Raw genomic sequence first — 43,724 nt, 5'->3', positions numbered from 1 at the left:
AGTAAATCTGCGGATAGCGACCAGGAAGTTCCGGAAAGACCGGTGGGCGCTGTTCGCGGTCAGCATCGTGCTCGGGGCGACGGCGGCGGCCGTGGTCGGCGCATCGAGTCGTGGCTAGTGGTTCGGGCCGCGATATCGAGTCGTGGATATCGGCGAATCTCGCTGCCGATTCCTGACCCGGATCCACGACTCGATCACTTGAACCCGGCTCACAACTCCCAAGGGGTCCGGAGACCGCGATGACCACGTCGCCGGCACCCGGCTCGCGCACACCACCTGAGCGCACAACAGCCATCTGCGTGCCCGCCGAAGGCGGCAAACGGACCAGCCGCCGCGCGGCGCTGTCCGCATCAACCCACACATCCGACACAGGAGCCGGATAACCCTTCGTCTTGTGGGTTCTCCCCTCGCACACCAGGGGAGAAGGCACCACGTCAGCGGATATCCGTTGGTGTGGGCGAGGAGCGGGCGTGCGCGCGCCGGACGTCGGCCGCCGCTGGAGGTGGTGACTGTGAGTGGTCTAGGCCGGGAGGCGGTTGAGCGCCTGCGAAACCGGGCCAGAACGTGGACGGCCCAAGTCCTGCTGACGGGGGAGCAACAGGGCCTGGGCCTAGCCATGAAGAGTACTCATGATGGGGGCTTGCCACAAGTCCGGATTTCACTGCGCGTGTCGTAGGGCTTACTCGGCCGGTCGACGGAAAAGTCAGACGCCGGCCAGTGGTGCGCGCAGCACCGGGCACGACATGCAGCGCGGCCCACCGCGGCCCGAACCCAGCTCGGATCCGGAGATCCGGATGACCTCGATCCCGGACTCCTCGAGCCGCGCGTTGGTCTCAACCGTCCGCTCGTAAGCGATGCAGACCCGCGGCGCGAGGGCGAGGGTGTTGTTGCCGTCGTCCCACTGCTCGCGTTCGGCCGTGACCGGATCCAGCCCGGTATCGATCCGTCGCAACGTGTCGATCCCGAGCGCCTTCGCCGCCGCGACCAGGAACGGCTCCGGCTCCGCGACATGCAGCTCGCCACCGTCCGTGGTGACCGCGAGTGCCCGCATCTCCTCGGCCATGTTCGGATACATCAGTACGGCGTCGACGTCGACCATCGTGCACACAGTGTCGAGATGCATGGTCGCGCGCTGCTGTGCGATCGGCACCGCGAGCACTGTGTGTGCCAGGTCCTGCGCGAACACCCGCCGAGCCAACCGCTCCACACCGGCCGGTGTTGTCCGCTCACCAACCCCAACAGCCAGTACGCCGGGACCGAGCGCCAGCACGTCACCGCCCTCAACATGCTCGAGCGTGTGGTCATACACCTTCTGCGCCCCAGCGAACCGCGGGTGGAACGTATAGATCAGCTCGGTCAACTGCGTCTCGCGCGCCCGAGCCGGCATCGCCAGCGACGTCACCGCAACCGAGTCGCGGATCCACACGCTGGAGTCTCGCGTGAACAGCAGATTCGGCAGCGGATCGATGAGGAAGTCCTCATGCGCGAGCAACGAGGTGACCAGTCCACCGACCCGGACCTCGTCGTTTCGAACTCCCGCCATCAACGCCTCGGCCAGCTGCGCCGGATCGAGAGATCCCAGCGACGCCAGCAGATACTCGCGCAGCGTGTCACCCAGCCGAAGATCCTCGATCGTCCCCGCGACAGCCTGCGTCCGCGCCTCGGGATCGGCCAGTGCTTCGGTCAGCAGCTCACCCAGATACAGCACCTCGACGTCGCGATCCCGCAGTGCCTGCGCGAACGCGTCGTGTTCGTCCTGCGCGCGGCCGACCCACGGGATGCCGTCGAAGAGCAGTTTGTCGTTGTTGCGCGGGGTCAGTCGGCGGAGCTCGTTCCCGGGCCGGTGCAGCATCACCGTCCGCAGCGGTCCGACCTCACTGTCGACGCCGTACGCGGCCTGTGTGCTGCCGGCCTGTGTGCTGCCGGTCGGTGTGGACCCGGTCGTTGCAGTCATCGCCCTGCCCCTTCGATCGACGTGCTCACCACGCTACGGCAGCCGCCCGGTCCCACGCCGGAGCACGCCACGTCTGTCTGATTGTCCGACAATATCCCCGATCCACCAAACGCCCGGCGGAGATCCTTCGAAAGAACGAGATATCCACAGCAGCGGGCGCTGACGAGGACGGTCGGCTGGGGAGGAACTAGGCTGCGGTGCTGTGTCCGGTCATGATCAGCCTGCTGAGCCTTTCGAGCGTGCCGTCGCCTGTGTGATCCCGGCGAAGGACGAAGCGGATCGGATCGCGGCCACGGTCGACGCGGTGCACAAGATCATCGGTGTAGATCTGGTCGTGGTCGTCGACGACGGTTCGACCGACGGTACGGCGGAAGCCGCCGAGCGCGCCGGTGCGGTCGTCGTCAAGCACGAGCGGAACCGGGGCAAGGCCGCCGCGATGGAGACCGGGGCCGGTGCGGTCGCGGACCGCGATGGCGCCCGCCCGCGGCACCTGTTGTTCCTCGACGCCGACCTGACCGACTCCGCGACCGCTGCGGCGCCGCTGATCGAGCCGGTGCAGACCGGCCGGGCCGACATGACCATCGGCACGCTCCCGGCGCAGCTGCGCGCCGACGGGTCCAAGGCCGGCGGGCACGGCTTCGTCGTACGGCTGGCTCGGGCCGGTATCGAAGAGGCGACCGGCTGGGCGCCGGAGCAGCCGTTGTCGGGGCAGCGCTGCCTGACCCGGGCCGCGTTCGACTCCGCCGTACCGCTGGCGTCCGGCTTCGGGGTCGAGACCGCGCTGACGATCGACCTCGGCCGCAAGGGGTTCCGCATCGTCGAGGTGCCGATCGACGTCCGGCACCGCGCGACCGGATCCGACCTGCGCGGGCAAATGCACCGCGCCAAGCAGTACCTGCACGTCCGTCGCGCCCTGGCGTCGCGCAGCGCCCTGCCGACGGACGGTGGGCCGTCGCTGCGTGGCCTGCTGCCGCGGAAGCACGTCCAATGAGCACGAGCGTCACCCCCGATCCGCGGCTGGCTGAGCGGTACGGGCGCCGCGCCGTCGCGCTCTACCTGATGTGTACGGCGCTCATCGTCGCGGTCGGCCTGCTCGGGCCGTCCGTGGTCGTGCTGACCCTGACCAACCGGCATGCGTGGCTTCCGTCGTACTGGTTCAACGCCAAGCCGAACGACTGGCTCGTCTCGGTCGGGATCTACGTCGCGATCCTCCTCGGCGGGTACGGCGTCTTCCTCGCCACCAAGGCGCTCAGGTACGGGTGGGCCCCACGGGTCAGCCGATTGGTTGCCCTAGGCATCGGTACGACGGCGGCGATCACGCTGGTCCCGCCGATGGCGTCCGGTGATGTGCTGATCTACGCGGCGTACGGGCGGATCATGTCGCTCGGCGGCAACCCGTACACGACCGCGCCGGCGGACACGATCCGGCTCGGGTACGACTCGGTCATCGCGGCGACGGAGCGGCCGTGGCAGGGCGCGAAGAGCGTGTACGGGCCGATCGCGACCTGGATCCAGTGGCTCTCGTCGCTGATCGGCGGCGACTCGATGCAGCTCACGGTGTGGATGCTGCAGTTGTCGGTCGGGATCAGCCTGGTCGTCACCGGACTGCTGTTGCTCAAGCTGGTCGGGCCCAACCTGCCGAACCGGCGACGCGTGGCCATGCTGGGCCTGGCCAACCCGCTGATCCTCTGGACGGTCCTGGCGGGCGCGCACAACGACGCGATCGCGGTGATGTTCGCGGTCATCGCGCTGGTGCTGTTCCGGCGGCACGTGTTCTGGGCGGGGATCCTGCTCGGCGTTGCGGGGTGCACCAAGCTGTCCATCGGTCTGGTCGGGGTGGCGATGCTGTGGTCGCTGCGGGCGGATCGACGCAGAGCCCTCATCTTCTGTGCCGGCGGTGCGCTGGCCATGGGTGGTCTGTACGCCGTGGTCGGGCTGCAGGCGTTCCAGCAGGCGCGATCGCAGACGTCGTTCATCTCCACCGGCACACCGCACAAGGTGCTGCTGAGCTTCTTCACGCTGTTCCTGCCGAACGGGCTGGTCCGGACTGTGCTGGCGATCCTCGCGTGGGTCGGGCTGGTCGTGGTCGCGATTCTGCTGTCGCAGGTGTTCCCGAAGTCACTGGTGCCGCAGACGCATCCGGACGACCCCACGCCGGCCGCGATCCGCTACACCGCGATCTACGCGATCGCGTGGAGCCTCACCGCGATGTACTCACTGCCTTGGTACGACGTGATCGCCTGGGTCGCCCTGGCTGCGGTCGCGGCGTCCAAGGTCGACGGGTTGATGGTCGTGCGGACGACGATGCTCGCGATCGCGTACGTACCGGGTCGTGATCCGCACGCTCGCCAGGTCGCCGCGAGTCTCTCGGATTCGCTGGAGTTCTTCAGCGCACGGTTGCGGGACACGATCTGCCCGGCGATCGAGCTGGCCGTGCTGATCGGGATCATCGTGTGGGCGCGCCGCGGCGGGGCGCAGTGGTGGCCGTACGACTGGCCCCGCCGCAAACAGAAGGTCTTGGTCGAGAAGGCTGAGGCCCACTAGCTCCAGAGATCGTGGCCGGCGGCGATTGCCTTGGCCAGAACGGTTTTGACGGGCTTCTTCAGGACGGCCGCGGCGGCCGCGACATCGTCGTACTCGGGTTGGACGTTGACGACCTGGCCGCCGTACCGGGCGATCTTCACGTGGATCCGCTGGCCGTCGACGTCGACGGTGGCGAACTCACGGTCCGCGGCGTGCTTGCGGATGGTGGACTCGCGCAGGCCGATCGCGGACGTCTCGGACAGGATCACCGAGCGGACCACTTCCGAGCTCGCGGTGCCGACGAGGACGGACAGGGTGTGGGCCGGGCGGCCCTTCTTCATCAGGATCGGGGTCAGCCAGGCGTCGGCCGCGCCCGCCTCCATCAGCCGGGCGAGCACCTGCGGCCAGATCCGCGGGTCCAGGTCGTCGACGTTCGTCTCGTAGACGAGCTCGTCGGTCGAGGCCTCGAGGGATTCACCCAGGACTACGCGGACGACGTTCGGCACCTCGACCGGGTCGCGTCCACCCGCGCCGACGCCGGTCTGCATGATCCGCATCGGGGGAAGCAGGCCGAACTCGTTCGCGAGCGAAGCCAGCAGCGCCGCTCCGGTCGGCGTCGTCATCTCGTACGGCGCTGCCCCGCCGGTCACGGGTGCTGCGGCCTCGGACAACAGATGCAGTACGGCAGGACCCGGAACCGGGATCCCACCGTGCTGCCCTTTCACCTGCCCGCCACCCCCGAGGCTGATGGTCGACACCACGATCCGATCGATATCCAACGAGACCGAAGCCGCGGCCACCCCCACGATGTCCGCAATCGCATCCAAAGCCCCCACCTCATGAAAGTGCACCGCATCCGGCGCCACCCCATGAGCCACCCCCTCAGCCCGAGCCAACCGAGCGAAGGTGTCAAGCGCGCGATCCCGCACGGCCTCAGAAAGCCCAGCCCCCTCAATCAACCCCCGAACCTCAGCCCACGGCCGAGTAGGCCCATGCCCACGCCCAACACCCGCCTCGTCGCTCCCAGCGTCGGGTTCAGCCTCTGCGTGTTCACCTGCGTGGTCGTGACCACCGTGGCCATGCCCGTGGCCTGCTTGGGGTTCTGGGGTGTTTTCCCAGTGGGGGGTGCCGTTGACGTTGATGGTGGCTTTGGTGGCGGCTATTTGGTGGCGGGCGGTGCGTTGGACTGTTACTGAGAGAGAGGGGTCTACGGCGGCTACTGCGGTGTTGACGACGTTGAGGTCTGCTCCGGCGTCCAGGAAGGCGCCCAGGAGCATGTCGCCGGAGGCTCCGGCCGCGCAGTCGATCCAGGCGATTCTCACTGGGACTCCTTCGACTCACGCGGTGCGGAGCGCCGGGCGACCCGGGCGGCGAACACACCGGCACCGAACCCGTTGTCGATGTTCACCACGCTCACCCCGGGCGCACACGAGTTCAGCATCGCCAGCAACGCGGCCAGCCCGCCGAACGAAGCGCCGTACCCAACAGACGTCGGTACGGCGACCAACGGCACCCCAACCAGTCCACCGACCACCGAAGGCAGCGCACCCTCCATCCCGGCCACCACAACCAGGCAGTCCGCCGCATCCAACCGCTCACGCACACCTAGCAGCCGGTGCAGCCCAGCCACACCCACATCGGTGATCAGCTCGACCCCCGCGCCGAACACTCGGGCAGTCGTCGCAGCCTCGGCCGCAACCGGCGCATCCGACGTACCGGCCGCCACCACGGCGACAGTCCCCCGGAGTACGGGCGGTTCACCAAGCACCGCCGTACGTCCGACTGGATCGACCACGGCATCCGGCAGTTCGGCGGCCACGGCCTCCTGCGCTTCGACGGCGAGACGGGTCGCCAAGACGGCGTGACCAGGGTGAGTGGCGTGCAGTGTGCGCAGCAGTTCGACCACCTGGGCCGACGTCTTTCCGGCGCCGTACACCACTTCTGCGTCGCCGGTACGCTCCAGCCGATCGGTGTCGAGCCGTGCGTATCCCAGGTCGTGGACACCAGGCTGAGGACCTTGGTCAGGCAAATGAGTCACGCCGCGAATCTACGTGGCCCGCCCCGGGAACTCCGCTTCCGGTCCGCCCGCGCACTCTCCGGAGTCGCCTGAATACTCAGCAATCGGAGGTCATGCTCTAGGCTGCCGTGCGTGTCTTCGACGTTAGCCGGCGCCTTCGGGATCGCCGCTCTGTTCGTGGCGGTGCTCGCCCTGGTGTTCGCGATCCAGTCGCTGCGGGCGCAGACCGGCACGTCCGAGTCGTCCAGCAAGTCGGGCAAGCTCCCGGCGACGCCCGTCCCGGCGCCGGAGCCGGAGCCCGCGCAGCCGGAGGCGAAACCGGGCACCGTCCGCTCCGAACTGCGCAAGCTGAGCAAGGACCTCGACGTCACCCGCGGCGAACTGCGCGAGACCCTGCAGCACCTGGCCATGGTCCGGTACGACGCCTTCGGCGACACCGGCGGCAAGCTGTCCTGGTCCCTGGCACTCCTCGACGACAAGGGCGACGGCGTCGTCCTCACGTCCATCAACAGCCGCGCCGACGCCCGCACGTACGCCAAGCAAATCAAGTCCTTCACCAGCGAAGCCAAACTCTCCCCCGAAGAGGAAGAGGCCCTGGAAACCCTCCGCAAAGAAGCCGAACAGGACTAACCCCGCCGAATCCATTTCAGGGGCCGGCCCCTGAAATGGTGGGCTGCGCACCCGTATACGGCCGGTTCCACCCACCACTTCGGGGGCCGGCCCCCGAGATGGTGGGTTGCGCACCCGTATACGGCCGGTCCCGCCCACCACTTCGGAGGGCGGCCCCCGAGATGGTGGGTTGCGCACCCGTATACGGCCGGCTCCACCCACCACTTCGGGGGCCGGCCCCTCAAATGGTGGACGTCGACAGCTCGGCTGGGTGGGCGGGGTGAGCGGCGGGGGTCAGCGGCGTTTGGGGACTCGGGCGGTTAGGGCGCCGGGTTCTATTTCGGCGAAGAGGGAGCGGCCGGGGCCGATGGGGTCGCCGTCCAGTTGGCGTTGGACGTCTACGGCGGCGGTGATGTCGACCTTCCGGCCGGTGAAGCGTTCCAGGTACATGTCGGTGCGGTTGGTGCGGGTCATCAGGCGCCACAGGACGATCGGCCACTGGGTGACGCGGCGCGGCGCGATCACGACGACGTCGAGCAGGCCGTCGTCGGGGCGGGCGTCGGGGAGGAGCGGGATGTTGGCCTGCAGCATCCCGACGTTCCCGATCACGACCGTGCGGACCCGTCGTTCGATCGGCTCGGCGTCGTCCAGCGCGAGCAGGACCCGCACGGACGGGTGGTTGATGTTCTTCGCCGCCCCGACCAGGTACGCCGTCCAGCCGATCTGCTTCTTCAGATGTGGCGGCGCGTCGGAGATGATCGCCGCGTCCAGCCCGAGCCCGGCCATCACCGCGAACCGATCCGTGTCCAGCTCGTCCCCATGCACCCGGACCAGATCGATCCGCCGGTCCCGTCCCTCCAAGATCCGCTCCAGAGCGTCATCGAGGTCGAGCGGGATATGCAGGTTCCGCGCCAGCAGGTTCCCGGTCCCAGCCGGAATCACCCCAACCGGGATGCCGGTATGCGCCAACGCCGAGCAGACCACCCGGACCGTCCCGTCCCCACCCGCGACCAGGACCAGATCCGACTCGTACTCGATCGCCCGCTTCGCCATCGCGTTCCCGGCGTCGTCCTCACGCGTCTCGAGCCAGAGCGGATCGTCGTACCCGCGAACCGCCAGCGCCCGCGTCACCTTCCGCCGGAACGCGACCCCATCCCCGACCTTGATCGGGTTCACGATCACAGCGGCGCGCGGCGGCACCGTCGTACCGTCCGCCTCGGTGAGCGTACGACGACGCCGGCGGCGCAGGCCGGGTCGGAGCCCGAAGCCGATCGACGTGGCAGTCAGGATCGCCAGCCCGAGCGCCCACCCGCCGAGCACATCCGACACGTACTGAGCGTTCAGCGCGACCTGATCCGCCGACGCGATCCACACCACCGCGATCGTCGGCAACGTCACCAGCAGCCGAAACCGCCGTCGCCATCCCCGCACCGACGGCAGGACCACGCCCAGCGCCCCAGCCATGACGAACGTCGCGGTGGCGTGGCCGGACACGTACGCCCAGCCACCCGCGTCGATCAGCATCTGCGCCGGCCGTGGCCGCTCGGCGATCGCCCTGACCGCCACGACCAACCCCAGCTCGGCTGCAGCGGTGGTGAGCAGCCAGACGGTCAGATGCCGGGCCCGCCGCTGCCACAGGTACACGGCGACGACCACGAGCACACCTCGCGACGTCCACGGGATCACGATCGCGCCGATGACCTGCCAGATGTCGACCAGGTCCGGGTGGGAGGCGCCGTACGCGGCGGCCCGCACGGAGACGGACAGGTCCCAGCGCTCCAGCGGTGGCCAGTGCTTGAAGATCAGCAGGGTGATGACGAGGAACGGCAGCGCACCCAGGACGACCGTCAGCACACGGCCGACCGGACTGGGTGGGTGGTGGTTCATGACCCGCTCGAATCCCCCTCGATGATCGCGTATCGCCACCACATCATCCCGAATAGACTTCGCCGTCCAAGACACGCCCCGATACCCTCGTCGTGTGATTGACGCCAAACTGCTCCGTGAGAACCCCGATGTCGTCCGCGCCGCCCTGACCAAGCGCGGTGAGAGTACGGACCTGGTCGACCAGATTCTGGTCGCCGACAGTGAGCGTCGATCGTCCATCTCCGCCTTCGAGGCGCTCCGGGCCGAGCAGAAGACGCTCGGCAAGCAGGTCGCCCAGGCCAAGGGCGACGACCGGACCGCCCTGCTGGAGCGGACCAAGGCCGTGGCTGCCGACGTGAAGGCCAACGAGGCTGCCGCCAAGGCGGCCGAGCAGCGCTTCGACGAGCTCGCCAAGGCCCTGCCGAACCTGGTCTCCGACGAGGCCCCTGTCGGCGGCGAGGACGACTTCGTCGTGGTCGAGGAGGTCGGCAAGCCGCGCGACTTCGCGGCCGAGGGCTTCGAGCCGCGCGACCACCTCGAGCTGGGCGAGCTGCTCGGCGCGATCGACATGGAACGCGGCGCGAAGATCAGTGGATCGCGGTTCTACTTCCTCAAGGGCGCCGGCATGCTGCTCCAGCTCGGCATGCTGCAGCTGGCGATCCAGCAGGCGGTGGAGAACGGCTTCACCCCGATGATCACGCCGACCCTGGTCAAGCCCGAGGTGATGGACGGCACCGGCTACCTGAACGCGCACGACGACGTCTACCGGCTTGACGACCCCGAGCTCTACCTGACCGGTACGTCGGAGGTCGCCCTGGCCGGCTACCACATGGACGAGATCGTCGACCTGTCGAACGGCCCGCTCCGGTACGCCGGCTGGTCGTCCTGCTACCGCAAGGAAGCCGGGTCGCACGGGAAGGACACCCGCGGGATCATCCGCGTCCACCAGTTCGACAAGGTCGAGATGTTCTCCTACTGCAGCCTCGACGAGGCCGCCGCCGAGCACCAGCGGCTGCTCGGCTGGGAGAAGGAGATGCTCGACAAGATGGAGCTGTCCTACCGCGTGATCGACACCGCGACCGGTGATCTCGGCGTCTCGGCGTACCGGAAGTTCGACTGCGAGGCGTGGGTGCCGACGCAGGGCCGGTACCGCGAGCTGACCTCGACGTCGAACTGCATCGACTTCCAGGCCCGCCGGCTGAACATCCGGCACCGCGACGCCGACGGCAAGACGCAGCCGGTCGCGACGCTGAACGGCACGCTGGCCACCACGCGGTGGATCGTCGCGATCCTCGAGACGCACCAGCTGGCCGACGGTTCGGTCCGGATCCCGACCGCGCTGCGGCCGTTCCTGGGCGGACGCGAAGTCCTGGAACCGGTCGCGAGATGAGTGACGGACCGCGGCCGACGGCCGTTGCCCTGGACATCGATGGCACGCTGATCGATCACGACGAAGGGCTGTCGGACGCGGTCGTCGACGCGGTACGGCGAACTGCCGCCCAGGTCCCGGTGATCCTCGCCACCGGGCGGGCGTGGTCGACCACCAAACCGGTGGCCGAGCGATTCGGTCTGCCGGCCGGCGGATTCGTTGTCTGTAGCAACGGTGCGCGGACGCTGCGCTTCCCTGACGGCAAGGTGATCGACGAGCGGACGTTCGATCCGACCACCGTGATCGCCTCGGTGCGCAAGTACGCGCCGGCAGCACGAATGGCCGTCGAGGAGTTCGACGGTAGCTATCTGGTCACCGCACCGTTCCCGGCCGGTGATCTGGGCGCCCACGCCAGCATCCGCGTGGTCGCCGACGACGAGCTCGCGCCGGAACCCGTGACCCGGTTGATCATCCGGGACCCGGAACAGTCCGAAGCCGACTTCGTTCGTCTGGCGGAGCGGCTCGGCCTGCACGGCGTGAGTTACTTCGTTGGATGGACCGCGTGGCTCGACATCGCACCCGAAGGCGTGGACAAGTCCACCGGGCTCAAGGTCGCGCTGGCGCAGTACGAATTGGATCCCTCCGGCCTGCTCGCCATCGGGGACGGACGCAACGACATCGAGATGCTGACCTATGCCGGCCGGGGCATCTCGATGGGATCAGCGCCGGACGAGGTGAAAGCCGCGGCCGACGAGGTCACCAAATCGGTTCAGGACGACGGGGTTGCCGCTGTTCTGAACCGGTGGTTCTGATCCGAGTCAGACAATCCTCGAAATTCGTACTTCACGGCAAGCTATTGAGCCAGGATCGAAAGGCTTGACAATTGCCTGCGGCAACTGAAAGGCCCGGATCCCTGTCTGCACAGGAATCCGGGCCTCGATGTCTGACGCTATGACCGGTCGAGAGCGCCGATAGACCGCTGGCGGGCCGAGTATCGGGTCAGGCGACGCGGCTGCCGCCACTGCGGCGCGGCTGGCACTGCGGGTGCTCCGTGACCGCCTCGAACGCGTCCAGGACGGCCTCGACCTCCGGCCGCGGCCTGGGCGCCTTGGCGGCCGGGCTCTGCCCACGGCGAGCACGGCGCAGGTGCCGCTTCACCGTCGACAGCGAGCATCCCAGCCGCATGGCAAGGGATTCCAGGCTGTCGTTCGGGTACTGCGTACGCAGCCGCAGGACCTCCTCGTGGCTGACCGGCCGGCGGGTGCCACGGGCTCCCGCGAGCTGGTCGAAGTCGTCGGCCTGGACCTCGACGTCCAGCAGGTTCCGGATCGAACGGCGTTGTGCGGCAGTGGTTCCGGCGACGAAGCCGCTCACGTCGTGCTCGGCCACCGCGTTGTACAAACACTCGGTGAACAAGGGACATGAGGCACACAAGGCCTTTGCCTCGCGCACCAACTGTTCGTACCGCTCCCGGGTGCGACGGGTGGCGGACGCGGGCGGCGGCTCTTCCATCAGGCGGTGCTGGAAAATCTCCGGTCGGGCGATGCAGCCGGTCGTCGCCCTTTCCCTGATCGAAGGTGTGTCGACAGCCGCTCGGGAGCTATTGCCCCTCGGCCCCGCTAGATTGGCGCTGTTGACGGTCATCAAGGCTCCCCAAGTATCGCGACCCGTGTGCACGAACGGTGGAGGCCGTTCGGTCATGCGGATCCACTAGCTGATGGACTGGCGAACTGTTACCGGCCCACCGTGTCGTCCCGGGCGCGGGACGCACCGATCCATAACTCTTGACGTCGCTGCGACGGATTTGGTTGCAGCCAATTCCACAACAGTTTTTTGTGACGCCTGTGCGTGCTTACGGTGGGTAGGGCGGTAGCAGTCGCGCTGATCCGGAACACGCTTACGACGCGGCTCAACTGCCCCCGGTTCCCCGCCAGACCACCGCATGAAATCATGCGTGCCCGATGCTGCGCAGGGGAACTTGCTGCCTTTGCAGCATCCTGCCGTAACGGTCTGGTGACGTTGTCAAAAGCTCAATCAGATAAGTCAGAAACCTCTGAATCCGTGGACTTTTGGGTTGCGCCGAACGGGCCGACAGGAGTAATGCGACCTCCGGATACGGTGTGTCGATGACCGCCATCGACAGCTCTCGCCAACCCCGGCTGATCGCCTCCGATCTGGACGGAACACTGGTCCGCAACGACGGAACCGTCTCGTCACGAACGCGCGCGGCGGTTCTCGCGGTCCAGCGGGCCGGAAGTGTTTTCGTGATTGTTACCGCGCGGCCACCTCGGTGGCTGCACGATCTCGCGGACCTGATCGGCGATCACGGAATCGCAATAGTTGCCAACGGCGCCATTCTGTACGACGTCCTGCAGCGCAAGGCGATCCGGACCCGATTGATAGAACCGGAAGTCGCTCTCGAAATCGCCGAGGCGATCCGTGCGGAGATTCCCGACGTCGAGTTCGCGATCGAGCGACCGGACCGCTACGGACAGGAACCTCACTACGTCAATCGGTGGCCGACGCCCGCGGACACGTTGGTCGCGGCGGTCGAGGTCTTGTTGTCGGAGCCGGCTGCGAAGCTGTTGGTGCGCCATCCGAGCTGGCACTCCGACGAGTTGCTCGCCCGCATCGGTCCGATCGCGGCCGGCCGCGTGAATGCGAGCCACAGCGGCGGACACAGCTTGGTGGAGATCTCGGCGAGTGGTGTCTCGAAGGCTGCCATGCTGGCCGATTTCGCTGCCGGGCTTGGGATATCAGCCAGTGAGACGATCGCCTTCGGTGACTCCGTCAACGACCTGCCCATGCTCGCGTGGTCGGGGACGTCGTACGGAGTGGCGAACGCGCACGCCGAGGTGCTGGCGGTCGTCGACAGGGTCTGCCCGGCAAACGACGAGGACGGCGTTGCCGCCGTCCTCGAAGAGCGCTTCAACCTGTGAACCAAGGGACTACAGGTACATGCCCCCGCTGCCGGGCCCGTCGGTGTTGCCGGCCTGGGGTGCGCCGGGGAAGCCGGGTGGCATCTCGTCGGGTGGCAGCTGTTGTCCACCGGGCAGGGCGCGGCGCATCTGCTCGAGCTGCTGACGCGCCGCCATCTGCTGGGCGAACAGCGCCGTCTGGATGCCGTGGAACAAACCCTCCAGCCATCCCACCAGCTGGGCCTGCGCGATCCGCAGCTCGGCCTCGGTCGGCGTGCTGTCGTCGGTGAAGTCGAGGCTGAGCCGTTCCAGTTCGTCGACGAGCTCGGGCGCCAGGCCGGACTCGAGCTCCTTGATGGAGGCCTCGTGGATGGCCTTCAGCCGCTGCCGGGAGGCTTCGTCGAGCGGGGCCGACTTCACCTCCTCGAGGAGGTTGCGGATCATGTTCGCGACCCGCATCACCTTGGCCGGCTGCTCGACCAGCTCGGTCACCGACCGCGGTTCGTCGTGTTCGCCGTGCTCACCCTCGGAGCGCGGCGGTCCCTCGACGGCCATGCCGTCGGGCCCGACGATCAGCACCTTGCCGTCCTCGGTCCGTGCCCCGGCCATCGGAACTCCCTGGCCCTCGCTGCTCTCGGTCATCTGCCCATCCTAGTTCCGGCAGCTGGAACCCCGGAGACGCACCTGTGGACAACTTCGGCTTACTGCTTGACGCAATGGCTCAGTGCTTGGCGCGATGCCGGCGGACGGCGTCGCGGTTCGCGCAGGCGGGGGTGCAGTACCGCTGCCGGCCGGTCCGGGACAGGTCGGCGTACACGTTGTCGCATCCATCGGCGTCGCAGCGCCCGAGCCGGGTGATCCCGCGTCCCGCCAGGTGCAACGCCGTACCGGTGCTGATCAGTGTCGCGACCAGTCGTCCGACCGGGACGTCGGACGGGCGGTAGTGCACGTGCCAGCCGTCGCCGGCGTGGTTGGTGAGGCGCGGATGCTCGGTGTACTTGGCCAGCATCGCGTTGATCAGATCGACGCGGGTCTGCTCGTCCGGGGCATCGACGACCGCGAGCCACTCGTCCAGGGCGACACGTACGGCGGCCAGGTCCGCGGCCGTCACCCGTCGTTCGCGCAGCCGGCGGTTGTCGACGCCGCTCTCCTCGCACCGCTCGGCCAGCTCGTCGGGCGTGTTCGCGGGCCGGGTGACCAGGTTGACCGCGAGCAGGACCGCGTCCGCGCCGTAAGGGTTGAGATGCATAATGCCATTACATCACGATGGAGACATGACAACCGGAAGCGAGTCTCACCGGCACCGCTGGAGCGTGGTGTCCTCCCATCGGGTCAGCGACGGCCTGGTCGTGTACCAGCGGTGTGCCTGCGGCCAGTGGAGAGTCGCCAGCACACCGCCGTACCCCGTCGCGTACCCCGAAGTCGTTCAGGTCGGTTAGTCGATCCGGGCGACCATCGGCAGCGTGGAGCGCGTCATCAGCCAGGCCAGGAGACCGGCGAAGAGGGGTACGGCGACCACGATCGCGGCGAGCTGAGCCCACGGGACCATGAACTGCGGTGAGTCGACGATGGCGTGAGCGGTGTAACCGAAGAGCGCTCCCACCCCGACGCCGAGCAGGCAGCCGAGCTGACCGAGCACCCAGGCCTGTGCGGCGGCCAGGGACCGACGCCGCCGGGGTTGCGCACCGATCGCGGCCAGGGTCGCCAGGTCCGCCCGTCCCTCCGCCGCCGACAACGACACCGAGATCGCGACGCCGAGCAGGGTGACGATGGTCGCCGCTCCCAGGACGCCGGCCATCAGCGGCCACGCCGAACTCTTGTACCCCGCCTCGATCCGCAACGCGTCGTCCGCGCCGAGCACCCGCGCAACCGCCGCGAGCTCGGCCTTGGTCGGCTTCTGGGTCAGTTCGTACTGAACCTGTGTGATCGTGACCGTACCGAGCTTGTGGGCGGCGTCGGTCGAGATCAGCGCGTTGTCGTGGAGTACCGGGATCTTCGGTGGCGTCCCGCCCGCCACCGTGGCAATGGTCTGGCCGGTGGAGCGCTCGTCGTTCCGCAGGACGGACTTGCCCGGTGCGCTGTGATCGATCGGCAGGACGACCTTGCCGGCCCGCAGTTCGGTGGCGGCGTTGGCGCCGTACTGATCGAAGCGCGCGACGTACGCCGGATCAACGGCCAGCAACTGGTACGACGGAAGCCTGGAGCCCTTGGGCGCATCGACGGAGAGGAAGGGAATGTTGCCGTAGTCGTCAGCCTTTGCCTTGGGCAACGAAACCGTGCCCAGCTCGTAGGTGTGCCGGACCGGGAGCAGACCGGCGATCTGGTCGACCGTGTGCGGTGAATACTTCTCGGTGACCGGATTCCCCTCGCCGAACGGCAGGATCGCGTCGCCGGACCGCGCCATCGGGGTGTAGGTCTGCTCGCCGGTGGCGACCGCGTTCGAGACGACGAAGGCAGCGGCCGCGGTCGCAGCGACGGCCATCATGATCGCGGCCGCCGCGGGACCGGTCCGATGCCGGTGCCGGCCGGCGTCGCGAACGGCCATCCGTGCGCTCAGCGGCAGCCGCCGGCCAAGAGCGGCGCAGGCCGCGATCAGGCTGGGAAGCAGCCAGACCAGCGCCACAATCGTCGCGGTGATCCCGACGAAGACCATGGCGATCGGGACCGTCGGGGTGCCCGGCCACTGGCAGTCCTGCAGACAGTTCGCGTTGGCCGCTTCCAGTCGCTCTGCCGCCCTCAGCTCCGCGGCCAGCAGGCCTGTCCCGACGAGTGCGCAGCTAACGCCGACTGCGAGTAGGACCACCGGTACCAACCGGAGCTTCACTCGTCCGGCCGACGCCGCGAAGCGTCCGCTCAACGCGGCCATCGGCGGTTGCTTGCCGGCGGCAATCGCCGGTACGACGGCAGCCGCGAGACCGGAAAGCAGTCCGATCGCCGCAATCGCCACGACGCCCGACCAGGGAATCTGCCACCCGGTGATGATCTTCGAGGTGATTCGCTCCCACAGGGACTTCCCGGCCAGGACGGCGACGGCCGCGAGGGAGAGTCCGCCGATCACCCCCACCACACCGGCGAACACCCCCTGCAGCAGGACGATCCGGCGTACGTCGCGCGGCGTACCGCCGGTCGCCAGTACGAGGCCGAGCTCCCGGGTCTGGCGCCGGGCTCCGACGGCGAACGCCGTACCGGCGAGCAGGACGATCTCCAGGAGACCGAATCCGATCGCGAGCGCCATCACGGCGTACGGCGTGAAGTCTGCGACGGTCCGGTCGTACTGATCCGGTGGCGGGTGCACGACGTTTGCTCGCGGCAACAAAAAGAGACCGTGTGTGAGGAGCTGGGATTCGAGGGTGCCGGTGTCCACCGAGGCCGGCAGTTTGACCAGGTAGCGCGCGTCGTCGCCCGGGCCTGCCGTGCGCAATGGTGTGTCCGACGTGGCGAAGATGGTCGGCGTTCGGGGGAACTCGAGCTGGCGGGCGATGCCGACCACGTCGTACCGCCGGCCGTCCTTGCCGACCACGGTGCCACTCGGTCCCTTGAGGCCGAGGCGGTCGGCCAGTGACGGTGAGATGGCCACCTCGCTCTTCGTGGCGGGCAAGCGGCCGTGATCGAGCTTGACCGTGCCTTTCGTCAAGGGGCTCATGCCGTCGCCGGTGATAAGAGTGGCCGACGTGTTCGGGCCGGGTGTGCGGATCGTTGTCATGCCGGTGTCGACGAACATTCGGGCGAAGGTGCTGCCCGGCGGCAAGAGCGGGGTCGGATCGAACGTCGACGGCGTACGGACCGTCTGGATCGCGTCGACCGGTGGGCCTGCCTCGAAGGTCGACAGGGACGGCTCGCCTGGGCGGTTCTCGAGTTTCCCGTACTGCGTGACTCCGACCACGGCATCGGCTTGCCCGAGGATGGTGGTGGCGAGCGTTTCGCCTTGTGGGCTTGAGGTTCTGAGGATGACACCGGCTCCGGTCGCGGCCAAGACGGGCAGACCGATGAGCGCGGCAACCAGCAGGGTCCGGCCGAGCTGCCGTCTCGTCGTACGGCGGGCTATCCGTAGCGGCGGCCCCCAGCTGCCCATTACCGGCTCTCCTGCAGGAGAACATCTGCATCGGGGAGTGGGCCGGACTGACCTACCAGCACACCATCGCGCAGGTAGACCACGCGATCGGCCCAGGCGGCGTGCCGGGCGTCGTGGGTGACGAGGACGCCGGCGACGCCGTGTTGATCACAGCGGTCCCGGAGCAGCTGGAGGACGGTTTCGCCGGTCTCGGAATCGAGGGCTCCGGTCGGCTCGTCCGCGAGGAGCAACCGTCGTTCGCCGACGATGGCGCGGGCGATCGCGACTCGTTGCCGTTGGCCACCGGACATGTCGTCGGGGAATCGGTCGGCGAGCTCATTGATACCCACTTCCTGTAGCGCTGCGACGGCGTACTTGCGGGCGGTCCGGGTGCGGGTGCCGTCGAGTTCGAGTGGGAGGGCAACGTTCTCGGCGGCGGTGAGGGCGGGGATCAGGTTGAAGTCCTGGAAGACGTAGCCGATCCGGCGACGGCGGAGCGCGGCGACCGCGTTCCGGCTGAGGGTGGTGAGATCGTTGCCATCGACAAGGACCTCGCCGCTGGTCGGCTGGTCGAGACCGCCGGCGCAGGTGAGCAACGTGGACTTCCCGGATCCGGACGGGCCCATCACGGCGACGAGCTCACCGGCGGCCACCGCCAGGTCCACGCCGCGCAGCGCGTGCACGGCCTGTTCCCCGTGACCATGTGTTCTGGTCAGATTGCGGATGTCCAGAATCATCGCTGTGCCCCCAGGTGGTCTGCTGCTTCTTCTTCGGTTGCGTGCTGTTTCGTCGGGATGCGCCGGTGCCGGAGGAGCGTCGCCTCGCAGTGATCGAGCCAGCGGATCTCGGCCTCGGCGGCGAAGATCATCGACTCCACGATCAGCTGCCAGGAGATCTCGCCGTCGCGACTCCCGCGCTTCAGGCGGGTCAGTTCCTGCAGCGACTCCATCGTCGACATCCGCTGCCGCTGGACGACGGCGTGCACCTCGACCCCCGGTACGGCGAGCGCCAGCGCGAGCTTGATCGCGAGCTCGTCCCGCGGCCGCGACTCCCGGGTGACCGGCGTCTCGAACCACCTCGCCAGCTCGTCGCGGCCGGCGTCGGTGATCTCGTACATCGACCGCCCGTCACCGTCGGCGTTCTCGTCCCCGCCGCGCACGAAGCCGTCCCGCTCCAACCGGGTCAGGGTCGTGTACACCTGCCCGATGTTCAGCGGCCAGGTCGAACCGGTCGCGCTCTCGAACTCCCCGCGCAACTGGTACCCGTACTTCGGCCCCTCCTGGAGCAGCGCCAGCAAACCGTGCTTGATCGACATAGATACCGAGTATGCATACCCAGTATGCTGTGGTCAATACGTGGTCACTACGTGGTCAAGGCGGACCTCCGCCACTCATCAAGTAGCCGGTTGGCCCAGAGCGCAGGCGTGGCCGGCCGCTGCGTGTGGCAGTTGGTGAGTGCTGGAGGTCCTAGAGAGTGAGGAGGATCTTGCCGATGTGGTTGGACTGTTCCATCGCCTGGTGAGCCTGGGCGACGTCGGCGAGGGGGTAGGTGGTGTCGACGATCGGGCGGACCTTCTTCGCCGCGATCAGCGGCCAGACATGACCGACGACCTCGGCCAGGATGCGGCCCTTGTCCGCGACCGACCGCACCCGCAGGCCGGTGCCGGTGATCGAACCGCGGCGGCTCATCAGGCGGCCGAGATCCAGCTCCGCCTGGGTGCCGCCCTGCATCCCGATCACGACCAGGCGCCCGTCGTACGCGAGCGTCTTCACGTTGTCGGAGAGGTACTTGGCGCCGATGATGTCGAGGACCACGTCGGCACCGGCGCCCCCGGTGGCCTCCTTGACCACGGACGCCCACTCGGCTTCCTTGTAGTTGATCGCCACATCCGCGCCGAGCCGCGTGCAGAACTCCATCTTGTCCGTGCTGCCGACCGTCGTGAGCACCCGCGCGCCATGCGCGACCCCGAGCTGGATGGCCATCGTGCCGATCCCGGACGACCCACCGTGCACCAGCAGCGTCTCGTCCGCCTTGAGGTGCGCGGTCATGAACACGTTCGACCAGACCGTGGCGACGACCTCGGGGAGCGCCGCGGCACTGACCAGATCCAGCCCGTCCGGCACCGGCATGACCTGCGGTGCCGGTACGACGACCTTCTCCGCGTAGCCACCACCCGCGAGCAGCGCGCAGCACTCGTCGCCCACGGACCAACCCTCGACGTCCGATCCGACGGCGGCGATCCGCCCCGAGACCTCGAGTCCGATCGTCCCGGGTGCGCCGGGTGGCGGCGGGTAGAACCCTTGCCGCTGGAGCAGGTCGGCGCGGTTCACGCCCGCCGCGACCACATCGATGACGACCTCGTCGACGGCCGGTTGCGGATCCTCGATCTCGCCGATCGTCAGTACGTCGATCCCGCCGGCACCCTCACACACGACAGCTCGCATGCTGCACACCGTACCCTCAGCGCTCGACCAGCCCACCAAGCTCTGCGGCGATGCTGTCGAGGTAGGTGGTCTCACCTGTCGACTTGAACCAGTCCCATAGTTCGAGCGAGTGGTAGGCGCGGTAGAGGCGCAGGCGGTCCTCCCAGTCGTCGGGGAGTACGCCGTACCCGTCGATCAATCCCGCCCGCTTCTCGGCGTTGTCGCGGATCGAGTACGAGAAGGTCTTGGCCAGGTCCAGGAGGGGGTCCGCGGCGATCGCGTTCTCGACGTCGATGAGGCCGGTGACCTGCCCGGTGTCCGGGTCCACGAGGATGTTGCCTTCGTGGAAGTCGTTGTGACAGAGGACCGGGGCTGCGTTTGCGGCGAAGAGGTCGCTGTGGTTGTCGACGTACTGCCGGATCGCGGTGCGCAGCTCCGGGTCGCCGCCTAGCTCGTCGAACTCCTTGAGCTTCTTGGCGAACTGCCTGCGCATGTACTGGTCGTTGTCCGGCAGCGGATCGAGGATCTGGTCGGTCAGATACCCGTACGCGGTCTGCGGGATGCGGTGCACCCGGTCAAGGAGCTGACCGAGCTGCATGTACGTCGCACGCCAGTCGGGCGGCTCCAGCTCCGACAGCGGTACGCCGTCGAGCTTGGTGAGGACCGTGTACGCATCGTGCTCATCGGTCGCCGGCTCGGCACGGAGCACGTGCGGGATGGCGCCGTTGAGCTCCTCGGCGAGCAGTCCGTAGACGTGGACCTCTTTGGCTTGCTTCCAGACCCACTCCGGCGAGTAGACCTTCACGATCACGGGATCGCCAGTGGTACGACGTACCTCGAAGACGGTGCTCAGTTGACCACCGGTGCGCTGGATGATCTCTTCGCTGTCGGGAACCGCTTTGGCCAGTAGTGCCTCACTACCCACGGAATCACGGTAGAAGCCGTGTCCATCGAATTACTCGTCGAAGTCGGCCCAGGTGTCGACGTCGTCGCCGGCGTGGGTGGGTTCGGTCCACACCAGGTCGAGCTCAGCGACAAGACGCCGTACGGACTTGTCGCGGGGGTCACCGATCCGGGTGATGGCGTCGGAGAGCGCCGTACGACGGTATGCGGCAGCTAGCTGTTGTTCGCGGCCATCCGTGTCGCGCAGGCCGTGGCCGTCGTGGTCGCCGAGTCCTTCGACCAGCCCGGAGACGTCCTCCGTGGTGAGCCAGGGGAGGTCGCAGCTGACCAGTACGACGACCGGTGCGGTGCCTCGGGACAGTCCCGCCGCAATCCCGGCCACCGGACCACCCGACGGCGGATCCTCAACAGTCCACTCGACTGGCCGGCAGGTAGTCCGAACCGGCCCGACCACCACGGTCGACACCGCACCACCAGTTGCCGCCAGCACCCGATCGAGCAGCGTCACACCCTCCAGCACCAGCATCGCCTTGTCCACCCCACCAAACCGAGTAGACCCGCCCCCCGCCAACACCAACGCATCAAACTCCACCCCCCGAAGTTTGCACCCGCTGCGCCGAGGTCGTGCCGGGGGGAGCGGATCCCCAGGCCATCACAATCCGCCCATCCGGCTGGGTTCCGGCGTGAGAACCCCGCCGTCCGGTGATTGTGATGGCCTGGACGCCGGTCTACACCTCCTTCGGCAGGAAGGCCGCCCGCGTTTGTTGCATGGTCTCCAGCTCTTCCGGCGTCAGCGCCTCGGTTGCTGCGCGGCGCCGCTGGTCCATGGCGGTGAGCTCGGCATCCGTCAGCTTCGCTCTCGCCTCCGCCCGGGACTTCTGGAGCTGGTCGAATTCTTCACGTGTCAGTACTCGCGACATAGCAGTCATCACCTCGATGAGTTCGATGAGCTTCTCGGACGACGGTTCGTGGGCCCGATCGAGACCGTCGAGGACACCTCGGAGCTTGCGGTGGAGCGTGGTCGCCGCGGCGAGCTGCTCCTCGACCAGTTGGAGCTGGGTGCGGAACAACGTGCGCGGATCCGCCAGCTCACCGTCGAGGACCTGACTCACCTCGGCCAGCGACAACCCGAACCCACGGACCGCCACGATCAGGTGCAACCGCCGTACGTCGGCACTGTCGTACTGCCGGTGTCCCGACGTACTCCGGCCGCTGGGTCGCAGCAGACCGATCTCGTCGTAGTGGTGCAGGGTCCGGACGCTGAGGCCGGTGGCTTGCGCGAGCTCACCGACCCGCCAGGTCCTGTCTTCGGTGTCCATGTCCACGACGCTAAGTCCTCACGTCGGGTCAGGTTCAAGGGTTTTGCGGCACCATGGAGGTGTGAAGATCGCCGTGGTGCAGACCGCTAGTGGTTATGACAAAGCTGCTAATCGCGAGCTCGTGGCGCGGGTTGTTGGTGCGGCGGCGCAGGGTGGGCCGGATCTGGTCGTCGTTCCGGAGGCGATCATGTCCGACTTCGCGACCGAGGGTGGTTCGGTGGCGGAGGCCGCGGAGTCGCTGGACGGGGAGTTCGTGGCGACGCTGCGTAAGGCCGCGGTCGAGCACGGGGTGGCGATCGTGGCGGGGATGTTCGAACGCAGTTGCGACCAGGACCGCCCGTACAACACACTCCTGGCCGTTGGTGCGGACGGTTCGCTGCTCGGCGCTTATCGCAAGATTCACCTGTACGACGCGTTCGGGTACAAGGAGTCGGATCAGCTGACCGCTGGGGACGTGGCGCCTGTGGTGGTCGAGGTCGCCGGTACCAAGCTGGGGCTGATGACGTGCTACGACCTGCGCTTTCCTGAGCTGTCCCGCGCTCTGATCGACGCCGGCGCCGAGGTCCTCGTCGTACCGGCGGCGTGGGTTCGCGGTCCCCTGAAAGAGCACCACTGGACCACTCTGCTCACCGCTCGAGCAGTGGAGAACACCTGTTATGTCGCCGCGGCCGCCCAGAACGGGAAGAAGTACTGCGGCCTGAGCCAGGTGATCGACCCGCAGGGCATCGCACTCTCGGCAGTGGGCGAGTCGGACGGCTACGCCTTCGCGGACATCTCCGCGGACCGGGTGGCCGACGTACGCAACCGCAACCCTTCACTCCGCAACCGCCGGTATACCGTCAACCCCCGCTGACTCGTTTAGTTTGGACTGGCTGGTCCGAAATCGGGCCGGAACGGTTAACCTCGCCGTGTGTTGGATGGGTTTGATCTGGAGCACCACGGCGATCTCGAGGTCGGGGATGGCCTGGTCGACCTTGCGGTCAACGTGCGGGCGGGGACACCGCCGGCGTGGTTGATCGACGCGATCACGGCCAGCTTGTGTGACCTTGCGGCGTACCCGCGACAGGATGCGGCCGTCCACGCGGTCGCTGCGCGGCACGACGTCGGGCCTGATCGCGTCCTGCTGACTGCGGGTGCGGCGGAGGCGTTCGTGCTGATCGCGCGCGCGTTCCGGCCGCGGCATGCGGTCGTGGTCCATCCGCAGTTCACCGAGCCGGAGGCCGCGCTGCGGTCCGCCGGGCATGTGGTCGATCGCGTGATCCTGCGCCCGGAAGACGGGTTCGTCCTGGATCCGCGCGCCGTACCGGCCGATGCCGATCTCGTTGTCATCGGCAATCCGACCAACCCGACCTCCGTCCTCCATCGCGCGGACGACCTCCGCGAACTCGCCCGCCCCGACCGCATCCTCGTCGTCGACGAGGCCTTCATGGACGCGGTCCCCGGCGAACCCGAGTCGCTCACCGGCGCCTCCATCCCCGGCCTCGTCGTCATCCGCAGCCTGACCAAGACCTGGGGTCTGGCCGGCCTGCGCGTCGGGTACGTGCTCGCGGCCCCTGGGTTGATCGAACAACTCGCTGCTGTCCAACCGCACTGGCCGGTGTCCACTCCTGCACTCGCGGCGGCGATTGCCTGCAGCAACGGGCGGGCCGTGGACGAAGCGGCTCGGGCGGCGCTGGACATCGATCGCCAGCGTGTCCATCTGCTTGACAGTTTGGCGCCGGTTTCGACGTACGGCGTGCCGCGCGGACCGTTCGTCCTGGTGCAGGTCGAGGGTGGCGCCGTACTGCGGGAATCCCTGCGAGAGCGTGGATTCGCGGTCCGTCGAGGTGAGACGTTCCCGGGTCTCGGGCCGGACTGGTTGCGGATCGCGGTGCGTCCCGACGACGTGACCGACGGCTTCGCGAAGGTGTGGAAAGACCTGACCACCTGAGGTCCAGCACCGGGTTGTGCGGTGTTCGCTGCCGAACCGAATTGTCGCTGTAACCCGTGGGGGGTTTAGCCCTCACCGTTTTGCGCACAGGATGGTCGCTGGGTGCCATGCTGTGCATCGGCATTCTTTCTGGCCATTCGCGAAGGGAGCAGCACAATGGGTCTGAGCGACGATGACATGACGACCTCCTCCGACGGTGGAGAGGGTCTCGCGGACGGTGGTGCGAACACCGGCGGTCACGACGGCGGCGCCGATGGTGGCGCGGATGGCGGCGCGGGCGACGGCGGCTCGACCGAGGGCAACGACAGCCAGGCCGGCGAAGGTACGGCCGACGGTGGTGCGAGCGACAGCGGCGCCGATGGTGGTGCGGATGGTGGCGCCGGCGGCGAGGGTCTGGCCGACGGTGGTGCCAACACGGGCGGCCACGACGGCGGTGCTGACGGCGGTGCTGACGGTGGTGCCGGCGAGGGTACGGCGGATGGCGGCGCGAACTCCGGTGGTCACGACGGCGGTGCCGATGGTGGTGCCGATGGTGGGGCGGGCGAGGGCTTGGCCGACGGTGGCGCGAACGCGGGGGGCCACGACGGCGGTGCTGACGGTGGGGCAGGCGAGGGCTTGGCCGACGGCGGCGCTTCGTCCGGCGTGAGCGACGGCGGTGCGGATGGTGGCGCCGGTGGCGAAGGTACGGCCGATGGTGGCGCGAACGCGGATGGTCACGACGGTGGTGCTGACGGCGGCGCCGACGGTGGAGCGGGCCAGGGTTCCGGAAGTTGGTGAGTACGGTGCCGGGAGCCGGGTCGCTGCCGGATGAGCGACCGGCTCTCCGGCGCTGTGTAGCAGGTGATCTCGACGAGTTCGCGAACTCCTATTGGGGTTCGCGCGCTCTGCTGTCCCACGGGCCAGACCTCCCTGCGCCGTTCGACGATCTGTTCAGTTTGGAATCCGCGGACGAGCTGCTGTCCCGGCGTGGTCTGCGGACACCGTTCCTGCGCATCGCCAAGAACGGCACGGTCGTTGGGGACGGACAGTTCACTGGGCCGGCTGGTGTGGGCGCCGACATCACGGACCAGATCCGCGACGACAAGGTCGCGGCGCTGTTCGCCAGCGGGCACACCGTCGTACTGCAGGCTTTGCATCGCACCTGGCCCGCACTGGTCGACTTTTCGACACAGTTGTCGGCTGACGCCGGTCATCCGGTCCAGATCAACGCATACATCACTCCTCCTGAGTCACAAGGGTTTTCGGCGCACTACGACGTACACGATGTCTTTGTGTTGCAGGTGGCGGGTGAGAAGCACTGGACCGTGCATGAGCCGGTGCACGTCGATCCGCTGCGCAACCAGCCGTGGACGGACCACTCTCAAGCTGTGGCGTCGGCTGCGCGTGATCACACTCCGGTGATCGACGAGGTGCTGCGACCGGGTGACGCGCTCTATGTGCCGCGTGGCTTCCTGCACTCGGCCAAGGCGCTCGGTGGAGTCAGTGCGCATTTGACCGTCGGGATGCATACGCTCACGCGGTATCTGCTGGTTCAGGAGCTGGCTGCGCTCGCCGCCGACCAGGCGTCGTTGCGGGGCGCGTTGCCGCTGGGATTTGATCCGGGCGATCCCGCGCAACTGAGTGAGGTCCTGCCTGAGGTGGTCGAGCTCTTCGTCCGTGAGATCCAGTCGGCTGCACCTGATGCGTTGGCCGCGCGGCTGAGACGCCGTACGTGGTCCGGCAACCGACCAGCGCCGATCCCGCCACTCGCCCACGCCGCATCCATCGCGTCGTTGGCCGTCGGTACGACGGTCCGCCTCCGCGCGGGTCTCCGGTGTCGAGTAGTGCCAGGCGATCCCGTTGTCCTCCAGCTGCCGGACCGAACGATCACCCTCCCTGCTGCCACAGCCACTGCGGTGGCAGAGCTCTGCTCCGGCGCGGACTGCAAGGTGGGCAACCTCCCCGGTCTGGACGACGCGGACCAACTGGTCCTGGTACGCCGCCTCCTCACCGAGGCCGTTCTGGTGACTACTAGCCCTTAGTGCTCTGAACAACCTGGACGAGATGACCGTCGGGATCCTCAGCCCAAGCGATCAATAGTCTGTCGAGCCAGGGTGCAGGGTCCTTGATCGGCTTTGCGCCGGCCGCCTGCAGCTTGGAGTAAGCGGCCGGCGTGTCCGTGGTCCACAGGATCACTGCGGCACGCTGGCCGGTGGCGACCGGGTCCAGACCATGGTCGTGACGAGCCGAGTCCTCAGTCGCGAGGCCGATCCGGTAGCCGTCGAGCATGAGGTCCACATGAATCGGCGTCCCGTGCGTCGGAGTCCGGAACGCCTCGACGAACCCCAGCTCCGCATAGAACCTGACGGCGCGTTCGATGTCGCGCGTGAACAGGACGATCCGCGGTGAGGTGAACATGCGCGCTCAGGGGTGCTTCGCGGGCTCGATCGCACGCTGCAGGTCGTGGAGGTCCTCGGCCCAACCTGTACTCACGCCCCGGCGAATGCTGTCCGCGCCGCGACCGTGCCGCTCGAATCCGGTGTGCTCGACCGCGACCCGGGTCCCACCGTCGATCGGCTCGAAAGTGATCTCGGCGAGGCTCGCGTGCGCCGGATCGGGATCGAACGCCCACTCGCCCGTGGCAGCGCCCACCATCCACGCGAGGGTCAGCCGGTGCGGCGGATCCCACGTCAGGACTCGTCCCCACTCGTACTCCCGGCCCGAGCGATCGACCTCGTACCAGCGCCCGCCGGCGAACGGCTCGTAGACGATCCGCAGCGGGTCACCCGACTGCCCGTCGGCCGGATGCGCCCGGCCGGGACGGTTGACGTACAGCTCGAAGGCGCGCCGCGGGTCCACGGGCACGACGACCTCCTGCCGAACCGGCTCGATGGATGACTGACTCATCGCTCCTCCTCTATCTCCTCGGCTGCAGCTGCGTCCCTGGATCCGGCTGCGTCCACGGATCCGGCTGTGTTCCCGGGTCCGGCTGCGTCCACGGATCCGGCTGGGTTCCCGGGTCCGGCTGCGTTCCCGGGTCCGATTGCGTCCACGGATCCGGCTGTGTTCTCGGGTCCGATTGTGTCCATGGATCCGATTGCGCCTTCGGATTCGACTGCATGCTCGGCGGCGAAGGCGGCGTAGTCGTCGAGAGTGCGCCGCCAGAACGTGGTGAAGTACCCACGGAGGTCGTCCAGCCCGGTGTCGTCGAGCGCGTAGAGCCGCCGCGTACCTGCCGTGGTGTCACGCACCAAGCCGGCTTCCTTCAAGACCCGCAGATGCTGAGACACAGCAGGCCGACTGATCGGCAACTGCTCCGCCAGCTTGCTGACCGCCGTCGGCCCCTGCGACGACAGCACCGCCACGATCGCACGCCGGCTGCGATCCCCCAGCGCATCCAACTGCACCTCACCTCGGTAAGTCTCCACGAACCGTAAGTTAATACGAACGGAGACCATTCGCAACAGCTGGCCCGCTCGCGGCGAGGTGTGGCGTGCCCGCGCGAGTGCATTGTCGCGGCGTCAATGCGTCGTAGACCGTGCCTCGACGGCGTACTGAAGCTGCCAAGGTGTTGGTGGTGGGGCGACAGTAGAGTGAGTAGGCGTGGTGAGTGATGGGGATCGGTATCGGCCGGAGACTGGGTGCGCTGCGCTTGCGGAGCTTCGGGGTGATTCCCTCGTCGCCACCGCACCGCCGGCGGCTCGGTGGTTGCTGATCGAATCTCATCTGGCCTGGCCGCGTAACGCGCTTGCCTCGCTCGGGGAGCCTGGGGTTGAGGTGGCTCGGGTGTGTGGGGAGCTGGGGACTCGGCCGGTCGTGGTTCGGCGGTTCGGGCGGGTGGATCGGAGTGCGGGGCGGCGGTGGGGGTTGGTGGATTGCCGGCCCGGCCAGGAGTCGGTTCGTTGGGGTGAGTTGCCGTCGGACGAGCATCTGCTGGACGTTCTTGCTGGTTCGGATCCGGGCACGCTCAGCCACGAACCCGTCTACCTGGTGTGCACCCACGGTCGGCACGATGCTTGTTGTGCCGTGCGCGGTCGGCCGATCGCGGCGGCGTTGGCGGGCGCGTATCCCGAGCGGACGTGGGAGTGCAGCCACATCGGCGGCGACCGGTTCGCTGCGAACGTCGTCGTACTGCCGCACGCCCTGTACTACGGGCATGTGCCGGCGACCCGCGCCGTCGAGGTCGCCAAGCGCTACGACGAAGGCAACGTCGTACCTGATCTCCTCCGTGGATCAGGTGTGTTCACCCCACAGGTCCAGGCAGCTCAGCACTTCGCCCGCGCTGCCGGTCATTCAGTTGCCGTCAGCAACCTCCTCCCACAAGACGTCCGTCATCTCCCGAACCACCACTGGCAAGTCACACTCGCCTCCACCAGCGGCCCAATCACCGCAGAACTCTCGATCCACCTCGACACCATCAACGCCCGCCTAACCTGCGCCGGCACAGCCCCCACCCAGGTACGCCGCTTCAAACTCCACTCCCTCACAACAAACTAAGCACCCACCGCATCCCCTGAGTACGACGCCCGCCGACGGCGTCCAACGGCTCGACTCATCACCGGAGCACGCCCGCATATCACCCAGCTCGACGCCTGCTGATGGGATGGCGTCCGACGGCTCGGCTCTTCACCCGAGCAGGCACCGCTCATCACCCGAGCAAGCACCGCTCACCACCGGAGCACGCACTGCTCGTCACCCAGGCAAGCACGGCACATCTCCTAAGCTCGACGCGTGCTGACGGGTGGCGTGCGACGGCTGGGCTCATCACCTGAGCAGGCACTGCGTACCACCGGAGCGCGCGCTGCTGATCACCTGGGCACGCACGGGACATCTGCTGGGTTCGACGCGTGCTGGTGGGTGGCGTGCGATGGCTGGGTTTATCACCTGAGCGCGCACTGCTCTCCACCGGAGCGCGCGCTGCTCGTCAGCTGGGCAAGCACGGCACATCTGCTGGGTTCGACGCGTGCTGGTGGGTGGCCTGCGATGGCTGGCTCATCACCCGAGCGCGCACTGCGCACCACCGGAGCATCCGTCGCACATCACCTGGGCACCCGTCGCACCTCACCTGGGCATCCGTCGTACACCTCCTGAGTTCGACGTGCTGGTGGACGGGGTCCGATGGCTCGGCTCATCATCTGGGCCGCCGCCTCGCCGACCGATCGGGCTGGAGGCGTCGCTTCTCGGATCCCACCGCAGGTGCCTTCCGGCGGCAGCGGGTGTGGGTTAGGGGTGGTCGGGGTTCGGTAGTTGGTGGTCGGAGTGGTGGGCGCCGTAGTACGTGGATTGGCGGGACATGATGTCGCGCATGGGGGTGCCGCGGGGTACGCCGTACACGGTGCCGGGGAAGTCCAGGTCGCGTTGGACGGCCCAGAGCTCCTCGTGCCGGTCGGGTGAGAAGAGCTGAGCGGGGTCGCCGGCCGCGATCCATCCGATCGGGAGGACCGTGCCGGGCTCCAAGCGCGAGTTCACGTGCAGCACGCTGTTGATCCGGAGCTCCGCGCCCGCGCCGGCAACGGAACCGGGGAACAACGCGGCGCCCGTGGCGATGAAGACCTCGTCCTCGACCGTGGCGCCGTTCACGTGTGCATGGGGACCTACCAGGACCGCGTCGCCGATCAGGGCGGGATGGTCGGCCCGGCCGCGCACCAGGGCGTTCTCCATCACCACACTGTTCGCACCGAGACGGACTTCACCGTTCTCCGCAGTCAGCACCGCACCGTGCAGGACTCTGCTGCCCTCGGCCAGCACGACGGCTCCACAGAGCACGGCCGATGGGGCGACGTAAGCGGATTCGGGGACGACCGGTCGTCGGCCGCGGTGTTCGAGCAGCATCTGTCGCGTGTCCTTCCACTAGGCGTCATTCGTCGAACATCACCTCATCCTTCCTCAGCGTCCTCGATCAACAAGCGGGCTCTCCACAACCAGGGCTCTCCACAACCGGTTGTCCACTGCCGGTTCTCCACAGCCCGGGTCCTCACAGCCCCGGGCGGCGGTGCCCGGCGGCCGTCCACATCAACGGTGGGAGGCTCGGCCCCTCGAGCAATCCGGGTGGAGAACCACGAACTGGGAAAACATTAGAACAGATGTTCGATCGAATGCAACGCATCCTGACACCTCAACAAACTAACGCAAGCGCCGGCAGCGGAGAGTGGATCCCGCGTGCTCAGATCCGCTCGGAGCTCAGCCGCGGAGACACCCGCGCCAGCACGAAGATCGTTGCGCTCGCCACCAGCGCCAGCCCGGCCAGCGTCACCCACGGCAGGTCGTGACGGACGACGAACAGATGCGTGAAGAACCAAGGCGCCAGCACGCTCGAGAACGCGAACGAGTACTGCCAGTACGACAGATACTTCCCCCGACCCACCACCGGCGCGACCGCTGCCGACAGCGCGTTGTTGGTCGCCGCGTGCAGCAGGTCTCCAAACGCGTAGCAAGCTGTCGCGAGAACGAGCACCGGCACGACCCACGCGGCGGCGATGTGCACCTGCAAGGCCATCAGCAGCGCCCAGGTTGCGTAGACGACCCCGGCGATCACCATGACGTTCGTACGTCGCCGCCCGCCAGTTCGCCGTACGACGAGGGTCTGGCCGGTCGCCAGGACGACGGCGTTCGCCCCGATCAGCACGCCGACGAGCCAGTGCGGCACGGTCAACGCCTGGGTGATGTAGATCGGCAGGCCGACCCCCAGCATCATCGTGCACATCGCGAACACGGTGTTGGCGCCAATCAGCAGCAGAAACACCCGGTCCTTCCGCAGCAGCGGCGCCGGCCCAGCATCTTGATGAGTGCGCTCGTGGTGGGACGGGTGCAACCGGAGAAGCAGCACACCGGCGATGAAGAACGTCACTGCGTTCAGCGCCATCGCGAACAGGAATGGCCCGTTGCCGTCGATCTCCAGCAGACCTCCGGCGGCCAGCGCGCCGAGTGCCAGGCCGCCGGCCTGCATCATCCCGCCCAGCCCGAACCACTTGTCCCGCTCGCCGTCGTCCGCGACGTCCGCGAACAGGCTGAAGATCGCTGACCAGAACACGCGCTGCCCGGTCGTCATGACAACCGCGCACAGGAACAGCAGCCAGGGGGACCGTCCGAAGAAGAAGCCGGTGAACGCGAGCCCCTGGGCGATCTGCGCCCACAGTACGACGGTCCGCGGTCCGACCCGGTCGATCACCAGACCGACCGCGGCCGGCGCGGCGATCGAGAACAGCGCCGCGACCGACAGCATCAGGCCGGCCGTATCGAGCGGGATGTCCGCAACCTTGTTGAAGTACAGGATCAGCAGTGGGCCCGCGCAACCGCCACCGAACGAGTCGATCGCCAGTGCGGCCAGTAGAGGGACTCGGCCGCGGACGTTAGGGAGGCCGAGGCTCACGGCTGCGGGCATGGCGAGGTACTCCAATCACAGGGGCTCGGCGGCCCAGCACTGTAGCAACCGCTTGCCGAGGGCTCCAATTGATTTCATTCTGCTGCAGGTGCCAGGCGGACGGAGACGTGCCGAAGCGGGCGCCACGCGATCAGTGTCATCAAAACCATGGCTGCGAACGCTATGGCGAAGGGAGCATTCAGACCGAACCGCTGCGCGAGTACGCCGCCCAGCGCCGAGCCGACCGCGGCACCGCCCACGGACGCCAGTAGGTAGACGCTGTTCACCCGACCCATGAGGGGCTCTGGTGTGGCCAACTGTCGAGCGGTCGTCGACACGATCCCCCACACCACCGCGTGCACGCCGAACACCGCCATAGTCGCCCCAGCGACCCACGGGTTCGAGTGAGCGCCAGGATGAGGTGGACAGTCGTCTCGATCACCAGACCGGCTCTCAGCAGGGTCAGTGACCCGACACGCGGCTCGAGCAGGTGGTAGACCGGCATCCCGAAGACGCCTCCGACCGCGCCGGCCGACACGAGCAGTCCGAATTGCGTGTCGCTCAGACCGAGCCTCTCCCGTGCGAACAGCACCCAGGTCGCGAAGGCCGCGCAGAGCGTGATGTTCATGACCAGGATCGACAGTGCGAGCGTCCGTACCCCTACGTGGTGCCAAAGCCAGTGCACTCCGGCGTGGACCTCGGTCCAGAGCGCCGTACCTGGTGAGTCCGGCAGTGCTGGACGTACGGCGACCCGCGCGATCAGGGCGGCCGCTGCGGCGAAGGTGACCGCGTCGAAGACCAGCGGTACGCCGTTCCCGACCGCGAATAGCAGTGCGCCGAGCGGTGGGCCGCCTAGCTGCTGGAGAACGGTTCCGCTGGCGAACAGCCGCGCATTGGCCTGGCCCAGGTGCTCTTTGGGTACGGCGTTCACCAGCAACGCACCGGATGCGTTGTCGGCGAGGGTTTCCGCCGTACCGAGCAGGAAGAGTGACAGGTAGACCGCCCAGAGTGGTGACGTCCCGAGCAGTACGGCGACACCGAGCGCGGCGAGCACTATGGCTCGAAAGAGGTCCGCAACGACGATCATGAGGCGGCGGTCGAGTCGATCGACCAGTGCCCCACTGAACAGCGCGAACAGCAGCCACGGCAACTGCTGCACAAAGGCAGCCGCACCAACCGCAACCGGCTCGCTGGTGATCGACGCAACCAGCAGCGGACCCGCAGCGAGCATCGCGCCATCACCGAGGTTGGAGATGATCGAGGCCGGCCAGATCTTCCGAAAGTCGGCCCCAAGCCCATCCGGCACGAGGAACGCAGCAAGCGATCGCATAACTGGCCAGACCCTACCGGCGACCTCCCGCCGCCGCACCTGAGTTCTCCAACGCGCTATCCTCGACGATCGGCGAGCACATCGCCTGGAGGGCTCGCATAGTGGCCGAGTGCGCTGGTCTTGAAAACCGGTATTGCGGGTGACCGTAATCGTGGGTTCGAATCCCACGCCCTCCGCCAAACCCGACGCTGAGCTGCGGAAACGGAGCGAGCTCTCCGCCGCGCGTCTAGTCATGGTGAGCAAAGCGACGGGCGCTAGCTGAGGGCCGCGGCGAAGCGGTCGTAGTGATCGGCCCACCAGCGGCGTCTGCGGTCGAACTTCTCGATGCCTCCCCTCCGGTTCATCATCGCGACGGTGTCCGGACCGCCCGCAGCGATGCTGCGTCGCGCGGCTGCTTCGATGCGGGCGAGGGCATCGTTGATGGCGGTGAGCAGCTCTGCGCGGCCGTCCCGGCCCAGCCCGTAGGCGTCGGCGATGAGCCGAAGCCGTGCCGGCCGGTCAGCGGGCCGCCAGCCGATCCGGTACTGGTCGAAGTCGTCCTCGATCGGTACACAGAGGCGGGCGAGGTGGGCGAGATCGTAGACGGGGCGGCCAGGGGCGGCGAACTCGAAGTCGAGCAGCGCAACGGCGATGCCGTCACGGAAAACGACGTTCGAGAGCTCCACGTCGTTGTGGCACACCAGAGTCCCGCCTGCGGGGTCAGCCAGATCGTCGCTCCAGGTGAGACCCTGAGGGTCGAACTCGCGAGCGGCATCGTGCAGCGCGCGCAGCAGCCTGGCGACGGACGCTAGCGCGGTGTCGGACTGGCTCCAGTCCGGATAGGGCGGGACGGGGACCTCGCCCTCGATGAACAAGAGGCGCTCGCGGCTGTCCTCCTCGATGCCGACCGGTTCCGGAGCACCCTTGAATCCGGACTCTTTCAGCGCCCGCAGGAAGGCGTGAATCGACTCCGAGTGCGGACTCGAAGGACGAAGAACATGCGGACCGACGCGGACAACCTTGCCCGCATTCGCGATCCCGCCATCGAGCTGCTGCTCGGACACACCGCCACCTTGACAGACGGGTGGTGATGCCGCCAATGGACCCGTCGGATGACCGTAATCGTGGGTTCGAATCCGACGCCCTCCGCTCGCTGGTGGCCTGGGTTGGGGTGAGGGTGAGCCTGGGCGCGGTATTCCTTTGGGGGAATTGAGGTCGGGGTGGCCGACTGGGAGTGTCGGCGGTATGGACATCGGTGTACTTCTTCCGACCGGTAAGGCGCAGTGGGGTGCGGACGGGGACCCTCGCGACCTGGTTGCCTTCGGCATCGAGGCTGAGCGGTCGGGTTTCTCCTCGCTCTTCGTCAACGACTCCCTGATCAGCCCGCGGATCGAGGCTCTGACGATGCTGGCCGCGCTCACACCCGCCACGGAACGCGTGACGCTAGGGACCGGCGCGCTGCTGCCGTTCCTGCGCCGTCCGGTCCAGGTCGCGCAATCCCTCGCGTCGATCGACCTTCTGTCCGGCGGACGGCTGGCGGTGGCGGTCGGCGCCGGGTTCCCCGGCCGGTTCGGGCGACCGTTCTACACGCTGTCCGAGGTCCCCTGGGAGCGCAGGTTCGCGCGGCTGGACGAGACCGTCGCGCTGTGGCGGGCGCTGTGGGCCGGCGCCACGGCGTTCCATGGTGAGATCCTCCGGTACGACGACCTACCGCCGGCGACCCGACCGTACCGGCCGACCGGCCCGCCGATCTGGCTCGGCGGCGCAACACCGGCCGCGCTCGACCGTACCGGCCGGCTGTACGACGGTTGGCTGCCATACCCACCGGACCCGGCCGATTACGCCTCGGGCCTGCTCAGCGTGCGGAAGGCTGCGGCGGACTCCGGGCGCGCGGCTGAGCAGATCACCCCGGCCCTGTTCGTGTCGGTTCGGGTCGGCGAAAGCCCTCGTGGGCCACTGGACGACTACGCGCGCGCCAACTACGGCATGCCACTGGCGGAACTGGAGAAGATCCAGGCAGTCGTCGCCGGTTCCGCCGAGCAGGTCCTCGACGGCCTCAGCCGGTACGTCTCTGCCGGCGCCCGGCATCTCGTCATCCGCCTGGGCGCCCTGGATCTCCGCTCACAGCACGACCAACTCGAACGGATCGCCGCACTGATCCCCGAGCTCCAGCGCTCGTCCCCGGAAGCATGATCAGGTCGTTGGGCGCCGGATAGGAGCCAGGGTCCTGACAGGGCCCCGCAGCGGCGTCCTGCGCGGACTACCGTGAAGGGTATGACCGACGAGGCGAACCAGCTGGGAGCGTTTCTGCGGGCGCGCCGGGAGCTGGTCAGCCCGGAAGACGTTGGCGTTCCGGCCGTCGGCGTACGGCGGGTGCCCGGGCTGCGACGTGAGGAGGTGGCGATGCTGGCCGGCATCAGCGCTGACTACTACCTGCGTCTGGAGCGCGGTCGCGACCGTAACCCGTCGGTGCAGGTGCTCGAGTCACTCGCTCGCGTCCTGCGGTTGGATGACGACGGCACGGCGTACCTGATTGGTCTTGCTGCCGAGAAGCCTCGGCGGCGGTCACGTCCGCGGAAAGAGGTCGTGCCGGGCGGTACGGCGAAGTTGGTCGCGACGCTCCCGGTCCCGGCGTTCGTCGAGGGGCGCTATCTGGATGTGCTCGCCGCCAATCCGCTGGCGACGGCCCTCTCGCCGCGCCTCGTCGTGGGCGGCAACCGGCTGCGGGACGTGTTCCTCGACCCGGCTGAGCAGGCTCTCTTCCCCGACTTCGATCGTGCGGCTGCGGCTTTGATCGCGGGCTTCCGCCAGGCGGTTGGCACCGACATCGACGACCAGCGGTGCATTGAGCTGGTAGGGGAGCTCTCCTTGGCCAGTCCGCTCTTCCGGCAGCTCTGGGCTCGCCATGACGTGCAGCCGCATGCCGGTGCGACAGTCCGCTTCAACCACCCGCAGGTAGGCGAGTTGACGCTGAACAGAGAGAAACTCCTCGTCAGTGGGACCGACGGCATCATGCTGGTCGTGTATCACCCCGAGGCGGGCACCACCGACGCCGACAAGCTCACACTCCTCGCATCTGCCACCCTCCAGACCGCCCAGGTCGTCCGTGACCGATGAGCCCGCTGCCCGCGCAGTGCGCTTCGTGGCTGCGGCGTCGTTCGGAGAAGCGTTGGATCCGAGCTTGCGGGTCACCCTCAACTTCCACCCGGATCGGCGGGGTCTGCTGGACCTGCTGGCAGCAGAAGGCGTCTATGCGTCGCAGTTCGTCACCGGGACCAGCAACGGCGGTCTGACTGCGCATCCCGGTGGAGATCGGTGGCAGTGGGAGAGCCGGATCTTCGGTGCGGCGTACGACGAGGCTCCCGCCGCGGACCGGCCTGTGTACGGCGCCCTGAATTTCAGACGGCGCGCGGTCGGGGGTGCTCCGCGATTCGGCTCGTCGCATCTGCGGCTAACGGGGGACGTCCTCAGCAGGTCGACGTTCTGCTATCCAGACAGCTGTTTTGAGCCGAAACAGTTCGGGGTTGCCGATCGGATGGCGCTGATCGCACTGGCCGAGGCGGACGACAACGACGTACTGGATGACTATGTCGAGGCTCAGGTGCACGGACTGGTTCGGCTGGACCGAGATGTTGAGGCGCTGGTGCTAGACCCGAGTTATCGCGGCACATCGGTCGAGACGGCTGCTCAGAAGTTGCCCTGTGCGCTGGAGTGGCACGGTGGGTTCCGGCTGACAGTCGACGTACTGCGGGAGCATGCCGACTACCGCGGCGCCCAGTATGTCGAGTTGGGTGAGCGGATTGCGGTGGACGGGGTGCTGACACCACAGGTGATCGGTGCTGCGGTCGGGGACTGCGACGAGCAGGACCTCAAGCGCGTCTGGCACTGCCTCGCCCGGTTCGGCCATGAGGCAGGGTGGGGGCATGGAGCTGAAGCTGTCGGTGGGACGGGATGAGGTTTGGGCTGACCATGTGGCCGGCGAGGGCGTGCCGCTGGTCCTGCTGCATCCAGGGATCGGGGACTCGCGGTCCTGGGATCCGGTGATGCCGGCGTTGGCCGGGCGGCGGGTGGTTCGGTACGACGTGCGCGGAGTGGGGCGGTCTGGGGCGCCGAGTGAGGAGTTCTCGCTGCGGCAGGATCTGGTCAGTGTGCTCGACCAGTTGGAGCTCGAGCGGGTTGTGCTGGTCGGGTGCTCGATGGGCGGAGGTACGGCGATCGGATTCGCGCTGGACCAGCCGGATCGGGTGCAGGGGTTGGTCTTGCTTTGTCCGGGCGTGCCCGGGTTCCCGATGCCGGACGAGCCGGAGCTCGATGCCGAGTACGCCGCTCTGGTGGCAAATCGGGATGTGGACGGGCTGGTGCGTTTCGCGCTGCGGCTGTGGGGAGCCGCGGGCGATGACGAGGCCACGGTTGCTCAGCTGCGGTCAGCCATACCGGCGTGGTTCGAGCAGTACACGCAGGCGGATCCGCCGGTCTACGGTCGCTTGCACGAGATCAATGTGCCGACCGCGGTGATGGTTGGTGACAAGGACCGGCCGATCCTCGCAGCCGTGGCTGGTGCAACGGCCGCGCGCATCCCTGACGCTGAGTTCATCTGGATGCCGGGGGTCGACCACCTGCCCAGCCTGCGCGTACCTGGGCTGGTGGCTGAGACTATTCAGCGGATCGCCACCGCTTGAGCAGTGCCGCAGCCGCGCCGCTGTCGATGGCGTCCCGACACCGCTCCAGACACTGCGCCAGATGCTCGAGGCTCAGCCCGTTCGACAGCTCCAGAGTGGCCAGGGCAGCTGCAGCGTTGAGCAGTACGACGTCGCGCACCGGACCACGTTCACCGTCGACGAGTCCCCGCAGTACGCGAGCGTTAAAGGCGGCGTCACCACCGCGCAGCTCAGCGAGCGAAGACGGCCGCAGACCGAGCGACCGTGGATCGAACACCACCTCCGCCGCAGACCCGCCGTACACCACCCACACGCGCGAGAAGCCTGCAGTGGTGAGCTTGTCGAGACCGTCCTCACCACGCGCGACTAGGGCCGACTTGCCCCGCTTGGCCAACGCTCCGGCGAGCACTGGCAGCATCTGTGGGTTAGCGACCCCTACGAGCTGGTGGGACGGATCTGCCGGGTTGAGCAACGGCGCCAAGACATTGAACGCCGTCGGCACCGCCAGCTCCCGTCGTACGACGGCCACGTTGCGCAGCGCCGAATTGAAGCGTGGCGCGAACAGATAGACCAGGCCGACCTCCGCTGCGACCCGTGCGGCCTCAGCGGCAGACAGGTCCAGCGGTACACCCAAGTGCTCCACTAAATCGGCAGAGCCGCCCGCTGAGGACGATGCGGCCCGACCACCGTGCTTGACCACGGTGACGCCGGTAGACGCGGCTACTACTGCGGCCATGGTGGAGATGTTCACCGCGCCGGTACGGTCGCCGCCCGTGCCCACGATGTCCACGAACGGCCCATCGATCCGCACCGGCGTCGCGTGCGAACGCAGTACCGTCGCCAGTCCGTCGATCTCGTCGGCGGTCTCGCCCTTGGCCCGCAGAGCGATCAGGAAGCCGGAGATCTGCGCCGGTGAGGCGTCACCCAGCACGAGCTGCTCCATCGCCCAACTGGTGTCCTCCGCGGACAGGTCGGAGCCGGCCAGGAGCGCGGAGATCAGTCCGGACCAGGTCCGGAGCGTTGTTGCCATCGGCAATCCTCAGGGTGCTGGGCCGCCCGCGAGGAGACATGACAAACGGCCGCCTCGAAGGAGACGGCCGGGTGGTTACGCGCGGGGGCAGACCGTCAGTCGACGGCCCACCACATCCCCGCACGCATGAACATGCTCACAGCTTAGACCAGCCCCGGATGTGGTCGACGGTAAAACTCGGGACGTGGTCACCGTCGTCGCCCAGTTCCGGGAAGTCGAACACGGCGAGCATCAACTGCATCGGGTACGCCGGAGCACCCGCGCAACTGCGGATCCGCTCACCGTCGACGAAGAATGTCGCCGTACCGTCGCTCCACTCGACCGCATAGGTGTGGAACTCGCTCACGTTGATCTCCAGCCGCACTGGCACGAAGTCCTCGGGCACGGACGGATCACGGAAGCTGTGCAGTCCCATCCCGACCACAGCCACGTCCGGCGTCACAGTCGCGCCGAACACCTCCATCACGCAGATCTCCGCGCACCGCTCCGGCTGGTCCTCCAGCCCGACCATCCACAGCGACACCATCGACCGTGGATTCAGATCGGCGCGGGCACGCAGTTCGACGTACCCGCTGTCCGGAGTCCAGCCCCAGAAGGGCTTCTGCTCCTCGCGGACGACCAGACCGTCGCGGTAGGGCTGCTGGCCGACAGTGCTGCCGATCGGACCGGAGTAGTTGCCGGACTGGATCCCTGACACGCGTAGGTCGGGCTTGTGGTCGTCCTCGCACCACAGGCCGTGTTCCGGTGGGAGGCTGAGAGTCAGGCACGAGTCCTCGAGTTCGTACGTCGCAGCCGACAACGCGCGCGAACTCCACTGTGGCAGGTAATGCGGTGACCAGACCGACACGTCCAGTTCTGTCCCATCGAATGTGTCCTCGAACACCAAGCTGCCGCGAGTCTCCACCATGCGCTAATCATGGCCTGTCACATGATGAGGTTTCCTTACGTCTTAGCGGTGACAGCAGTCACGGGAGAGGGTGGCAGTGGACGAGCACGATCGGCTGGCGTGGGAGTTCGAGCAACGCCGAGGGCAGTTACGTGCGGTTGCGTACCGGATGCTCGGCTCGTTGGCTGAGGCCGAGGACGCCGTACAGGAAGCCTGGCTGCGACTCAGCCGGTCGGATGTGAGTGACGTCGACAATCTGAGTGGTTGGCTGACCACTGTGGTGTCGCGGGTCTGTCTGGATGTGCTGCGGAGCCGCAAGTCGCGGAGGGAGGATTCGCTGGATACCTACGTACCGGATCCGATCCTCGGCCAGTCTGGGCCGGAGGACGAGGCGGTGCAGGCGGATGCGATCGGGCTGGCGCTGCTCGTCGTACTGGAGAGGCTGTCGCCGGCGGAGCGGTTGGCGTTCGTACTGCACGATCTGTTCGGCGTGAGCTTCGACGAGATTGCCGAGATCGTGGACAAGTCGCCCGCTGCGACGCGTCAGCTGGCCAGTCGGGCGCGGCGGCGGGTGCAGGGTGCGCCGGCGAGTGATGGGGATGTCGGTCGCCAGCGTGCCGTGGTTGACGCGTTTATGGCCGCGTCGCGGAGTGGTGACTTCGAGGCATTGCTGGCACTGCTCGATCCGGACGTCGTACTGCGCGCCGACGCGGGAGCCGCAAGCGCCGAGTACGCCGGCGCGGCCGTGTCGAAGCTGGTCCGCGGTGCCCTCGACGTGGTCGAGCAGGCGTTGCTCTTCAGCCGGCTGGCGCCGCACACCGAGCACGCCCAGATCAACGGCCTACCCGGCGCGATCACCATCGTCAACGGCCACCTGATGGGCGTCATGTCCCTAACAGTCGCCAACGGCAAGATCACCCAAATAGACATCCTCGCCGACGTAGACCGCCTCAAAACCCTCCCCCTACCAGCCTGATCACCCGCCGCGCCTGGGCTTCCGCCGTACTGGGAGTCCGGACCAGCGTCAGCCAGAACCCAGCCCACAGACACCGGGCCGCGTGAAACCGGTCCGGGTCAGGATCAAACCGCCGTACGACGGACGCCCAGTCGGTCTCCCGCCCAGACAGATGCTCCACGAGGTTCGCCAACTCGAATGTGCGATCACCCAACCCCGCGTCCTCGAAGTCCACGATCCGCACCCGCGTCCCATCCCAGAGGTAGTTGGCCAGATTCGGATCACCGTGCGCCACGACGGGGTCGTGGACCTCGAAGACCCCATCCGGAACAGTCCACAGCCGAGCCGCCGCACCGACCACGCCAGGAGCCGAACGCAGCTCAGCGAGTCCCTCAACCGTGCGCTCTACCAGGGCTGGTACGTCGATCGCCCGCAGAGCGACCGGACTGATCGACCAAAGCGTGTCGAGTGCATCCCCGAGAGCAGCCAGCTGAGCCGAGCTGAGTGAACCGTTCAGGGGATCGCCTGGCACCACGGTCATCGAGAGCGGGTCTCGTGACAGCGGAGTGGGTGTCAGGCCGGGGACGTGGGCTGCGAGGAGTTGTAGGGCTGTCCACTCGCGCTCTGGTTCGCCGCGGGACCAGGAGGTGTAGCGCTTCGTCAGGGTGCCGCCGTTGACGGTGACGTGGTGGGTCATCGGACGAGTGTGGCGGAGGGGTGTCGATTTGGGGGTGGGGGGTTCGACGTAGGGGTATGACGACGCTGACTGTGGTTGCGGGTGCGGATGAGGTTGTGGCGGGGTTGCTCGGGGCTGGGTTCAATGGGGCGGTTCGGCTGCCGGGTGACGCGGAGTACGACGTACAGCGGAAGTCTGTGATTCCGACTGTTGACTCGCGGCCGTTGGTGGTTGCTGAGGCTTGCGGGCGGTCGGATGTGCAGGCGGCGGTACGAGCGGCTCGCGAGTACGGCGTACCGATTGCGGTGCAAGCCACGGGACATGGGACGCGAGTGCCGGCCGACGGCGGGATTCTGCTGAAGACCACGTCCATGACTTCGGTTCTGGTTGACCCGGAGCGGCGGATCGCGAAGGTCGCGCCTGGTGCGCGTTGGGGTGCGGTGCTGGACGCGGCGCGGCAGTTCGGGCTGGCGCCGCTCTCGGGCTCGCACCGCGACGTCGGCGTCACCGGGTACACGCTGGGCGGCGGAGTGGGCTGGCTGGCGCGGAAGTACGGGTTCGCGGCGGACAGCGTGATCCGCGCCGAGGTCGTCACCGCGGACGGGCGGTCCGTGACGGCCAGCGCCGAGCACCACGCGGACCTGTTCTGGGCGATCCGCGGCGGCACCGGCAACTTCGGCATCGTGACGTCGCTCGAGTTCCGGCTGTACCCGGTCCGCCAAGTGCACGCGGGCATCGTCTACTACGGCATCGACCGCGCACCGGCGATCCTGCGCCGCTACCGCGGCTGGACCGCCACGATCCCCAACGAGCTGAGCACCGCGGTCGTCCTGACCCGGGTCCCCGGCACCGAGCAGCGGGCCGTCGCGATCAAGATCCTGTATGCGGGTTCCGCCGAGCTGGCCGAACACCTCCTCAAACCGCTCTTCGAGGTCGCGGGCGAGCGGCTGGCCGGTGAGCTCACGACGATCGAGTACGCCGATGCCGCGATGGGCGGCACGCCCGCCCGTCACCTCGACTTCCTCGACACCCTCACCGACGAGGTCATCGACGTGATCACCGGCTTCGACGACGACGATGCGCCGACTGTCGAGATCCGGCACTGGGGTGGCGCGATGGCGTACCCAGGCCCGAACGCCGGTCCGGTCGGTCACCGATCAGCGTCGTACTCGCTGATCGTCGACCGCTGCATGGACGGTCTGCTCCCGGACTCGGGCCGGACGTTCGTGAACTTCCTCGGTGATCCCGGCCGCGCGGAAACGGCGTACGCACCGGACGATCTGCGCCGGCTGCGCGAGGTCAAGCGCGCCTACGACCCCACGAACTTCTTCCACCTGAACGCGAACATCAGGCCATGGACGTGAAGCGACCCGGTCCTCAGGAGGTCAGGACCGGGTCGCTACGGGATGACTCAGACCGTGCCCGAGCTCCCGTAGACCGTTACGTGGACGTGGTCGTAGTGGTTCGCGGTCGTGCTGCCGCGGTCTTCCATCGCGCGCCAGCCCTCGCTGCTGCGCTGGACCGTCCAGATGTGCTGCTGCCAGATCAGCTGGCTGACGCCGAGCTTCTTGTAGTTCGCGTGCAGCCAGTCGGCGACCTCTTGGCCTTCAGCACCGCTGACCATGATGTCGAGGGCATGACCGGTCGAGTGCTCCGAACCGCTGTCGCCGGACCGCAGACCGCCGTACGACGTGATGTCCGGGAACTTCGCGCAGATCGCGCGGTGCACGCGGATCGCGTCCTGGGTCAGGCCGTCCTCGACCGACGAGCCGGACTTGCAGACCGCCTGCGAGATCCCGCCCGCAACGGTCGCGACCGGCTTGGTCGCCGAGAGGTACGCCGCCTTGACCCAGCGGGACTTGTTGTCACTGACGATCTCGGCCCAGATGCCGTCGACCTTGCCGGTGACGGAGACCTTGGTGCCCTTCGGCAGCACGTCCAGGAGGACGCCGGACAGCGGGATCGACCAGACGTTCAGGTCGGTGGTGGTGAACTTGGAGCCGTTGGCCTTCGGCGGCGTCACGCCGGCGGCGGCGCGCGTCTTCGCCGAGGTCGGCGTCGGGATCGGTGCCTGCTTCTTCAGGTGCTTGGCCGCCGGCGGGGTGGTTGCCTTCGGCTTGGGCGCCGCGGAAGTCTTCGTCGACGGAGCGATGTCCAGTGACGGACGGAGCGCGTCCCGGCTGGTCTTGGCCTCGCGAGACTGCAAGAGCGACGAGCTGGCGAACGAGGTGGTGTCGAGCTTGACGTGCTCGTCCGGGAACGCCGCCGCCGAGCCGCCGGCCACGAGGGCCACTGCCGCGCCGGGAATCGCCACCTTCACGATGCCGGCCCGCACTGCCTGCGGACGCGCCTGTCTGTGCCGCGCCTTGCTGTGCCGTCCTGCCGCCACTTCGAAACCCAATCTGCCGAGACCAAAACGTTATCGACCGGAGGAGTCAAGCACACATCGCCGCGCCGGTTCGAATCGGCCCCCGTTCTTAACGCATTGCGAACATCCGCAGGCGTAACCTGCTCGGTATTCGGATGTGACCGATCCGAGATCAAACGCTTGGCTGTGGACAGAGGGCCGCGATCATCCCGTCCGCTACGAAAATGGCGTACTTCTGCGGGGTCCAGCCGCGGAGCAGCACGAGTAGTTCGTAGAACTCGACCGCTGTGTATGTCCACAGCACGTCCGTGATCTCGTCGAGCGTGATCCCGGGGCGCAGGTCGCCGGTCTCGAGCAGGTGCCGGCCGAACATCGACATCCCGGTCAGCCGCTCGTCCAGCAGCGACTGCCAGGTCTCCCGCAGGGTCTCGTCGCTGTGCCGTCCGTCCCGGATCAGGATCTGCACCTTGGCCGACCGATCCTGCCGCTCCGGGAAGCTCGCCGTGTACAGCCGGATCTTCTGCCGTACGTCGGGCTCCGCCTGGACCGCCCGGATCTCGGGCCGCTCGGCCATCGGGATCGGCTCGTCGTCACCGGCGATCACGAAGTCGAACACCGCCT

At 67.8% G+C, this 43,724-nt stretch carries 44 protein-coding genes and 1 tRNA gene (1 of these 45 only partly in view); 18 read left to right on the top strand and 27 right to left on the bottom strand.

All coding sequences use genetic code 11. The features are described from left to right. Nucleotides 1-703 precede the first annotated feature (703 nt). The gene (locus ACWF4Z_RS32080; RefSeq protein ID WP_452246925.1) at nt 704-1,954 is read right to left on the bottom strand and encodes an arginine deiminase; all 1,251 of its coding nucleotides are present in this window, start codon (nt 1,952-1,954) and stop codon (nt 704-706) included. 202 nt (nt 1,955-2,156) lie between these two features. Here ACWF4Z_RS32080 and ACWF4Z_RS32075 point away from each other — a divergent pair, with 202 nt between their 5' ends. Beyond that, entirely contained in the window at nt 2,157-2,945 is a 789-nt protein-coding gene (locus tag ACWF4Z_RS32075) for a glycosyltransferase family 2 protein (protein ID WP_452246924.1), read from the top strand. Then, nucleotides 2,942-4,498: a DUF2029 domain-containing protein gene (locus ACWF4Z_RS32070; RefSeq protein ID WP_452246923.1), complete on the top strand. Its 1,557-nt coding sequence runs from the start codon at nt 2,942-2,944 to the stop codon at nt 4,496-4,498. Before ACWF4Z_RS32075 ends, ACWF4Z_RS32070 begins: the two co-directional genes overlap by 4 nt. Here the strand turns inward: ACWF4Z_RS32070 and larC are convergent. After that, nucleotides 4,495-5,799 (bottom strand): nickel pincer cofactor biosynthesis protein LarC, encoded by a 1,305-nt coding sequence (larC, locus tag ACWF4Z_RS32065; RefSeq protein WP_452246922.1) that lies wholly within the window; start codon nt 5,797-5,799, stop codon nt 4,495-4,497. The two genes, ACWF4Z_RS32070 and larC, sit on opposite strands and share 4 nt — an antisense overlap. Continuing rightward, nucleotides 5,796-6,515: a nickel pincer cofactor biosynthesis protein LarB gene (gene larB / locus ACWF4Z_RS32060; protein ID WP_452246921.1), complete on the bottom strand. Its 720-nt coding sequence runs from the start codon at nt 6,513-6,515 to the stop codon at nt 5,796-5,798. Before larB ends, larC begins: the two co-directional genes overlap by 4 nt. 111 nt (nt 6,516-6,626) lie before the next feature. On the opposite strand from larB, the gene ACWF4Z_RS32055 reads away from it, so the two are divergent. Further along, the gene (locus ACWF4Z_RS32055) at nt 6,627-7,124 is read left to right on the top strand and encodes a DUF4446 family protein (protein WP_452246920.1); all 498 of its coding nucleotides are present in this window, start codon (nt 6,627-6,629) and stop codon (nt 7,122-7,124) included. Nucleotides 7,125-7,397: 273 nt separating this feature from the next. Here ACWF4Z_RS32055 and ACWF4Z_RS32050 read toward each other — a convergent pair whose 3' ends face one another. Next, nucleotides 7,398-8,957 (bottom strand): diacylglycerol kinase family protein, encoded by a 1,560-nt coding sequence (locus tag ACWF4Z_RS32050; protein ID WP_452246919.1) that lies wholly within the window; start codon nt 8,955-8,957, stop codon nt 7,398-7,400. Between the two features lie 127 nt (nt 8,958-9,084). On the opposite strand from ACWF4Z_RS32050, the gene serS reads away from it, so the two are divergent. Together serS and ACWF4Z_RS32040 are read left to right on the top strand one after the other, a co-directional pair. Beyond that, nucleotides 9,085-10,359, top strand: a complete 1,275-nt coding sequence (gene serS, locus ACWF4Z_RS32045; RefSeq protein ID WP_452246918.1) for a serine--tRNA ligase — start codon at nt 9,085-9,087, stop codon at nt 10,357-10,359. Next, a complete protein-coding gene (locus ACWF4Z_RS32040; RefSeq protein WP_452246917.1) occupies nt 10,356-11,150 on the top strand; it encodes an HAD family hydrolase in 795 nt (264 codons plus the stop codon). The genes serS and ACWF4Z_RS32040 overlap by 4 nt, the downstream gene beginning before the upstream one ends. A 187-nt stretch (nt 11,151-11,337) precedes the next feature. Here the strand turns inward: ACWF4Z_RS32040 and ACWF4Z_RS32035 are convergent, their stop codons facing one another. Beyond that, nucleotides 11,338-11,850: a WhiB family transcriptional regulator gene (locus tag ACWF4Z_RS32035; protein WP_452246916.1), complete on the bottom strand. Its 513-nt coding sequence runs from the start codon at nt 11,848-11,850 to the stop codon at nt 11,338-11,340. A gap of 614 nt (nt 11,851-12,464) precedes the next feature. Between ACWF4Z_RS32035 and ACWF4Z_RS32030 the strand changes: the two genes are divergently transcribed. After that, nucleotides 12,465-13,277 (top strand): HAD family hydrolase, encoded by an 813-nt coding sequence (locus tag ACWF4Z_RS32030; RefSeq protein ID WP_452246915.1) that lies wholly within the window; start codon nt 12,465-12,467, stop codon nt 13,275-13,277. Between the two features lie 9 nt (nt 13,278-13,286). On the opposite strand, the gene ACWF4Z_RS32025 is transcribed toward ACWF4Z_RS32030, so the two are convergent. From ACWF4Z_RS32025 to ACWF4Z_RS31985, 9 genes are all read right to left on the bottom strand, one after another. Further along, a complete protein-coding gene (locus ACWF4Z_RS32025; protein ID WP_452246914.1) occupies nt 13,287-13,898 on the bottom strand; it encodes a bacterial proteasome activator family protein in 612 nt (203 codons plus the stop codon). Nucleotides 13,899-13,977: 79 nt separating this feature from the next. Next, a complete protein-coding gene (locus ACWF4Z_RS32020; protein ID WP_452246913.1) occupies nt 13,978-14,505 on the bottom strand; it encodes a CGNR zinc finger domain-containing protein in 528 nt (175 codons plus the stop codon). A gap of 186 nt (nt 14,506-14,691) precedes the next feature. Beyond that, complete coding sequence (locus tag ACWF4Z_RS32015; protein WP_452246912.1) at nt 14,692-17,328, bottom strand: FtsX-like permease family protein; 2,637 nt, start codon at nt 17,326-17,328, stop codon at nt 14,692-14,694. Beyond that, on the bottom strand, nt 17,328-18,044 hold the full coding sequence (locus ACWF4Z_RS32010; RefSeq protein WP_452246911.1) for an ABC transporter ATP-binding protein: 717 nt from the start codon (nt 18,042-18,044) through the stop codon (nt 17,328-17,330). The genes ACWF4Z_RS32015 and ACWF4Z_RS32010 overlap by 1 nt, the downstream gene beginning before the upstream one ends. Continuing rightward, nucleotides 18,041-18,622, bottom strand: a complete 582-nt coding sequence (locus ACWF4Z_RS32005) for a PadR family transcriptional regulator (RefSeq protein WP_452246910.1) — start codon at nt 18,620-18,622, stop codon at nt 18,041-18,043. The genes ACWF4Z_RS32010 and ACWF4Z_RS32005 overlap by 4 nt, the downstream gene beginning before the upstream one ends. Before the next feature lie 151 nt (nt 18,623-18,773). Continuing rightward, nucleotides 18,774-19,751: an NAD(P)H-quinone oxidoreductase gene (locus ACWF4Z_RS32000; protein WP_452246909.1), complete on the bottom strand. Its 978-nt coding sequence runs from the start codon at nt 19,749-19,751 to the stop codon at nt 18,774-18,776. Between the two features lie 16 nt (nt 19,752-19,767). After that, entirely contained in the window at nt 19,768-20,655 is an 888-nt protein-coding gene (locus ACWF4Z_RS31995) for a phosphotransferase family protein (protein WP_452246908.1), read from the bottom strand. Nucleotides 20,656-20,685: 30 nt separating this feature from the next. After that, nucleotides 20,686-21,225, bottom strand: a complete 540-nt coding sequence (gene mobA / locus ACWF4Z_RS31990) for a molybdenum cofactor guanylyltransferase (protein ID WP_452246907.1) — start codon at nt 21,223-21,225, stop codon at nt 20,686-20,688. Nucleotides 21,226-21,361: 136 nt separating this feature from the next. Beyond that, nucleotides 21,362-21,952, bottom strand: coding sequence for a MerR family transcriptional regulator (locus ACWF4Z_RS31985; RefSeq protein WP_452246906.1), 591 nt, complete (start codon nt 21,950-21,952; stop codon nt 21,362-21,364). Between the two features lie 61 nt (nt 21,953-22,013). On the opposite strand from ACWF4Z_RS31985, the gene ACWF4Z_RS31980 reads away from it, so the two are divergent. The 4 genes from ACWF4Z_RS31980 to ACWF4Z_RS31965 all read left to right on the top strand — a co-directional run bounded on the left by ACWF4Z_RS31980 (nt 22,014) and on the right by ACWF4Z_RS31965 (nt 25,903). Then, on the top strand, nt 22,014-22,805 hold the full coding sequence (locus ACWF4Z_RS31980) for a carbon-nitrogen hydrolase family protein (protein WP_452246905.1): 792 nt from the start codon (nt 22,014-22,016) through the stop codon (nt 22,803-22,805). A 57-nt stretch (nt 22,806-22,862) separates the two neighbouring features. Continuing rightward, a complete protein-coding gene (gene cobC / locus ACWF4Z_RS31975; protein ID WP_452246904.1) occupies nt 22,863-23,882 on the top strand; it encodes an Rv2231c family pyridoxal phosphate-dependent protein CobC in 1,020 nt (339 codons plus the stop codon). A gap of 156 nt (nt 23,883-24,038) precedes the next feature. Then, nucleotides 24,039-24,659 carry a BatC protein gene (locus ACWF4Z_RS31970; protein WP_452246903.1) on the top strand — a complete coding sequence of 207 codons (621 nt, stop codon included), beginning with the start codon at nt 24,039-24,041 and terminating at the stop codon, nt 24,657-24,659. Further along, entirely contained in the window at nt 24,656-25,903 is a 1,248-nt protein-coding gene (locus tag ACWF4Z_RS31965; RefSeq protein ID WP_452246902.1) for a cupin domain-containing protein, read from the top strand. Before ACWF4Z_RS31970 ends, ACWF4Z_RS31965 begins: the two co-directional genes overlap by 4 nt. Here ACWF4Z_RS31965 and ACWF4Z_RS31960 read toward each other — a convergent pair. Genes ACWF4Z_RS31960 through ACWF4Z_RS31950 form a run of 3 tightly spaced genes read right to left on the bottom strand, consistent with a single transcriptional unit; the run spans nt 25,893 to nt 27,289 of the window. Further along, the gene (locus ACWF4Z_RS31960; protein WP_452246901.1) at nt 25,893-26,279 is read right to left on the bottom strand and encodes a VOC family protein; all 387 of its coding nucleotides are present in this window, start codon (nt 26,277-26,279) and stop codon (nt 25,893-25,895) included. The two genes, ACWF4Z_RS31965 and ACWF4Z_RS31960, sit on opposite strands and share 11 nt — an antisense overlap. Before the next feature lie 6 nt (nt 26,280-26,285). After that, nucleotides 26,286-26,768, bottom strand: a complete 483-nt coding sequence (locus ACWF4Z_RS31955) for an SRPBCC domain-containing protein (RefSeq protein ID WP_452246900.1) — start codon at nt 26,766-26,768, stop codon at nt 26,286-26,288. After that, nucleotides 26,765-27,289 (bottom strand): ArsR/SmtB family transcription factor, encoded by a 525-nt coding sequence (locus ACWF4Z_RS31950; RefSeq protein WP_452246899.1) that lies wholly within the window; start codon nt 27,287-27,289, stop codon nt 26,765-26,767. The genes ACWF4Z_RS31955 and ACWF4Z_RS31950 overlap by 4 nt, the downstream gene beginning before the upstream one ends. A 175-nt stretch (nt 27,290-27,464) precedes the next feature. Between ACWF4Z_RS31950 and ACWF4Z_RS31945 the strand changes: the two genes are divergently transcribed. Beyond that, nucleotides 27,465-28,358 (top strand): sucrase ferredoxin, encoded by an 894-nt coding sequence (locus tag ACWF4Z_RS31945; protein ID WP_452246898.1) that lies wholly within the window; start codon nt 27,465-27,467, stop codon nt 28,356-28,358. A gap of 726 nt (nt 28,359-29,084) precedes the next feature. Here ACWF4Z_RS31945 and ACWF4Z_RS31940 read toward each other — a convergent pair. The 4 genes from ACWF4Z_RS31940 to ACWF4Z_RS31925 all read right to left on the bottom strand — a co-directional run bounded on the left by ACWF4Z_RS31940 (nt 29,085) and on the right by ACWF4Z_RS31925 (nt 32,551). Next, the gene (locus ACWF4Z_RS31940) at nt 29,085-29,693 is read right to left on the bottom strand and encodes a gamma carbonic anhydrase family protein (RefSeq protein ID WP_452246897.1); all 609 of its coding nucleotides are present in this window, start codon (nt 29,691-29,693) and stop codon (nt 29,085-29,087) included. Nucleotides 29,694-30,024: 331 nt separating this feature from the next. Further along, nucleotides 30,025-31,242, bottom strand: coding sequence for an MFS transporter (locus ACWF4Z_RS31935; protein ID WP_452246896.1), 1,218 nt, complete (start codon nt 31,240-31,242; stop codon nt 30,025-30,027). 74 nt (nt 31,243-31,316) lie between these two features. After that, nucleotides 31,317-31,517, bottom strand: coding sequence for a hypothetical protein (locus tag ACWF4Z_RS31930; protein WP_452246895.1), 201 nt, complete (start codon nt 31,515-31,517; stop codon nt 31,317-31,319). Beyond that, nucleotides 31,505-32,551: an MFS transporter gene (locus ACWF4Z_RS31925; protein WP_452246894.1), complete on the bottom strand. Its 1,047-nt coding sequence runs from the start codon at nt 32,549-32,551 to the stop codon at nt 31,505-31,507. Before ACWF4Z_RS31925 ends, ACWF4Z_RS31930 begins: the two co-directional genes overlap by 13 nt. An 87-nt stretch (nt 32,552-32,638) precedes the next feature. On the opposite strand from ACWF4Z_RS31925, the gene ACWF4Z_RS31920 reads away from it, so the two are divergent. Further along, nucleotides 32,639-32,730: transfer RNA gene (locus ACWF4Z_RS31920), tRNA-Ser, on the top strand. A gap of 75 nt (nt 32,731-32,805) precedes the next feature. On the opposite strand, the gene ACWF4Z_RS31915 is transcribed toward ACWF4Z_RS31920, so the two are convergent. Next, nucleotides 32,806-33,594 carry a phosphotransferase gene (locus ACWF4Z_RS31915; RefSeq protein ID WP_452246893.1) on the bottom strand — a complete coding sequence of 263 codons (789 nt, stop codon included), beginning with the start codon at nt 33,592-33,594 and terminating at the stop codon, nt 32,806-32,808. Between the two features lie 181 nt (nt 33,595-33,775). Here ACWF4Z_RS31915 and ACWF4Z_RS31910 point away from each other — a divergent pair, with 181 nt between their 5' ends. From ACWF4Z_RS31910 to ACWF4Z_RS31895, 4 genes are all read left to right on the top strand, one after another. Continuing rightward, complete coding sequence (locus tag ACWF4Z_RS31910; RefSeq protein ID WP_452246892.1) at nt 33,776-34,723, top strand: LLM class flavin-dependent oxidoreductase; 948 nt, start codon at nt 33,776-33,778, stop codon at nt 34,721-34,723. 81 nt (nt 34,724-34,804) lie between these two features. After that, nucleotides 34,805-35,647, top strand: a complete 843-nt coding sequence (locus tag ACWF4Z_RS31905; protein ID WP_452246891.1) for a helix-turn-helix domain-containing protein — start codon at nt 34,805-34,807, stop codon at nt 35,645-35,647. Further along, the gene (locus ACWF4Z_RS31900) at nt 35,637-36,485 is read left to right on the top strand and encodes a DUF3626 domain-containing protein (protein WP_452246890.1); all 849 of its coding nucleotides are present in this window, start codon (nt 35,637-35,639) and stop codon (nt 36,483-36,485) included. The genes ACWF4Z_RS31905 and ACWF4Z_RS31900 overlap by 11 nt, the downstream gene beginning before the upstream one ends. Then, nucleotides 36,454-37,209 carry an alpha/beta fold hydrolase gene (locus ACWF4Z_RS31895; protein ID WP_452246889.1) on the top strand — a complete coding sequence of 252 codons (756 nt, stop codon included), beginning with the start codon at nt 36,454-36,456 and terminating at the stop codon, nt 37,207-37,209. Before ACWF4Z_RS31900 ends, ACWF4Z_RS31895 begins: the two co-directional genes overlap by 32 nt. On the opposite strand, the gene trpD is transcribed toward ACWF4Z_RS31895, so the two are convergent. Together trpD and ACWF4Z_RS31885 are read right to left on the bottom strand one after the other, a co-directional pair. Further along, the gene (gene trpD / locus ACWF4Z_RS31890; RefSeq protein WP_452246888.1) at nt 37,184-38,218 is read right to left on the bottom strand and encodes an anthranilate phosphoribosyltransferase; all 1,035 of its coding nucleotides are present in this window, start codon (nt 38,216-38,218) and stop codon (nt 37,184-37,186) included. The genes ACWF4Z_RS31895 and trpD overlap by 26 nt on opposite strands. Before the next feature lie 136 nt (nt 38,219-38,354). Beyond that, entirely contained in the window at nt 38,355-39,125 is a 771-nt protein-coding gene (locus tag ACWF4Z_RS31885; protein ID WP_452246887.1) for a glycoside hydrolase family 16 protein, read from the bottom strand. Nucleotides 39,126-39,201: 76 nt separating this feature from the next. Between ACWF4Z_RS31885 and sigJ the strand changes: the two genes are divergently transcribed. Further along, on the top strand, nt 39,202-40,080 hold the full coding sequence (gene sigJ / locus ACWF4Z_RS31880) for an RNA polymerase sigma factor SigJ (protein WP_452246886.1): 879 nt from the start codon (nt 39,202-39,204) through the stop codon (nt 40,078-40,080). Here the strand turns inward: sigJ and ACWF4Z_RS31875 are convergent. Next, nucleotides 40,055-40,756 (bottom strand): phosphotransferase, encoded by a 702-nt coding sequence (locus ACWF4Z_RS31875; RefSeq protein WP_452246885.1) that lies wholly within the window; start codon nt 40,754-40,756, stop codon nt 40,055-40,057. The two genes, sigJ and ACWF4Z_RS31875, sit on opposite strands and share 26 nt — an antisense overlap. 56 nt (nt 40,757-40,812) lie before the next feature. Between ACWF4Z_RS31875 and ACWF4Z_RS31870 the strand changes: the two genes are divergently transcribed. Beyond that, a complete protein-coding gene (locus ACWF4Z_RS31870; RefSeq protein ID WP_452246884.1) occupies nt 40,813-42,099 on the top strand; it encodes an FAD-binding oxidoreductase in 1,287 nt (428 codons plus the stop codon). 47 nt (nt 42,100-42,146) lie between these two features. Here ACWF4Z_RS31870 and ACWF4Z_RS31865 read toward each other — a convergent pair whose 3' ends face one another. Both ACWF4Z_RS31865 and ACWF4Z_RS31860 read right to left on the bottom strand, forming a co-directional pair. Continuing rightward, nucleotides 42,147-43,124 (bottom strand): SH3 domain-containing protein, encoded by a 978-nt coding sequence (locus ACWF4Z_RS31865; protein ID WP_452246883.1) that lies wholly within the window; start codon nt 43,122-43,124, stop codon nt 42,147-42,149. A gap of 151 nt (nt 43,125-43,275) precedes the next feature. Beyond that, nucleotides 43,276-43,724, bottom strand: partial view of a TetR/AcrR family transcriptional regulator gene (locus ACWF4Z_RS31860; RefSeq protein WP_452246882.1) — the 3' portion only. The gene runs 202 nt beyond the window's last position; the window shows 449 of its 651 coding nt (coding positions 203-651); its start codon lies off the right edge, out of view; its stop codon occupies nt 43,276-43,278.

The organism is Kribbella sp. NPDC055071, assembly GCF_053608045.1.
The sequence above is the reverse complement of the archived record's forward strand: the minus strand, read 5'-3'. Positions and strand labels throughout refer to the sequence as shown.

Bases quoted from the DNA above. Each gene is read 5' to 3' on its own strand.
- ACWF4Z_RS31940 (WP_452246897.1), bottom strand. From the start codon at position 29,693: ATGCTGCTCGAACACCGCGGCCGACGACCGGTCGTCCCCGAATCCGCT.
- ACWF4Z_RS31905 (WP_452246891.1), top strand. From the start codon at position 34,805: ATGACCGACGAGGCGAACCAGCTGGGAGCGTTTCTGCGGGCGCGCCGG.
- ACWF4Z_RS32010 (WP_452246911.1), bottom strand. From the start codon at position 18,044: ATGATTCTGGACATCCGCAATCTGACCAGAACACATGGTCACGGGGAA.
- ACWF4Z_RS32015 (WP_452246912.1), bottom strand. From the start codon at position 17,328: ATGGGCAGCTGGGGGCCGCCGCTACGGATAGCCCGCCGTACGACGAGA.
- ACWF4Z_RS31870 (WP_452246884.1), top strand. From the start codon at position 40,813: ATGACGACGCTGACTGTGGTTGCGGGTGCGGATGAGGTTGTGGCGGGG.
- trpD (WP_452246888.1), bottom strand. From the start codon at position 38,218: ATGGCAACAACGCTCCGGACCTGGTCCGGACTGATCTCCGCGCTCCTG.
- ACWF4Z_RS32040 (WP_452246917.1), top strand. From the start codon at position 10,356: ATGAGTGACGGACCGCGGCCGACGGCCGTTGCCCTGGACATCGATGGC.
- ACWF4Z_RS31935 (WP_452246896.1), bottom strand. From the start codon at position 31,242: ATGCCCGCAGCCGTGAGCCTCGGCCTCCCTAACGTCCGCGGCCGAGTC.
- ACWF4Z_RS31895 (WP_452246889.1), top strand. From the start codon at position 36,454: ATGGAGCTGAAGCTGTCGGTGGGACGGGATGAGGTTTGGGCTGACCAT.
- ACWF4Z_RS32035 (WP_452246916.1), bottom strand. From the start codon at position 11,850: ATGGAAGAGCCGCCGCCCGCGTCCGCCACCCGTCGCACCCGGGAGCGG.
- ACWF4Z_RS31955 (WP_452246900.1), bottom strand. From the start codon at position 26,768: ATGAGTCAGTCATCCATCGAGCCGGTTCGGCAGGAGGTCGTCGTGCCC.
- ACWF4Z_RS32020 (WP_452246913.1), bottom strand. From the start codon at position 14,505: ATGCATCTCAACCCTTACGGCGCGGACGCGGTCCTGCTCGCGGTCAAC.
- ACWF4Z_RS31875 (WP_452246885.1), bottom strand. From the start codon at position 40,756: ATGACCCACCACGTCACCGTCAACGGCGGCACCCTGACGAAGCGCTAC.
- ACWF4Z_RS32030 (WP_452246915.1), top strand. From the start codon at position 12,465: ATGACCGCCATCGACAGCTCTCGCCAACCCCGGCTGATCGCCTCCGAT.
- ACWF4Z_RS32070 (WP_452246923.1), top strand. From the start codon at position 2,942: ATGAGCACGAGCGTCACCCCCGATCCGCGGCTGGCTGAGCGGTACGGG.
- ACWF4Z_RS31930 (WP_452246895.1), bottom strand. From the start codon at position 31,517: ATGGGTCGGGTGAACAGCGTCTACCTACTGGCGTCCGTGGGCGGTGCC.
- ACWF4Z_RS32000 (WP_452246909.1), bottom strand. From the start codon at position 19,751: ATGCGAGCTGTCGTGTGTGAGGGTGCCGGCGGGATCGACGTACTGACG.
- ACWF4Z_RS31960 (WP_452246901.1), bottom strand. From the start codon at position 26,279: ATGTTCACCTCACCGCGGATCGTCCTGTTCACGCGCGACATCGAACGC.
- ACWF4Z_RS31970 (WP_452246903.1), top strand. From the start codon at position 24,039: ATGGGTCTGAGCGACGATGACATGACGACCTCCTCCGACGGTGGAGAG.
- ACWF4Z_RS32005 (WP_452246910.1), bottom strand. From the start codon at position 18,622: ATGTCGATCAAGCACGGTTTGCTGGCGCTGCTCCAGGAGGGGCCGAAG.
- ACWF4Z_RS31885 (WP_452246887.1), bottom strand. From the start codon at position 39,125: ATGGTGGAGACTCGCGGCAGCTTGGTGTTCGAGGACACATTCGATGGG.
- ACWF4Z_RS31925 (WP_452246894.1), bottom strand. From the start codon at position 32,551: ATGCGATCGCTTGCTGCGTTCCTCGTGCCGGATGGGCTTGGGGCCGAC.
- ACWF4Z_RS31985 (WP_452246906.1), bottom strand. From the start codon at position 21,952: ATGGACACCGAAGACAGGACCTGGCGGGTCGGTGAGCTCGCGCAAGCC.
- ACWF4Z_RS32025 (WP_452246914.1), bottom strand. From the start codon at position 13,898: ATGACCGAGAGCAGCGAGGGCCAGGGAGTTCCGATGGCCGGGGCACGG.
- ACWF4Z_RS32080 (WP_452246925.1), bottom strand. From the start codon at position 1,954: ATGACTGCAACGACCGGGTCCACACCGACCGGCAGCACACAGGCCGGC.
- ACWF4Z_RS31910 (WP_452246892.1), top strand. From the start codon at position 33,776: ATGGACATCGGTGTACTTCTTCCGACCGGTAAGGCGCAGTGGGGTGCG.